Origin of the sequence: Thioalkalivibrio sp. ARh3 (assembly GCF_000377265.1) — a bacterium.
GTDB classification, from domain to species: domain Bacteria; phylum Pseudomonadota; class Gammaproteobacteria; order Ectothiorhodospirales; family Ectothiorhodospiraceae; genus Thioalkalivibrio; species Thioalkalivibrio thiocyanoxidans.
Map to the genome: position 1 here is coordinate 774441 of NZ_KB897947.1, position 56775 is coordinate 831215.

Annotated in this window: 53 protein-coding genes (1 of these 53 cut by a window edge); 30 read left to right on the forward strand and 23 right to left on the reverse strand. The window is 67.8% G+C overall.

All coding sequences use genetic code 11. The features are described 5' to 3' along the window. Positions 1–413 precede the first annotated feature (413 nt). The 7 genes from C995_RS0103670 (at position 414) to C995_RS0103700 (ending at position 8840) form a co-directional block, all read left to right on the forward strand. Complete coding sequence (locus tag C995_RS0103670) at positions 414–1649, forward strand: O-succinylhomoserine sulfhydrylase (RefSeq protein ID WP_018863647.1); 1236 nt, start codon at positions 414–416, stop codon at positions 1647–1649. A gap of 27 nt (positions 1650–1676) precedes the next feature. After that, positions 1677–3149 carry a cardiolipin synthase gene (gene cls / locus C995_RS0103675; protein WP_018863648.1) on the forward strand — a complete coding sequence of 491 codons (1473 nt, stop codon included), beginning with the start codon at positions 1677–1679 and terminating at the stop codon, positions 3147–3149. Between the two features lie 96 nt (positions 3150–3245). After that, positions 3246–3614, forward strand: coding sequence for a hypothetical protein (locus C995_RS0103680; protein WP_018863649.1), 369 nt, complete (start codon positions 3246–3248; stop codon positions 3612–3614). 108 nt (positions 3615–3722) lie between these two features. After that, positions 3723–3866: a hypothetical protein gene (locus tag C995_RS14305; RefSeq protein WP_018863650.1), complete on the forward strand. Its 144-nt coding sequence runs from the start codon at positions 3723–3725 to the stop codon at positions 3864–3866. Positions 3867–3878: 12 nt separating this feature from the next. Next, positions 3879–6392 (forward strand): heavy metal translocating P-type ATPase, encoded by a 2514-nt coding sequence (locus C995_RS0103690; protein WP_018863651.1) that lies wholly within the window; start codon positions 3879–3881, stop codon positions 6390–6392. Then, positions 6389–7975 (forward strand): multicopper oxidase family protein, encoded by a 1587-nt coding sequence (locus C995_RS0103695; RefSeq protein WP_018863652.1) that lies wholly within the window; start codon positions 6389–6391, stop codon positions 7973–7975. The genes C995_RS0103690 and C995_RS0103695 overlap by 4 nt, the downstream gene beginning before the upstream one ends. A 28-nt stretch (positions 7976–8003) precedes the next feature. Further along, positions 8004–8840 (forward strand): ferritin-like domain-containing protein, encoded by an 837-nt coding sequence (locus tag C995_RS0103700; RefSeq protein ID WP_018863653.1) that lies wholly within the window; start codon positions 8004–8006, stop codon positions 8838–8840. A gap of 915 nt (positions 8841–9755) precedes the next feature. Here the strand turns inward: C995_RS0103700 and C995_RS0103705 are convergent. Together C995_RS0103705 and C995_RS0103710 are read right to left on the reverse strand one after the other, a co-directional pair. Next, entirely contained in the window at positions 9756–10511 is a 756-nt protein-coding gene (locus C995_RS0103705) for a UDP-2,3-diacylglucosamine diphosphatase (RefSeq protein WP_018863654.1), read from the reverse strand. 8 nt (positions 10512–10519) lie between these two features. Beyond that, complete coding sequence (locus tag C995_RS0103710) at positions 10520–11035, reverse strand: peptidylprolyl isomerase (protein WP_018137548.1); 516 nt, start codon at positions 11033–11035, stop codon at positions 10520–10522. Positions 11036–11526: 491 nt separating this feature from the next. Between C995_RS0103710 and gltX the strand changes: the two genes are divergently transcribed. Beyond that, complete coding sequence (gltX, locus tag C995_RS0103715) at positions 11527–12954, forward strand: glutamate--tRNA ligase (protein WP_018863655.1); 1428 nt, start codon at positions 11527–11529, stop codon at positions 12952–12954. Positions 12955–12962: 8 nt separating this feature from the next. Here the strand turns inward: gltX and xseA are convergent, their stop codons facing one another. Together xseA and C995_RS0103725 are read right to left on the reverse strand one after the other, a co-directional pair. Then, a complete protein-coding gene (gene xseA / locus C995_RS0103720) occupies positions 12963–14378 on the reverse strand; it encodes an exodeoxyribonuclease VII large subunit (protein ID WP_018863656.1) in 1416 nt (471 codons plus the stop codon). 53 nt (positions 14379–14431) lie between these two features. Continuing rightward, complete coding sequence (locus tag C995_RS0103725) at positions 14432–15187, reverse strand: DUF4197 domain-containing protein (RefSeq protein WP_018863657.1); 756 nt, start codon at positions 15185–15187, stop codon at positions 14432–14434. A 192-nt stretch (positions 15188–15379) separates the two neighbouring features. Between C995_RS0103725 and guaB the strand changes: the two genes are divergently transcribed. The 3 genes from guaB (at position 15380) to C995_RS0103745 (ending at position 19586) form a co-directional block, all read left to right on the forward strand. After that, the gene (guaB, locus tag C995_RS0103730; protein ID WP_018863658.1) at positions 15380–16840 is read left to right on the forward strand and encodes an IMP dehydrogenase; all 1461 of its coding nucleotides are present in this window, start codon (positions 15380–15382) and stop codon (positions 16838–16840) included. 67 nt (positions 16841–16907) lie between these two features. Beyond that, positions 16908–18485, forward strand: coding sequence for a glutamine-hydrolyzing GMP synthase (guaA, locus tag C995_RS0103735; RefSeq protein ID WP_018863659.1), 1578 nt, complete (start codon positions 16908–16910; stop codon positions 18483–18485). Between the two features lie 360 nt (positions 18486–18845). Next, positions 18846–19586: a hypothetical protein gene (locus C995_RS0103745; RefSeq protein ID WP_018863660.1), complete on the forward strand. Its 741-nt coding sequence runs from the start codon at positions 18846–18848 to the stop codon at positions 19584–19586. Positions 19587–19621: 35 nt separating this feature from the next. On the opposite strand, the gene C995_RS0103750 is transcribed toward C995_RS0103745, so the two are convergent. Further along, the gene (locus C995_RS0103750; RefSeq protein ID WP_018863661.1) at positions 19622–20473 is read right to left on the reverse strand and encodes an HDOD domain-containing protein; all 852 of its coding nucleotides are present in this window, start codon (positions 20471–20473) and stop codon (positions 19622–19624) included. A gap of 136 nt (positions 20474–20609) precedes the next feature. Between C995_RS0103750 and C995_RS0103755 the strand changes: the two genes are divergently transcribed. Continuing rightward, complete coding sequence (locus tag C995_RS0103755; RefSeq protein ID WP_026278926.1) at positions 20610–21200, forward strand: RNA ligase partner protein; 591 nt, start codon at positions 20610–20612, stop codon at positions 21198–21200. Positions 21201–21213: 13 nt separating this feature from the next. Here C995_RS0103755 and C995_RS0103760 read toward each other — a convergent pair whose 3' ends face one another. The 3 genes from C995_RS0103760 to C995_RS0103770 are packed head-to-tail and all read right to left on the reverse strand — an operon-like array spanning position 21214 to position 25412. Next, positions 21214–22314 carry an RNA ligase gene (locus C995_RS0103760; protein ID WP_018863663.1) on the reverse strand — a complete coding sequence of 367 codons (1101 nt, stop codon included), beginning with the start codon at positions 22312–22314 and terminating at the stop codon, positions 21214–21216. Continuing rightward, positions 22311–23990 carry a Na/Pi cotransporter family protein gene (locus C995_RS0103765; protein ID WP_018863664.1) on the reverse strand — a complete coding sequence of 560 codons (1680 nt, stop codon included), beginning with the start codon at positions 23988–23990 and terminating at the stop codon, positions 22311–22313. Before C995_RS0103765 ends, C995_RS0103760 begins: the two co-directional genes overlap by 4 nt. Before the next feature lie 21 nt (positions 23991–24011). Next, the gene (locus tag C995_RS0103770; RefSeq protein ID WP_018863665.1) at positions 24012–25412 is read right to left on the reverse strand and encodes an MBL fold metallo-hydrolase RNA specificity domain-containing protein; all 1401 of its coding nucleotides are present in this window, start codon (positions 25410–25412) and stop codon (positions 24012–24014) included. A gap of 195 nt (positions 25413–25607) precedes the next feature. On the opposite strand from C995_RS0103770, the gene C995_RS0103775 reads away from it, so the two are divergent. Both C995_RS0103775 and C995_RS0103780 read left to right on the forward strand, forming a co-directional pair. Further along, entirely contained in the window at positions 25608–26039 is a 432-nt protein-coding gene (locus C995_RS0103775; RefSeq protein ID WP_026278927.1) for a YbhB/YbcL family Raf kinase inhibitor-like protein, read from the forward strand. 24 nt (positions 26040–26063) lie between these two features. Then, positions 26064–27608: a BCCT family transporter gene (locus tag C995_RS0103780; protein ID WP_018863667.1), complete on the forward strand. Its 1545-nt coding sequence runs from the start codon at positions 26064–26066 to the stop codon at positions 27606–27608. Positions 27609–27647: 39 nt separating this feature from the next. Here C995_RS0103780 and C995_RS0103785 read toward each other — a convergent pair whose 3' ends face one another. The 4 genes from C995_RS0103785 to lgt all read right to left on the reverse strand — a co-directional run bounded on the left by C995_RS0103785 (position 27648) and on the right by lgt (position 30473). Continuing rightward, a complete protein-coding gene (locus C995_RS0103785) occupies positions 27648–28106 on the reverse strand; it encodes an RT0821/Lpp0805 family surface protein (RefSeq protein WP_018863668.1) in 459 nt (152 codons plus the stop codon). A gap of 207 nt (positions 28107–28313) precedes the next feature. Then, positions 28314–28808, reverse strand: a complete 495-nt coding sequence (locus C995_RS0103790) for a dihydrofolate reductase (RefSeq protein ID WP_018863669.1) — start codon at positions 28806–28808, stop codon at positions 28314–28316. After that, positions 28808–29626: a thymidylate synthase gene (locus tag C995_RS0103795; protein ID WP_018863670.1), complete on the reverse strand. Its 819-nt coding sequence runs from the start codon at positions 29624–29626 to the stop codon at positions 28808–28810. Before C995_RS0103795 ends, C995_RS0103790 begins: the two co-directional genes overlap by 1 nt. Before the next feature lies 1 nt (position 29627). Beyond that, positions 29628–30473 (reverse strand): prolipoprotein diacylglyceryl transferase, encoded by an 846-nt coding sequence (lgt, locus tag C995_RS0103800; protein WP_019624662.1) that lies wholly within the window; start codon positions 30471–30473, stop codon positions 29628–29630. 72 nt (positions 30474–30545) lie between these two features. Here lgt and C995_RS0103805 point away from each other — a divergent pair, with 72 nt between their 5' ends. The 3 genes from C995_RS0103805 to C995_RS0103815 all read left to right on the forward strand — a co-directional run bounded on the left by C995_RS0103805 (position 30546) and on the right by C995_RS0103815 (position 33984). Beyond that, positions 30546–32579: a thioredoxin domain-containing protein gene (locus C995_RS0103805; protein WP_018863672.1), complete on the forward strand. Its 2034-nt coding sequence runs from the start codon at positions 30546–30548 to the stop codon at positions 32577–32579. Between the two features lie 72 nt (positions 32580–32651). Then, positions 32652–33065: a rhodanese-like domain-containing protein gene (locus C995_RS0103810; RefSeq protein ID WP_018863673.1), complete on the forward strand. Its 414-nt coding sequence runs from the start codon at positions 32652–32654 to the stop codon at positions 33063–33065. Positions 33066–33234: 169 nt separating this feature from the next. Next, complete coding sequence (locus C995_RS0103815; RefSeq protein ID WP_018863674.1) at positions 33235–33984, forward strand: 1-acyl-sn-glycerol-3-phosphate acyltransferase; 750 nt, start codon at positions 33235–33237, stop codon at positions 33982–33984. Between the two features lie 103 nt (positions 33985–34087). On the opposite strand, the gene C995_RS0103820 is transcribed toward C995_RS0103815, so the two are convergent. The 9 genes from C995_RS0103820 to C995_RS0103860 all read right to left on the reverse strand — a co-directional run bounded on the left by C995_RS0103820 (position 34088) and on the right by C995_RS0103860 (position 44240). Continuing rightward, a complete protein-coding gene (locus tag C995_RS0103820; protein ID WP_018863675.1) occupies positions 34088–34417 on the reverse strand; it encodes a hypothetical protein in 330 nt (109 codons plus the stop codon). A 45-nt stretch (positions 34418–34462) separates the two neighbouring features. Next, the gene (locus C995_RS0103825; protein WP_018863676.1) at positions 34463–35644 is read right to left on the reverse strand and encodes an alanine--glyoxylate aminotransferase family protein; all 1182 of its coding nucleotides are present in this window, start codon (positions 35642–35644) and stop codon (positions 34463–34465) included. 64 nt (positions 35645–35708) lie between these two features. Beyond that, positions 35709–36974 carry a glycolate oxidase subunit GlcF gene (glcF, locus tag C995_RS0103830; protein ID WP_018863677.1) on the reverse strand — a complete coding sequence of 422 codons (1266 nt, stop codon included), beginning with the start codon at positions 36972–36974 and terminating at the stop codon, positions 35709–35711. A 3-nt stretch (positions 36975–36977) separates the two neighbouring features. Then, positions 36978–38090 carry a glycolate oxidase subunit GlcE gene (gene glcE, locus C995_RS0103835; RefSeq protein ID WP_026278929.1) on the reverse strand — a complete coding sequence of 371 codons (1113 nt, stop codon included), beginning with the start codon at positions 38088–38090 and terminating at the stop codon, positions 36978–36980. Between the two features lie 12 nt (positions 38091–38102). Further along, on the reverse strand, positions 38103–38507 hold the full coding sequence (locus C995_RS0103840; protein ID WP_018863679.1) for a DUF302 domain-containing protein: 405 nt from the start codon (positions 38505–38507) through the stop codon (positions 38103–38105). Between the two features lie 27 nt (positions 38508–38534). Further along, complete coding sequence (locus C995_RS0103845) at positions 38535–41327, reverse strand: TRAP transporter permease (RefSeq protein WP_018863680.1); 2793 nt, start codon at positions 41325–41327, stop codon at positions 38535–38537. Beyond that, complete coding sequence (locus C995_RS0103850; protein WP_018863681.1) at positions 41324–42325, reverse strand: TAXI family TRAP transporter solute-binding subunit; 1002 nt, start codon at positions 42323–42325, stop codon at positions 41324–41326. The genes C995_RS0103845 and C995_RS0103850 overlap by 4 nt, the downstream gene beginning before the upstream one ends. A gap of 230 nt (positions 42326–42555) precedes the next feature. After that, on the reverse strand, positions 42556–43188 hold the full coding sequence (locus C995_RS0103855) for a PEP-CTERM sorting domain-containing protein (protein WP_026278930.1): 633 nt from the start codon (positions 43186–43188) through the stop codon (positions 42556–42558). Between the two features lie 332 nt (positions 43189–43520). Next, positions 43521–44240 carry a PEP-CTERM sorting domain-containing protein gene (locus C995_RS0103860; protein WP_018863683.1) on the reverse strand — a complete coding sequence of 240 codons (720 nt, stop codon included), beginning with the start codon at positions 44238–44240 and terminating at the stop codon, positions 43521–43523. 572 nt (positions 44241–44812) lie between these two features. On the opposite strand from C995_RS0103860, the gene glyA reads away from it, so the two are divergent. From glyA to ribBA, 5 genes are all read left to right on the forward strand, one after another. Next, on the forward strand, positions 44813–46072 hold the full coding sequence (gene glyA / locus C995_RS0103865) for a serine hydroxymethyltransferase (RefSeq protein WP_018863684.1): 1260 nt from the start codon (positions 44813–44815) through the stop codon (positions 46070–46072). A 22-nt stretch (positions 46073–46094) separates the two neighbouring features. Beyond that, entirely contained in the window at positions 46095–46646 is a 552-nt protein-coding gene (gene nrdR, locus C995_RS0103870) for a transcriptional regulator NrdR (RefSeq protein ID WP_018863685.1), read from the forward strand. After that, positions 46646–47821 (forward strand): bifunctional diaminohydroxyphosphoribosylaminopyrimidine deaminase/5-amino-6-(5-phosphoribosylamino)uracil reductase RibD, encoded by a 1176-nt coding sequence (ribD, locus tag C995_RS0103875; protein ID WP_018863686.1) that lies wholly within the window; start codon positions 46646–46648, stop codon positions 47819–47821. The genes nrdR and ribD overlap by 1 nt, the downstream gene beginning before the upstream one ends. 149 nt (positions 47822–47970) lie before the next feature. After that, positions 47971–48654: a riboflavin synthase gene (locus C995_RS0103880; protein ID WP_018863687.1), complete on the forward strand. Its 684-nt coding sequence runs from the start codon at positions 47971–47973 to the stop codon at positions 48652–48654. Positions 48655–48681: 27 nt separating this feature from the next. After that, entirely contained in the window at positions 48682–49788 is a 1107-nt protein-coding gene (gene ribBA, locus C995_RS0103885) for a bifunctional 3,4-dihydroxy-2-butanone-4-phosphate synthase/GTP cyclohydrolase II (protein ID WP_018863688.1), read from the forward strand. Between the two features lie 44 nt (positions 49789–49832). Here the strand turns inward: ribBA and C995_RS14310 are convergent, their stop codons facing one another. Next, positions 49833–49997: a hypothetical protein gene (locus tag C995_RS14310; RefSeq protein WP_012983248.1), complete on the reverse strand. Its 165-nt coding sequence runs from the start codon at positions 49995–49997 to the stop codon at positions 49833–49835. 3 nt (positions 49998–50000) lie between these two features. Beyond that, the gene (locus C995_RS0103895) at positions 50001–51047 is read right to left on the reverse strand and encodes a folate-binding protein YgfZ (RefSeq protein WP_018863689.1); all 1047 of its coding nucleotides are present in this window, start codon (positions 51045–51047) and stop codon (positions 50001–50003) included. A gap of 190 nt (positions 51048–51237) precedes the next feature. Between C995_RS0103895 and sdhC the strand changes: the two genes are divergently transcribed. The 8 genes from sdhC to C995_RS0103935 form a co-directional block, all read left to right on the forward strand. Further along, on the forward strand, positions 51238–51618 hold the full coding sequence (gene sdhC / locus C995_RS0103900; RefSeq protein WP_018863690.1) for a succinate dehydrogenase, cytochrome b556 subunit: 381 nt from the start codon (positions 51238–51240) through the stop codon (positions 51616–51618). After that, positions 51615–51953, forward strand: a complete 339-nt coding sequence (gene sdhD, locus C995_RS0103905; protein WP_018863691.1) for a succinate dehydrogenase, hydrophobic membrane anchor protein — start codon at positions 51615–51617, stop codon at positions 51951–51953. Before sdhC ends, sdhD begins: the two co-directional genes overlap by 4 nt. Further along, entirely contained in the window at positions 51950–53725 is a 1776-nt protein-coding gene (sdhA, locus tag C995_RS0103910) for a succinate dehydrogenase flavoprotein subunit (protein WP_018863692.1), read from the forward strand. The genes sdhD and sdhA overlap by 4 nt, the downstream gene beginning before the upstream one ends. A 215-nt stretch (positions 53726–53940) precedes the next feature. Then, complete coding sequence (locus tag C995_RS0103915) at positions 53941–54642, forward strand: succinate dehydrogenase iron-sulfur subunit (RefSeq protein ID WP_018863693.1); 702 nt, start codon at positions 53941–53943, stop codon at positions 54640–54642. Positions 54643–54778: 136 nt separating this feature from the next. Next, the gene (locus C995_RS0103920; RefSeq protein ID WP_018175480.1) at positions 54779–55033 is read left to right on the forward strand and encodes a succinate dehydrogenase assembly factor 2; all 255 of its coding nucleotides are present in this window, start codon (positions 54779–54781) and stop codon (positions 55031–55033) included. After that, positions 54987–55940 carry a NifU family protein gene (locus tag C995_RS0103925; RefSeq protein ID WP_026278931.1) on the forward strand — a complete coding sequence of 318 codons (954 nt, stop codon included), beginning with the start codon at positions 54987–54989 and terminating at the stop codon, positions 55938–55940. The genes C995_RS0103920 and C995_RS0103925 overlap by 47 nt, the downstream gene beginning before the upstream one ends. Positions 55941–55985: 45 nt before the next feature. Next, the gene (locus C995_RS0103930; protein ID WP_018863695.1) at positions 55986–56399 is read left to right on the forward strand and encodes an ATP-binding protein; all 414 of its coding nucleotides are present in this window, start codon (positions 55986–55988) and stop codon (positions 56397–56399) included. 61 nt (positions 56400–56460) lie between these two features. Then, positions 56461–56775 carry the 5' portion of an STAS domain-containing protein gene (locus C995_RS0103935; protein ID WP_018863696.1) on the forward strand. It continues 21 nt past the right edge of the window, so 315 of the gene's 336 nt are visible here — the first part of the coding sequence; the start codon lies at positions 56461–56463; the stop codon falls past the right edge of the window.

Consider the following 56775-nt stretch of genomic DNA (forward strand, 5'->3'; position numbering starts at 1 on the left):
AGGGCCTGCCGGTGGAACGGGTCGCACGCGCGGCTGGCACCATCAGCTACGAGCTGCTGACGCGCGTGGCGGACCGCCTGCAGCCGGCGCGCTGATACACTGTCGCATCCCGGATTCCAGGGAAACACTGATTAATGTACACACTCGCGTTGGCACCCCAGGTTTTCCGAGACAAGGCGCGTCGTGCAGCGGGTAGTGGTTCTACCCGCAAGCGGCGCAACGCAGGATCGGGGAACCTGGGGTGCCAACCCCACAACTTAATGAACGAAGGGGCTCGGCCGCTTTTGCGCGCGTTCGGCGTTGCGGCTCCCTTGTGCAGAATGACTGCACGGCAGTCGCCGCGCCTTGTTCGCACGCAAAAGCGACTCGAGCGCGAGCGTGTACATTAATCAGTGTTTCCCTAGGATGCCGCGATGACCGACTTCGATCCCGACCCGTTCGACCCCGCGCCTTTCGACCGCGAGCCTTTCGACCCCCGGGACTACGACCCGCAGACCGTAGCCATCCGGCACGGCTACCAGCGCACGCCGGAGGGCGAGCACTCCGAGGCGATCTTCCCGACCTCCAGCTTCGTATTCGGCTCGGCCGCGGAGGCCGCCGCACGCTTCGGCGGGGAGGTCCCCGGCAACATTTACTCGCGCTTCACCAATCCGACCGTGCGCACCTTCCAGGACCGCCTGGCGGCGCTGGAGGGGGGCGAGGCCTGTGTGGCCACCGCCTCCGGCATGTCCGCGATCCTCGCGACCATGATGGGGCTGCTGAAGGCCGGCGATCACGTGGTCTGCTCGCGTTCGGTGTTCGGCACGACCACGGTGCTGTTCAACAACTACCTCGGGCGCTTCGGCGTCGAGGTGACCTACGTCGAGCTGTCGAACCTCGAGGCCTGGGAGGCCGCCACCCAGCCGAACACCCGGCTGTACTTCTGCGAGACACCCTCCAACCCTCTGGGGGAGGTGGTGGACATCGCCGCGCTGGCGGAGATCGCGCATCGCCATGATGCGCTGCTGGCGGTGGACAACTGTTTCTGCACGCCGATCCTGCAGCGCCCGCTGGATCTGGGCGCCGATATCATCATCCACTCCGCGACCAAGTTCCTCGACGGCCAGGGCCGCTGTCTGGGCGGCGCGATCGTCGGCGACGCCGAGCGCGTGGGCAAGGACGTCTACGGCTTCCTGCGCACCGCCGGCCCGACCCTGTCGCCATTCAACGCCTGGGTGTTCCTGAAGGGGCTGGAGACCCTGGCCCTGCGCATGCGCGCCCACAGCGAGAATGCCCTGACCCTGGCGCAGTGGCTGCAGGCCCACCCGAAGGTCACGGCGGTGCACTACCCGGGGCTTGCGGACCATCCGCAGCATGCGATCGCGAAGCGCCAGCAGAGCGGCTTCGGCGGGGTGCTGAGCTTCGAGGTCGCGGGCGGACGCGAGGCGGCCTGGTCGGTGATCGACGCAACAAGGTTCCTGTCGATCACCGCGAATCTGGGGGATACCAAGAGCACCATCACCCACCCGGCCACCACTACCCACGGTCGTGTGGACCCGGACAGGCGCGAGGCTCAGGGCATCACCGAGGCCTTGGTGCGGGTCGCCGTGGGGCTGGAGGCGGTCGCCGACATCCAGCGTGACCTGGCCCGCGGGCTCGACGCGCTCTGACGCGGTCGCCGGATCGACCGCACGGATATGTCCAGACCCGAGCCCGGTGATGTCCGTCCGAAGCCGCGCCGGCGTCCGCGCTGGCGGATCCTGCTGACCGTTGTCATCGGGTTTCACCTGCTGGGGTTCCTGTCGTCGCTGGATGCGCTGATGTCCACGCGGACGCCGCAGGGCGCGGTGGCCTGGATCGTGTCGCTCAACACCGTCCCCTATGTGGCCGTGCCGGCCTACTGGGTATTCGGCGCCAGCGAGTTTCGTGGCTATGTGGTCGCGCGCCGCGACGAGGATTCCGCCCTGGCGCGGGCGTTGCAGCCGAAGACCGAGGAGCTGTGGTCGCACCAGTACATCGCCGAGGAACCCAGCAAGCACCTGGACGGGGTGCAGCGGCTGGCGCGCTGGCCGTTTCTCCATGGCAACGAGGTCGAGCTGCTGGTGGATGGCGAGGTGGCCTTCGACAGTATCTTCGAGGGAATCGAACAGGCCGAACGCTACCTGCTGGTGCAGTTCTATATCGTGCGCGACGACGCGATCGGGCGCGAACTCCAGCGGCGGCTGGTGGAGCGGGCGCAGGACGGGGTCGAGGTCTACTTCCTGTATGACGAGATCGGCAGCTACCGCCTGCCCGGGAGTTATCTGGACACCCTGCGCGAGGCGGGGGTGCATGTGCAGCACTTCCACTCCACCCGCGGGCGGGGCAATCGCTTTCAGCTGAATTTTCGCAACCACCGTAAGATCATGGTCGCCGATGGCGAACAGGGTTGGGTCGGCGGCCTGAACGTGGGGGACGAGTATCTCGGGCGGGACCCGAAGATCGGGCCCTGGCGCGATACCCACCTGCGGATCGAGGGGCCGGCCGCCCTCGCCCTGCAGTCGGTGTTCCTGGAGGACTGGCACTGGGCCACCGAAGACATCCCGGAGCTGGAATGGCAGCCGGCGATGATGGCGGACGACGGCGTCCCGGTGCTGATCCTGCCCTCCGGCCCGGCCGACGAGTTCGAGACCGCCAGCCTGATGATGCAGCAGGCGATCCACGCGGCCGAGCGGCGCATCTGGATCGCCAGCCCGTACTTCGTGCCCGACGAGGGCGTGCAGGGCATGCTCAAGCTGGCGGCGCTCAGTGGCGTCGACGTGCGCGTGCTGATCCCCGAGGTCACCGACAACCCGCTGACCACGCATGCGGCCTACGCCTTCCTGGGCCCGCTGCTGGATGCCGGCGTGCGCGTCTACCGCTATCAGGAGGGCTTCCTGCACGGCAAGGCCTTCGTGGTGGACGACATGGGTGCGGCGGTGGGGACCGTGAACCTGGACAACCGCTCGTTCCGCCTGAACTTCGAGGTCACCGCGCTGGTGATGGATCCGGGGTTTGCCCGCGAGACAGCGCGCATGTTCGAGGCGGATTTCGCCCGCTCGCGCGAGATGACCCGGCAGGACGTGGACGATCTCCCACTGTGGCGCCGCGTGGCCGCGCGGGCCGCCTATCTGCTGGCGCCGGTGCTGTAGGCTTTTGGGCAGTGGTCGGTAGGTTTGATCTGTGTCATGTGCAGGCGCCGCGCCAGTGCTAGACTTGCACGGAATATGCCGCTTATAGGCCTGCCCGTGTCGCGAGCCCTGCACCATTTGCTGAACCTGCTGATCGTCGCCGCCCTGTTGCTGGCGCCGATCGCCGGTGCCGGGATGATGCACGGCAATGTCGCGGACAACATGACCGCGGCGGACCACTGCGCGGGTGAGGGTGCCGGATCGCTGTCGGAACCCGTGCCGCTGGACCTTTTCCCGGACTTCGTGATCCAGGCCGAGCCCTCGGCCTGCGAGATGCCCTGTGCGGTCTGTGGTGCCTGCGGGGTCCCGGCCCTGCCTTCACCTGCTGGCATGCCGGTCACCGCGGCTGCACCCGTTCTTGCCTCCCTTCCCGTCGCCATGGGCCCCGGTACCCCCGTGGCACCGGATCTGCGCCCACCCCTCTGAGTCCTCCCTGGTCGGGGTTCCGCCCGGCCACGGGTGATCGTGGATCACCCATGCGGTGAGCGGTGTCGCACATCGCAGTTGTCACTATGTCCTTGGGAGGACTACACCATGATGCATGGACAAGGTTTTGGCTGGATGACGGGGCTCGGCTTCGGCCACGCTCTGGCCCACTGGCTCTTCTGGATCGGGATCCTGTTGCTGCTGGTTCTTGGGGTCGCGGCCCTGATCAAGTATCTGTTCAGCAATCGTTAAAGGAATCGCACGATGACGACGGAAGCGAAGCCGGCGGATGCCCGCGAGGCGGTGGTGATCGTCCCCGGCATGGGGTCGGACCACTGTGCGGGGATCGTGCGCGCGGCGCTGGAGAAGACCCCGGGCGTGGCCTCGGTGGGGACCAATATCGCCCGCCACCGGGTGACGGTCGGATACGACCCCGAGCAGGTGGACCCGCAGGGGTTGCGGGCCGCCGTGGAGGGGGCCGGCTACGACGTCGCCCAGGTCGAGGGCGCGGCGGGCGGGGCCGGCGCGGTACGCCTGGTGGTGCCCGGCATGGGTTCGGATCACTGCGCGGGGATCGTGCGCGGTGCGATCGAGAAGCTGGACGGGATCCAGGCGGTGCGCACCAACATCGGCGATCACCGTGTGACCGTAGAACCCGGTCCCGGCGGCCCCGACGCCGAGGCCCTGCGCGCCGCAGTCGAGGGGGCCGGCTATGACGTGGCGGCGGTGGAGACCGAGGAAGCCGGCAGCGAGGCGGACGACGCCGAGATTGACGCGGCCTATCTGAAGCAGGCCTGGCGCCGGCTGTGGATCGCGATGATCCCGACCATCGCAATCATGGCGTTGATGATGCCGCACATGTTCTGGCAGGAGATCCCCGGCTATCTCCTAATCATCGCCGTGCTGGCCTTCCCGGTGGTGTTCATGGCCGGGGGTGCGGCCACCCACCGTTCGTCCTGGCGCGCGCTGAAAAGCGGCAGCCTGAACATGGACGTGCTGATCTCCATGGGCTCGCTGCCGCCCTATTTGCTGGGGCTGATCGGCTTCGTCTACCCGATGACCTCGTTCATCGAGATGGCCGCGACCATCATGGCCTTCCACATGCTCGGGCGTTACCTGGAGTACCGGGCGAAGGGCGAGGCCTCCTCCGCGATCCGCAAGCTGCTGGATCTGGGCGCGAAGACCGCCCGGGTCGAACGCGACGGCGAGGAGGTCGAGGTGCCGGTGAAATCGCTGCAGGTGGGCGAGGTGATGATCGTGCGCCCCGGCGAGAAGATCCCTACCGATGGCGAGGTGGTCGCCGGCGAGAGCACGGTGGACGAATCCATCGCCACCGGCGAGTCGGTGCCGGTGGACAAGGGCGAGGGCGATACCGTGCTCGGCGCGACCCTGAACCAGCAGGGGCGGCTGAAGGTGCGCGCGACCCGCGTGGGGGCCGACACCTTCCTGTCGCAGGTGATCCGTCTGGTGAACGAGGCCCAGGGCTCGCGGGTGCCGGTGCAGGAGCTGGCAGACCGCATCACCGCGCGTTTCGTGCCGGCGGTGCTGGTCATCGCGCTGGCCTCGTTTGCGGCCTGGCTGGCGTTCTCCGGGGCGCTGCAGCCGATCCTGATCTGGGGCGAGGGCTTCCTGCCCTGGGTCGACTCGGAGCGTCCCCCGATCGTGCTGGCGCTGCTGGCGGCGATTGCCGTGCTGGTCATTGCCTGCCCCTGTGCGCTGGGGCTGGCCACGCCCACCGCGCTGATGGTCGGCTCCGGCATGGGGGCCGAGCGCGGGGTGCTGATCCGCTCGGGCTCCGCGATCCAGACGCTGAAGGACATCCGCGTGATCGTGCTGGACAAGACCGGGACCATCACCCGCGGGCAGCCGGCATTGACCGACGTGATCGCGGCCGAGGGCTTCGATGACGCTCGCGTGCTGCAAGCGGCCGCGGCCGTGGAGGCCGGCTCCGCGCACCCGCTGGCCGAGGCCATCGTGCAGGGCGCGCGCGACCGGGAGCTGGCGATCGCCGAGGTCGACCGGTTCCAGTCGCACACCGCGCGCGGGGTAGAGGCTCGTCTCGACGGAGAGCGTGTCCTGGTCGGCAGCCAGCGGCTGCTGGAGGAGCAGGGCCTGGATCCGTCCGGCCTGCTGGAATCGCTGCGGCGGCTCGAGGATGCCGGCAAGACCGCCATGCTGGTGGCCATTGGCGATCGACCGGCCGGCATTGTCGCGGTCGCCGACACGCTCAAGGAAGAGTCGCAGGCCGCCATCGAACAGCTGCATGCCCTCGGCATCCGCTGCGTGATGGTCACCGGCGACAACGAGCGCACCGCCAACGCGGTGGCCGCGCAGGTCGGGATCGACGAGGTCCGCGCCGGCGTGCTGCCGGAGGGCAAGGTCGAGGCGATCCGCGAACTGCAGGCGGAGTACGGCGACCACGTGGCGATGGTGGGCGACGGCATCAACGATGCCCCGGCGCTGCAGCAGGCGAACGTGGGCATCGCGATTGGGGCCGGCGCGGACGTCGCCATCGAGGCCGCGGACGTCACCCTGGTGCGCGGCGAGCTGACCAAGGTGGTCGAGGCCGTGCAGCTCTCGCGCATGACCTTCCGCAAGATCGTGCAGAACCTGTTCTGGGCCTGGGGCTACAACTCCGCGGCGATCCCGATCGCCGCGGCCGGCCTGCTGCACCCGATGATCGGCGTGATCGCGATGACCGCCAGCTCGCTCTCGGTCATCGGCAACTCCATCCTGCTGCGCCGCACCATGCCCAAATCACAAGGAGAACAATCATGAAACGACGCCAGTTTCTCGGGCTGGCCGCGGCGCTGCCCGTGGTCACCACGTTTGGCGGCTGGACCCTGTTCAACCATGCGGTCTCCGCCCCGCGTTTCGACAACACGCTGTTCCTGCCCGGGGGTGACGGTGCGTTTGCGGTGCTCGCGCCCGATGCGCCGTTCACCCTGGTGGCCGAACAGGGGTGGTTGCCGGTACCGGGCCGCAGCGAGACGCCGTTCCTGTGGTATCGCACGCAGGTGAACGGTGCCGACTATCAGAATCCGATCCTGCTGCTGCGCACGGGCGACGAACTGGACGTGACCCTGGACAACCAGCTCGACGAGGGCACCATCATCCACTGGCACGGCCTGCATGTGCCGGGCCGGGAGGACGGGCACCCGATCCATACGGTCGACCCCGGGGAGCAGTACGAATACCGCTTCAAGGTGACCAACCGCGGCGGTACCTACTGGTATCACACCCATGCCCACCACCGGACCGCGCGCCAGGCCCACCAGGGACTGGCCAGCTTCCTGCTGGTCGGGGATGACGACAACGACGCCCTGAACGAGGCCCTGGACCTGGAGCTGGGCAGCACCGATCTGCCGCTGGTGCTGCAGGACAAGCGCTTCGACCGGCTCGGGCATCTGGTGTACCAGCCGAACCCGATGCAGGGGATGATGGGGTATCTCGGGGACGAGGTGCTGGTGAACATGACACCGTCCGCCAGCCACGAGGTCGAGCGTCGCATCCATCGCCTGCGCCTGCTGAACGGCTCCACCGCCCGGATCTATCGCCTCGCGCTGCGGGCCGATGGCGAGGCGGTCCCGTTCCAGGTCATCGGCACGGACGCGGGTCTGCTGGAGTCGGCCCGGGAGGTGGACGAGGCCTTCCTGTCACCGGGCGAGCGTCTGGAGGTGCTGGTCGACTTCGCGGCCTTTGCCGGGGGCGACCGGGTGGAACTGCACAGCCTCGAATTCGACCCGATGGCCGGCGGCGGCATGATGGGCCGCGGTGGCATGGGAGGAGGCATGGGCGGCGGTGGCATGGGCCGGATGATGGGCGGCGCAATGCACGACGGCGACCCGCTCGCGCTGCTCGAATTCGTGGTCCGCGAGGGCGAGGCCGTGGCCGCCCGGGTGCCCGAGCGCCTGTCACGGATCGAACCCATCGACGTCACGGATGCCAGGGAACGGGACATCCGCCTGGACATGGCCCCGATGCAATGGCGCATCAATGGCGAGGTCTATGACCCGGACCGCGTGCCGATCGAGGTGGATGCGAACACGAAGGAGGTGTGGGTCATCCGCAATGCGGACCACAGCATGCCGCATCCGATGCACATCCATGGCTTCTCGTTCCAGGTCTTGTCGCGCTCCGGCGGCCCCGATTTCGTGCGCGAACAGGCGGTCAACGACGACGGGCTGACGGTCGCGGATCTCGGCTGGAAGGACACGGTCCTGCTGTGGCCGGGCGAGACCGTGCGCATCGCCATCGACTTCACACACGACTACGATGGCGACCAGCTCTACGTGTTCCACTGCCACAACCTGGAGCACGAGGACAACGACATGATGGTGAACGTCCGCGTGCGTGCCTGATGGCACGCCTGCACGTACAGGGAGATCCATGGACACGACACCGCGACCGGAGGCGGACCTCTACAGGGCGGCCGGGGCCGCCCTGCTGGAATCCGATCCGGAGGCCAAGTGCGAGCGCGTGCTGGCGCTGATGGACGCCTGGTGGTCCGGTGCGACGGCGCCAGCCACGGCGCCACCCCCGCGGCGCCTGGAGGTGCCCGGCCGCCCCGAGCGTCCGGTGCTCGTGCATCCGCGCGAGTTGCCGCGGCGCGGGCTGCACAGCACGGCCGGGCGGGTAGCCCTGGTGCACGCGGTCGCGCATATCGAGTTCAACGCGATCAACCTGGCGCTGGATGCCGTCTATCGCTTTCGCGACATGCCGGCACCCTTTGTCAGCGACTGGCTGCAGGTGGCGGCCGAGGAGGCGCGCCATTTCCGGCTGTTGCGTGCGCGGCTCCACGAGCTGGGGGCGGACTACGGCGACCTGCCGGCCCACAACGGGCTGTGGGAGGCCGCACTCGCGACCGACCACGACGTGATGATCCGCATGGCCCTGGTGCCGCGCGTGCTCGAGGCGCGCGGGCTGGACGTGACCCCCGGCATGATCGAGCGCCTGACGGCGGCGGGCGATCATGTGACCGTGGCGCTTCTCGAGATCATCCAGCGCGAGGAGGTCGCCCACGTGGCAATCGGCTCGCGCTGGTTTCGCGAGCTGGCCCATGCACGCGGGCTCGATCCCGAGCCGCTGTTCCTCGAGCTGCTGGCCGAGTACATGCCGGGCCGCGTACGCCCGCCCTTCGCCCACGCCGCCCGCCGCGCCGCCGGCTTCACCGACTCCGAGATGGCGCAACTGGAGGCCCAGGCCGCCGCCGAGCCGTCGCCATAGCCCCGACCGCCTGCCTTGATGAGGCTGGTCCTGGTTCGGCATCCGGTGTTTACGGTGGTTTCGGCTCGCATACTGCCATGCGCTGTCTCGCCAGCGCGCCGCGAGGTACTTCTTTGCTCGTGCAAAGAAGTACCCAAGAAACACGCCCGACTGCCGCGACCCCGGCCCGCTATGCGGGCCGGGGTTTCCCTCGCTCCGAGGGTTTTCGCGGGCGGCGCTGAAACTCGCTGCGCCTCCGGCTTCGCTCAGACAGTCAGCGCCTCTCTTCCCGCGAAAACCCTCTCCACTCGGCGCGACGACAACGGGGGTGAAGGTCAAGACAACGGCTGTCCCAACGATTGTGCTTACGGATGGAGGCTAGGTCTTCGGACATCTTCGGCACGCGCGGCCTGCGGCCATAGCGTGCCGCGCCCGCAAGCGGGCGCCAAGGGTAGGATGTCGATGAGCGCAGCGAATCGCATCAGGGTGGCCCCGACGTTGGAACGGTGCGTTTCGCTGTGCTCAACCGCACCCTACGGCGTTGGAGTTGGGCGAAACGTTGGGGAATGGCTCTTGTTCTGACCTTATCCCCCCGTATGAAGCCCCTTGCGGAAGGGCCCTCGGGACGGAAAAGAGGCGCTGACTGTCTGAGCGAAGCCAAAGGCGCAGCGAGTTTCAGCGCCGCCGGCCCGAGGACCCTGGAGCAAGGTTCCCGGGCGGAATCCGGGTGCCCTTCTTTGGGTACTTTCTTGGGCAAGCAAGAAAGTACCTCGGGGCGCGCTGCCGAGACAGCGCATGGCAGGCGGCCGGCCGAAGGCACGTAAACACCGGATGCTGAACCAGGGCCAGCCACAACAAGGTAGGTGGTCCGACGAACCCACCATAAACACCGACGACGAACCAGGCCCAGCCGTACAACGGCGCGAAGCGCGTGGTTCAGGCGTGCAGCAGGTGCGCCGGGTAGAGCGAGCCGTCCAGCTCGCGCAGGACGGGGCCGGTCGCCGCGACTTCCAGGTAGCCCGGGTGCTCGTCCCAGGCCGGGAGCACGCAGCGCTGGCGGGGCTGCCCGTCGACCGTCAGGTCGTGGATCGCGGGGCGGTGGGTATGGCCATGGATCATCAGCGGGACATCGGCGTCGCGGAAGGTATCCGCTACGGCGTCGGCATTCACGTCCATGATCGCGTCGGCCTTCATCCGGCTGTTGTCACGACTGGTGGCGCGCATGGACTCCGCCTGCCGGATGCGTTCCTCCAGCGGATGGGCCAGGAAGGCCCGCTGCCATTCGCCGCCGCGCACCTCTTGGCGAAAGGCCATGTGCTCGGTGTCGTCGGTGCACAGGGAATCGCCATGCAGCAGCACGGCCGGCCCGCAGGGCAGGGCCGCATGCAATGGCTCGGGCGCCAGCTGCATTCCGGCGCGCGCGGCATAGTCCGGACCCACGAGAAAATCCCGGTTGCCATGGATGAAGGCGACCGGGATCTCGAGTGTCTGCAGGGCCTCGGCGAGCTGTTCGGCGGCCGGGAAGCCGGCGTCATCGCCGACCCAGTATTCGAACAGGTCGCCGAGGATGTACAGCGCCGAGGCGTTGCGCGCCGGTCCCTTCAGGAAGGCGAGTGTGGCCTCCAGCAGGGGGCCGGGCTCGCGATCCAGGTGCAGGTCGGAAATGACCAGGGCCGGCGCGCTGGAAGCCACGGGGTGGCTCAGTCCTCGACGCGCTTCACGCTTTCCATCACGACCGGCTCCTGCGGCACATCCTGGTGCATACCGGAACGCCCGGTGGGCACGGACTCGATCTGGCGCACGACGTCCATGCCCTCGGTCACCTTGCCGAAGACCGCATAACCCCAGCCCTGCGCATTCGGGGCCGTGTGGTTGAGGAAGTCGTTGTCGTTCACGTTGATGAAGAACTGCGCGGTGGCCGAGTGCGGATCCTGGGTGCGCGCCATGGAGATCGCACCCACCTCGTTCTTCAGGCCGTTGTCCGCCTCGTTGCGGATCGGCTCGCCGGCGGACTTCTGGCTCATGTTCTTGTCGAAGCCGCCGCCCTGGACCATGAAGCCCGGGATCACGCGGTGGAAGATCGTACCGTCGTAGAAGCCGTCATCCACGTAGGACATGAAGTTGGCGACCGTCTCCGGGGCGGCTTCGGCGTTGAGTTCCAGCACGATGCGGCCATGGTTGGTTTCGATCGCGACCTGCGGATTGGTATCGGCCATGGGGGCTCCTGAAAGCAGTAGGGCAAGAAGGGCGGTGGCCAGCACAATGCCGAGCCGGAAACGGGATCGCTGCACGGGACTGGCCCTCCGGATGAATGTCGGGCGGCCATGGTACCCGGCAGGCGGGGTGCCTGCCAGCAACGCTACTAGGGAGACGCTGATTGAATCGCGCGTCCGCGTTGGTGCCCCCTGTTTTCCGAGACAAGGCGAGCCGTGCAGCGGGTAGTGGTTCTACCCGCAAGCGGCGCAACGCAGGATCGGGGAACAGGGGGCACCAACCCCACCAGCCATCGAAATCAGGGGCTCGGCCGCCCGTTGTTATCAAAAACGGGCGCGCACAGCGTTGCGGTTCCCTTGTGCAGAATGACTGCACGGCAGTCACCGCGCCTTGTTCGCACGCAAAAGCGACTCGGCGCGGACGCGCGATTCAATCAGCGTCTCCCTAGGGCCACGGCCGGCCCGGCTGGTGGCCTGCGGGGTGCTCCGCTACCATGCGCGCGATGACGACACCGCCGACCAAGACCCGTTTCGCGCCCAGTCCCACCGGGCTTCTCCATCTCGGCAACGTGCGCACCGCGTTGTTCAGCGCGCTGTTCGCCCGCTCGCGCGGCGGGCACTTTCTGCTGCGGATCGAGGACACCGACGCCGAGCGCTCGCGCCCGGAGTTCGTGGCCGCGCTGATGCGCGACCTGCGCTGGCTGAAGCTGGACTGGGACGAGGGCTTTGACGCTGGTGGCGATGCCGGACCGTATGCCCAGTCCGAACGCGGCGGGATCTTCGACGGCTATTACCAGCAGTTGATCGAAGCCGGTCAGGCCTACCCCTGCTTCTGTTCGCCCGCCGAGCTGGAGCGGGGGCGCAAGCGCATGCGCGCCCAGGGCAAGCCGCCGCGCTATCCGGGGACCTGTGCCCACCTGAGTGCGGAGGAGGCCGAGCGGCGCTTGGCCGAGGGGCAGAAGCCGACCCTGCGCTTTCGTGTGCCGCTGGGCCGCACGGTCCGTTTCGAGGACGGGGTGCGCGGGCCGGTGAGTTTTCGGACCGACGAGATCGGCGATTTCGTGATCCGCCGCTCCGACGGTACGCCCGCCTTCTTCTTCTCCAACGCGATCGACGACGCCCTGATGGGCGTAACCGACGTGGTGCGCGGGGAGGACCATATCGCCAACACCCCGCGCCAGATGCTGCTGCTGGAGGCGCTGGGGCTGACGGCGCCGGCCTATCACCACCTGCCGCTGGTGATGGGGCACGACGGTGCGCCGCTGTCCAAGCGCAATGGCTCGGCCAGCGTGGAGGATCTGCGTAGTGCGGGTTACCTGCCGCTCGCGATACTCAACCATCTCGCACGCCTCGGGCACCGCTACGAGTCGGACGAACTGCTGAGCGATGAGGAACTGGCCACCGGGTTCAGCCCGGAGCGTATCGGTCACAGCGCTGCGCGCCACGATGCACAGCAGCTGGAACACTGGCAGGCCGAGGCCCTGCGACAGCTATCCGATCCCGATCTGCTGGCCTATCTTGAGGGCTTCGATGTGTTCGGGGAGGTGCCGGCGGACCAGCGCCCGGCACTGGCGGGGTTGTTGCGTGACAATATCACCCGTGCCGAGGACGCCCGTATCTGGGTGGAGGCCTTTGCCGCCGATCCGGCCCCGGTGAGCGAGGCGGCCGCCGCCGAGTTGCAGCAGGCGGGCGCGGATTTCTACCGCGCCGCCCTGGATGCCCTGGACGAGGCCGAGGATTTCCCGACCCTGGCCAAGGCCGTCGGCGCGGCGACGGGTGCGAAGGGGCGCAAGCTGTTCATGCCGCTGCGCGCGGCCCTGTCCGGTCAGGCCCATGGGCCGGAACTGCCGCGCATCTTCGAGTACCTGGGGCGCGAGCGGGTGCGTGCGCGCCTGCAGTCCGCGCTTGAGCAGGCGGGCTGAAGGGGCCTTCAGTCGCCCTCGGGCGATTTCGTCGCCGTCACCTTCAGTTCGAGTGCGCCGCGTGCCAGGCGGGCCTTCAGCGGCGCGTCGATCTCGGTCCGTGCGGCGTCGCGCAGGACCTGTCCTTCTTTCGTTTGCAGGATCGCATAGCCGCGCTCCAGGACTGCCTGGGGGCCGAGGGCGTTCAGCTGGCGCCGGTTTGCCTGCAGCCGTTGCTGGCGGATCGTCAGGGCCTGGCGCATCTGGTATTCGAGATCCCGGCGCAGGCGCGCGAGGCGTTCGCGGTGCGTGCGGATGTCGTGTGCCGGGGCGGCACGTGCGAGACGCTGGTGCAGGTGGTCGAGGCGCATCCGCGCGGAGGCGATGCGGTTGCCGGGGGAGGCCCCCGCCAGGCGCAGGCGCAGATGCTGCAGGCGCTGGCCGGCCTGCTCGTGCCGGCGCTGCCAGGCGCGTTGCAGGCGCTCGTGCTGGTCGTCCAGGCGCTGTGCGTTGCGTTCCATCAGCTGGCGCGGATGGCGCCGTTCGAGCCGGGTCCACAGGGCATTCAGCGTCTGCCGGTGCTGGGCGACGCGCTGGCCCGCAAGGGCGGTCATCCGATCGCGCGCCCGTTCGATCCGGTGGCGCAGGGTGGCGCCATCCGGGCTGACCGCCTCGGCCGCCGCGGTTGGCGTGGAGGCGCGCAGGTCGGCGACGAAGTCCGCAATGGTGGTATCGGTCTCGTGCCCGACCCCTGTCACGACCGGGATCGGCGAGGCGGCGATGGCGCGGGCGACGCTCTCTTCGTTGAACGCCTGCAGGTCCTCCAGCGAACCGCCGCCGCGGGCCAGGATGATCACGTCCACGGTGCCCTCGCGGGCGGCCTGCTCCAGGGCCGCGACGATCTGGCTGGCGGCCTGCGCGCCCTGTACCGCGGTGGGGTAGAGGGTGAAGGGCAACAGCAGCGGGAAACGCCGGGCCAGGGTGCGCTCGATATCGTGCCGCACATCGCCCTGGGTGGAGGTGATCACGCCAAGGCGGTGGGTCCAGGCGGGGAGAGGTTTCTTCCGCTCGGGGTCGAACAGGCCCTCGGCGGCGAGCTTTTCCTTGAGGCGCTGGAAGGCCGCCAGGAGCTGGCCCTCGCCGGCCGGCTGCAGCTGCTCGACGATGATCTGGAACTGGCCGCGTGCCGCGTAGATCCCGGCGCGGCCCTGGATCTGCACCGCGTCGCCGTCGGCGAAGCGGGCGGCGTTGCGGGCATTGCCGCGAAAGAGCACGCAGCTTACCGAGCTGTTCTCGTCCTTCAGCGAGAAGTACTGGTGTCCGGAGGCGTACTGGCGCAGGTTGGAGACCTCGCCCTCCACGCGTACCCGGCCCAGGCCGTCGCGCAACAGGCCGTCGGCACACTGGTTGAGTTCAGTGACGGTCAGTACGGGGGCGTCGCTCATGGCTCGGGATCGGGATTCACGGACGTGGTGTTCGGGATGTGCGTGGCGAGGGGCTATTGTCGCCGGAACACGCGGTGCAGGACATCGGTGCCGCGTCCCTGCGGGTTGGCGCGCAGGCGGGCCTCTTCCTCCGCCAGCATGAAGAACAGGCCTTCCATCGCATGTTCCAGGACGTGCTCGACCGGGTCGAAGCGCACGCGCGCGAGGAAGGGGATGTCGCGCATGCGCTCCTTCAGCTCGCCGTAGGTATCCAGGGCCTGCACCTGTTCCAGGCTTTGCTGGATGGCCGGGCGCATGGCCTCGGTGATACCCGCGCGTGCGTGACGTTCGAGATGCCGGGTGGCGGCATCGTCATTGCCGACCAGGATTTCCCGAGCGTTGTCCAGATTCAGCGCGAAAATGGCCCGTACCAGGGGTTCGCGGGCCTCGGGTATGGCCGTCTCGGCGGCCCGGTTCATCCCTTCCTCGAGCTGGTTCAGCGGCGTGGCCATGCCGATGCGGTCCAGCGACCGGCGGGCGGTCGCGAGCACCTCCGGGAGCGGGATACGTACGTCCGGGTTGCCGAAGAATCCGTTGCGCTGGGCCAGGGTCTCGGTGGCGGAGTGGCTGGCGATGATCAGGGCCTCGTGGACCGCCTCGATGATCTCGGCCGTGTCGAGACCGGAGGCATTCGGGCGGCGGGTCAACGCGCGCAGGACGTCGGGGTTGAAGGGCCACCAGCTGGCGCGTGCCGCCGGGGCCGCGGCTACCGTCAGCAGTCCGGGTGCGAGCATCAGTGCAAGCAGTCGGCGGCGGCTCAGGCGGGGCATGAACGGACTCGGTGGCTTGAAACGAGGACGAACATCGTAGCAGGGTGCCGATTTTGCGTCTGCCGGGCGACATGCACTGCGGTTGCCCGGTCTGCTTGTCGGGAGGTGGCCGGAAAATTTATACTGACCGGCTATTTATCTTTCCGGGAAAGAATCGATTCTTTCCCCCGCTGGACTGTCCTGGAGCGATGCATGCGGATACTCGGTGAAGCCCTGACCTTCGATGACGTGCTGCTGATCCCGGGGCATTCGAATGTCGTCCCCCGCGATGTCGACCTGACCACGAACATTACTCGCGAAATCCAGCTGAGCGCGCCGGTCGTCTCCGCCGCGATGGACACGGTCACCGAGGCGCGTCTGGCGATTGCCATGGCGCAGGAAGGCGGGCTCGGGATCGTGCACAAGAACATGTCGGTCGAGGCCCAAGCCGCCGAGGTCCAGCAGGTCAAGAAGCACGAGAGCGGGGTGATCAGCGAGCCGATCACCATCGGGCCAACCGCGACGATCGGCGAGGTCGTGGAGCTGACCCAGGCCAATCACATCTCCGGCGTGCCGGTGGTCGATGGCAATGACCTGGTCGGCATCGTGACCTCCCGCGACCTGCGCTTCGAGACCCGCATGGAGGCCCCGGTCACCGAGATCATGACCCCGCGCGAGCGCCTGGTGACCGTGCCCGAGGGCGCGGACCGCGGTCACGTGCTGGAACTGCTGCACAAGCACCGCATCGAGAAGGTGCTGGTGGTCAACGACGACTTCCAGCTGCGCGGGATGATCACCGTCAAGGACATCCAGAAGTCCACCGAACACCCGCACGCCTGCAAGGACGATCGCGGTCGCCTGCGCGTGGGCGCGGCGGTCGGTGTGGGTGCCGGAACCGACGAGCGCGTGGCCGCGCTGGTCGAGGCCGGAGTGGACGTGCTGGTCGTGGATACCGCGCACGGCCATTCGCAGGGCGTGCTGGATCGCGTCGCCTGGGTGAAGAAGCACTATCCGGATGTGCAGGTGATCGGCGGCAACATCGCTACCGCCGCCGCCGCGAAGGATCTGGTCGCGGCCGGGGCCGACGGCGTGAAGGTCGGGATCGGCCCGGGCTCGATCTGCACCACCCGCATCGTGGCCGGCGTGGGTGTGCCGCAGATCACCGCGATCTCCGACGTGGCCGATGCACTGAAGGGGACCGGCGTGCCGATGATCGCCGATGGCGGCGTGCGCTTCTCCGGCGACCTGGCCAAGGCCATCGCCGCCGGGGCCAACTGCGTGATGCTGGGCTCGATGTTCGCCGGGACCGAGGAGGCCCCGGGCGAGGTCGAGCTCTACCAGGGCCGCTCCTACAAGATCTACCGCGGCATGGGCTCGCTGGGCGCGATGCAGCAGGGCTCCTCGGATCGCTATTTCCAGGATCCGAACAGCTCGGCCGACAAGTTTGTGCCCGAGGGCATCGAGGGTCGCGTGCCGTACAAGGGCTCGATCGTTGCGATCATCTACCAGCTGATGGGCGGGCTGCGCTCGTCCATGGGCTATGTCGGCGCGCACGACATCGAGGAGATGCGCAGCAAGCCGCACTTCGTGCGTGTGACCGCCGCCGGCATGCGCGAGAGCCATGTGCACGACGTGGCGATCACCAAGGAAGCCCCGAACTACCGAATGGACTGACTCGGCCGCCACGGCCGGGTATCCCCCGACACCCATCGGCCGCCCGGCCGGTAAAGCGGATGACCTCATGACCCAGGATCTTCACGCCCACCGCATTCTGGTGCTGGACTTCGGCTCCCAGTACACCCAGCTGATCGCCCGCCGCGTGCGCGAGGCCGGGGTCTACTCCGAGGTGCACGCCTGGGACATGCCGACGGCGGATATCCGCGCATTCAACCCCACCGGCATCATCCTGTCCGGCGGTCCGGAGTCGGTGAACGTCGACCACCCGCCGCGCGCCGAGGATGCGGTGTTCGAGCTGGGCGTGCCGGTGCTGGGGATCTGCTACGGCATGCAGACCATGGCCGCGCAGCTGGGCGGCCGGGTCGAGCCCTCCGAGCGCCGCGAGTTCGGCTACGCCCAGGTGCGTGCGCGCGGCCATACGCCGCTGTTGCGTGATATCGAGGATCACACCACACCGGAGGGCTACGGCCTGCTGGACGTGTGGATGTCGCATGGCGACCACGTGACCGAACTGCCGGAGGGCTTTCGCCTGATGGCCTCCACCGACTCCGCGCCGATCGCCGGCATGGCCGACCCGGAGCGTGGCTTCTACGGCGTGCAGTTCCATCCCGAGGTCACGCACACGACCCAGGGCCAGCGCATCCTGGAGCGCTTCCTGCACGAGATCTGTGGCTGCGAGTCGCTGTGGACCGCGGACAACATCATCGACGACATGGCCGCGCGGGTGCGCGAGCAGGTCGGGGACGACCACGTGGTGCTGGGCCTGTCCGGCGGGGTGGACTCCTCGGTGGTCGGGGCGCTGCTGCACAAGGCGATCGGCGACCAGCTGACCTGCGTGTTCGTGGACACCGGCCTGCTGCGCCTCGGCGAGGGCGACCAGGTGATGGCGACCTTCGCCCGCCACATGGGCGTGAACGTGATCCGCGTCGATGCCGAGGACCGCTTCATGCGTGCGCTGGCCGGGGTCGAAGATCCGGAGGCCAAGCGCAAGGTCATCGGCGGGCTGTTCATCGACGTGTTCGACGAGGAGGCCGCGAAGCTCGACAACGTGCAGTGGCTGGCCCAGGGCACGATCTATCCGGACGTGATCGAGTCGGCCGACTCCAAGACCGGCAAGGCGCATGTGATCAAGTCGCATCACAACGTGGGCGGGCTGCCGGAGAACATGAAGCTGGGGCTGGTCGAGCCGCTGCGCGAGCTGTTCAAGGACGAGGTGCGCAAGATCGGCGTGGAGCTGGGTCTGCCCACCGAGATGGTCTACCGCCACCCGTTCCCGGGGCCGGGTCTGGGCGTGCGGATCCTCGGCGAGGTGAAGAAGGAATACGCCGATCTGCTGCGCCGGGCCGACGCGATCTTCATCGAGGAGCTGCGCGCCGCGGATCTGTACGACAAGACCTCGCAGGCGTTCGCCGTGTTCCTGCCGGTGAAGTCGGTGGGCGTGATGGGCGACGGCCGGCGCTACGACTACGTGGTGGCGCTGCGCGCGGTCGAGACCATCGACTTCATGACCGCTCGCTGGGCGCACCTGCCGTATGACTTCCTCGACCACGTCTCGCGCCGCATCATCAACGAGATCCCCGGCATCTCGCGCGTCACCTACGACATCTCCGGCAAGCCCCCGGCCACCATCGAGTGGGAGTGACTGGAATTGCCAGGCATTGTCTGGCACTGCCCGGCCTTATGGCTGAGGTTTCAAGAGACCGCAGTTGAGCGATCTTCTGTGCAAAGAGACAGTACCGCAAGGACGCGGATCATACCCGTAATCGCGCGCGGGCATGAATGTCGGGTCTCGGGTCCGGTCGGTTCTGGAGAGGCACTGGATCAACCAGTGGTTCCCTGCTCCACGCCGATGTGCCAGCGGGGCCACCATCACGGCTGGCTGGTGCCGAAGCAAGCTGCAACCCCTATGGAACGACTCAAGGCCTGGCCGCCGGTGCGACCGGATAGGTCTTGCAAACGCGTCTATAACTAGGCGAGGCCCGACCGATAGGATTCCAGTGGCATGCTTGCCTTGTCCGCGGCCATTGCATTGATCCTGGCGGCAGCCCATCTCTTCGCCGCCTACCTCGAGTCCGTGCGCCTTTCCCCCCGCAGCCGCTGGCTCTCCTTCGCCAGCGGCGTCTCCGTGTCGTTCGTGTTCGTGAAGCTGCTGCCCTATCTCCATCAGGCGGATGCCATGCTTCGCATGGATGACCAGTTTCCACTGGCCTACGTGTTCGCGCTGGGGGGGATGGTGGCGCTCTATGGTCTGGAGATTGCTGTACGCGGGGCCCGTCGGCGTGCGCCGGCCGGACAACAGCGGCGATCGTGGTCATGGATATTCGTGCTGCACCTCGGCGCATTCGCTGCCTACAACGCCTTTCTCGGCGCGTTACTCGTCGGCCAGAGGCACGAGCCGGTCGTGCAGCAATTGCTCTTCCTGATGGCGCTTCTTCTCCACAACGTCGTCAACGACTTCTCGCTGCGCGAACACCATCAAAAGGAATACCGCCATTTCGGCAGGTGGGTACTGGCTGTCTCCGTGATGGCGGGCTGGTCCGCCGCAACGCTGGACATCGTGCCGGACATCGTGGTCTACACGGTGATCGCGCTGGTCGCCGGAGCAATCATCCTCAATGTGCTCAAGGAGGAGCTGCCCGCCGACCGCGAGGGTCGTTTCGGTGCATTTCTTCTGGGTTGCGTCGCCTTTACCTCGCTCTGGCTGCTTTCGGTGCAGATCGGTGGAGGCCACCAGGGGGTTTGACGAGGGATCCGCTCCGCGCTGCTCGAGGGGCTGCCCTACTCGATGATCTGGTTGACGTGCTCCAGGCCGATCGCGTCGTCTTCCCAGTCCAGTGTTCGGGTGGGCGAGCGCGGGGCCAGGCGGCGCAGTGCCGATACCCCTTCGCGATCGATATGGGCCAGGCGATGGGGTGTGCCGGCGTGGCTTTCGATGTTCGCCGCCTGCACGATGTCGCTATAGCTGATCGGCGATTCGGCCTCCGGTTCGCGCTGGAGGTTCTCGTGGTCGGCGACCGCGCGGATGATCTCCGGCTCGAAGTTCCAGTTCTTCAGCATCGCACGGCCGATCGCGACGTGCGCGGCATCCGCCGCCGCCTGCAGGGCGCGCGGATCCTCGTAGATCTCTGGTGTCTTCTCCGCGCGGCGCAGGATCGGGATCATGCCGATGTCGTGCACCAGGCCTGAGAGCAGGGCGGTATCCGGGTCCAGGTGGGGGTGCCGCCGGGCCAGCAGATAGCTGATGATCGCGACCTCCAGGCTGTGGTTCCACAGCGCCTCCATGCGCTGCCGGATTGCGTCGTTGCCGCTTTGAAACACCTCTTTCATGGACAGGGCGATGATGGTCTGGCGCGCACGTTCCATTCCCAGGCGCGTGACCGCAGAGCGGATGGTCGCGCAGCGACTCAGTCCACGATAGGCCGGACTGTTGGCGTGGCGTACCAGCCGTGTGGCCAGCGCCGTGTCGCGCGAGATCAGATTGACCAGATCGGCAATGGAGCTGGTGTCGTCCTGCACGATGAACAGCGCCTGCACCGAGATGTCCGGCAGGGTCGGGATATCGATCTGCTGGCGTTCCAGATCCGAGCGCAGGCGCTCGAGGAATTTTTCCACTTCCGCGCGGGTGGCCAAGGGTCTTGCCTGTGGGGCTGGGAGGTTGGGTGCAATTATGCCACAGGGTGCCGCTGGCGCCGATCGGACGGCGACCCTGGTTGACGGGTTTCCGGCCGCCACCGATGATGGGGTACGAACCCGACAGGAGGTCGTGATGCGCCGCTTTGTGCTGGATACCAGCGTGTTCACCAACCCGCATGTGGCGGGCCAGTTCGGCGCGGATGCGGAGGACATCCTGCGTACCTTTCTGCATCTGGCGCGGGACTGCCCGGCCGAGTTCTACATGCCGCTGTCGGTGTACGAGGAGTTTCGTGGCATGCGTGATCTCGAGGCCCTGGCCGCGGATTTCGAGACCGTGGTCTGGGTGCGCTCCCCGCGCCGCTTCGCGCTGACACTGCCCAGCGATATCCTCTACGAGTTTATCGACGAGGTGCGCACGCGCATCGACCGCGGGCTGCGCATCGCCGAGGAGCATACGCGCCAGGCCGGCGCGGCCGATTCGCTCCGGCCGGAACTGATCACCCAGCTGCGCGAGCGCTTTCGCGAGGCCATGCGCAAGGGCCTGGTGGATTCGCGCGAGGATGTCGACGCCGTCCTGCTGGCGATGGAGCTGGATGCCGAGCTGGCCAGCGCCGACGAGGGCATGCGCAAGCTGGGCAATCGCATGGGCATCAAGCTGGTCACCGCCGACTACCTGCGCCGGGTGATGGAGAATCTCGCCGAGACGGAGCGTCCCGGCGCCTGACCCGGCGCTCGGGTCAGTCGTACTGGCGGTCGCCCGCGAGGGCGGAGGCCAGCGTACCGGTGATGCGGTCGAACTGGCGTTCGAACTCCAGCAACCAGTAGCCATCCTCCTGACGCGGCGCGTCATCCGCAAAGCTTACGTGGCGTCCGCCTGTGGCCTGCATGTGGTTCATGAAGTGCAGCGCGTTGGCACGCTCGCGAAAACGGCAGCGATAGCGATGACCGACATGGCCCTGCCGACGGTGCTGCGCGACCGCACTGTAGAGCCCCGAGAGCAGCGCCTGGCCCAGTGCCTGGTCGAGGTCGGCGTGGTGTCGATCCGGGTGCTCGGACAGGAAGATCGCGAGGCGCGTCAGGCGGTTGGTGAAGTACTCCGGTGGCAGGTCGAGCAGCTGTTCCGAGCAGACCCGGATATCGGAGACGCAGGAACTCCCGGTGACATATTTTGCCCGGTGCTGGCCGTCCGCCGTCTTGAGCACCAGCCCCTCGGCGCCTTCCTCGTCCAGCCGCTGAATCAGTCGTCCGAGCGCCCGGGTGTCGTGTGGGGTGAACTGTCCGTGCAGGGGCGCCGGGGGTAGTGCGTGGTGCTCGATCAGGGAGAATTTCTCTGGCTGGGGCACGAAACCGGGCTGGCCCAGGCGCATCAAGTCGAAGACGAACAAGCCCACATCGTGTGCGACCCGGGGGGTGGAACCTTCCAGGTACGGCGTATCCGGGCCGGCGATCTCGGCGCACAGGATCAGGTCGGGCTCGGCGTCGAAGATCACCGGGTCCATGAAATCCGTTACCCGGTCGGTGCTGAACGCGCAGACGTAGCCGCCGCGGCTGAAGGCATAGATGCGCCCGTGCCAGCGCAGGATGCGCACGTTGAAGCCGTCGATCTTCTCCTCCGCCCAGAAGGGCTGGTCGAACTGGCGGGGCAGCCCGGCCTCCAGCGACTGGATGCGTCCGATTGCCGGGTAGCCGGGGACTATTGAACCGTCCGGCAATACTACGGATCCGCGCGGGTAGTGATTCACCGGCTCCAGCAGCCGGGCGTACTCCAGCCCGTCAAACGTAAGGGCCTCGGCGCGGCGATTCGCGATGGCGTCCTGCAGTGTTTCGTGGTCGATCATGCGTGCTCTTCTTCCAGTGTCTTTCGCAGGCCTCGGATCTGATCTTTCAGGGCCTCGGTGTGGCGGCGGGCCTTGTCGGCCTGGGTCACCAGGCGCCGCGCCATGCTGATGATCCGCAGCTGGCGTTCCATCTCGGCCATGCTCAGCGAGCCGAAGGTCCCTTCGCGCAGCAAGGCGGCCTTCAGTTCAACGTAGGCGGTCGCCACCGTGTCCACAGCCTCGGCGGTGGCCAGGTCATGGCCGTTGTCGCCATCGTCCGATTCCAGGTTGCACAGGTCCAGGGCGCGTATCGCCTGTTCCTGCCACGCGCGGCGCTGTTCGGTCACGATCGGGCGCTCCTCGCCGCTGGACTGGCGGCGCAGGTCGGCGATGTCGTCGGCCAGTATGGCGACCTCGCGGTGGTAGCGGGCGATGCGTACGGCCTCGGCGATGCCATGGCCGACCTGTTCCGGCATCGGGTGGTTGGCCGTGTGCGCGGCGAATTCCACGATGGCCTGGGTCAGCTGCTCCGCGGCCATGCGCCGGCGGTCCAGGATGCCGGCCGCCGGCGGGGCCGTTTGCAGGGCCTCGCGGGCCATCGAATGCCCGATGTCGGACAGGCGTTCGGTCTCCTGGATCAGCGACTGCAGGGCGAGATCCGGGACCCCGGAACTGCTGCGGTCCAGGTACCGTGGCCGGGCGATGTCCTCCTCGATCGTGCGGAAACGGCCCTGCAGCCAGCGGATCATCGGCGGGGCGACCGGGGCCATCAGTGCAACCCCCAGCAGGTTGAACGCGGTGTGGAACACCGCGAGCAGCATCGCCGGGGCCGGCGCCTCCCCGGTGCTGCCCCAGATCCAGGCGATCGCGGCCAGGAACCAGGGCAGGATCAGCAAGGCGACGATCGCGGTCAGGCCGTTGAAGATCACATGGGCGGCCGCGACGCGCTTGGCGTTCGGAGTCGCGCCGATCACGACCAGCAGTGCCTTGATGGTGGTGCCGAGGTTGGCGCCGATCACGGCCGCAGCGGCCGCCTCCAGCGGGACCGCGCCGCTCATCGCGGCGGTCAGGGCCATGGCCATCGAGGCCGAGGAGCTCTGCATCAGCACGGTCAGCAGCGCGCCGATCCCGACCATGATGACCAGCCCGAGGAAGCCGGGGCGGGCCAGCGCGCCGAGGTCGAAGGTCGCGCTGAGCCCCTCGAAGGCCTCGCGCAGTACGTCGATGCCGAAGAACAGCAGGCCGAAGCCGGCCAGCGCCAGGCCCAGGTAGCGCGGCCGCGCGGCCTTCATGAACAGGTAGAGCAGGGCGCCGATGCCGATCGCCGGCAGGGCGAAGGCCTCGATGCGGATGTTGAAGCCGATCAGTGCGACCAGCCAGCCGGTCATCGTGGTGCCGACGTTGGAGCCGAAGATCACCCAGACCGACTGGCCCAGCGTCAGCAGACCGGCATTGGCAAAGCCGATGGTGGCGACCGTGACCGCGCTGGAGGACTGCACGAGTGCCGTCACGCCCATGCCCGAGGCGAGGGCACGCGGCCGGGTGCGGGTCCACTGCCCGAGGATGTGCTGGAGGGCCTTGCCGCCGGCGGTCTTCAGGCCGTCGGTCAGCAGGGTCATCCCGAGCAGGAACAGCCCGAGACCGCCGAGGAAGCCGGCGATCAGGGCGTAGGTGCTGACGGCTTCGGCCTCCGGCATCGCTGCTGTGGGAGCGCGGCGTTACAGGGTGATGGTCTCGCCGAAGGCGGGTACATGCGCCTCGGCCCCCAGCTCGTCGCGCAGCCCGGCGGCCAGGGCCTCGCGTGCCTCCGGCTCGCCGTGGACCAGATGGAACACCGGCTGGTCCTGAAAGGCGCGCGCCCAGTCGAGCAGCTGGCTGCGCCCGGCATGGGCGGAAAAACCGCCCAGGGTGTGGACCTTGGCGTTCACCGCGACCTCGTCGCCCAGAAGCTTGACCTTCTCGGCGCCGTCGACCAGACGCCGCCCCAGGGTGCCGGCGGCCTGGAAGCCGACGATCACCAGGTGCGCCTCGCGCCGCCACAGGTTGTATTTCATGTGGTGGCGGATGCGTCCGCCATTGCACATGCCGGAGCCGGCGATGATGATCGCGCCGCCGGTGATGCGGTTGATCGCCATGGACTCCTCGACCGTGCGGCAGACCTGCAGCCCCGGCAGGTAGGCCGCCGGATCCCCGTTCGCGGCCTGGTGCAGCCGGTCCATGTCCCCCGGGTCCAGCGTCCGGCGCAGACGCGCGTACAGCTCGGTGACCTTGATCGCCATCGGGCTGTCGAGGAAGACCTTCTGCTGCGGCAGGCGGCCGGCGTGGTGCAGCATGCTCAGGTGGTAGAGGATCTCCTGGGTACGGCCTACCGCGAAGGCCGGGATCAGCACGTTGCCGCCGGAGCGCTCCGCCTCCTCGAGTACCTGCGCGAATTCCTCGATCGTATCGTCCATCGGACGGTGGTCACGATCGCCGTAGGTGCTTTCCAGCAGCACGTGGTCCGCGTGTTCCAGGCGCGCCGGGTCGTTCATCAGCACGGCGTCGGTATTGCCGAGGTCGCCGGAGAAAACCAGGTGCCGGTCGCGCCCCCCGGAGGGCACGATCAGGTCCACGATCGCGGAGCCGAGGATATGCCCGGCATCGCGAAAGGTCAGTCGGACGTCGCCCGCGATGGTCCGCGTGTCGCCGTAGCGCACGGCCTCGCAACGCCCCAGGGTTGTCGCGACATCGTCGATGTCGTAGATCGGCTCCAGCAATGGCTTGTCCGAACGGCGACGCCACTTGTTCTCCCACTCGATGTCCTTGCTCATCACGAAGGCCGAGTCCTCGAGCATGATCTCCAGCAACTCCTCCGTGCCCGGCGTGCAATAGATCGGCCCGCGGTAGCCGTCGCGGACGAGCTTGGGCAGAAGCCCCGAGTGGTCCAGGTGACCGTGCGACAGAATGACCGCATCCAGGTCCCGGGCCAGTTCCTCCAGCGAGGCGCGGTTGGCCTCGTCGGCGTCGTTGCCCCCCTGATGCAGGCCGCATTCCAGCAGGATGCGGGTATTTTCGATCTCGAGTAGATAGCGCGAGCCGGTGACTTCGCCGGTTGCGCCCATAAAGGTCAGTTGTGCCATGAGGCGAAGTGTACGCGGGACGCGGGTGTGATGGGCAAGCAAAGCGTTCGCACTTGATCCGGATCAACCCCGGGCGCGGCAGTTGACCGCATGGGTTGACCCACCCCGGCCCGCAGGCGAGGCTGTCAACAGGACCACGGAGGAGGTTGCAACGCGATGCGGCTGAGCAGTCCGGCGTTTGCCGATGGAGAACGGATGCCGATCGAGGTCTCGGCGCGGGATGCCAACGAGCTGCCGCCGCTGGAGATCCGCGAGGTTCCGGCCGGATCGCGCAGTCTGGCCTTGATCCTGGAGGACCTGGATTCGCCCCTGGGGGATGTCACTCACTGGCTGGTCTGGAACCTGCCGCCGGATACGACGCGGGTGGATGCCCTGCATCTGCCGAGCGAGGCGCGCGTGGGAATGGATGCCTTCGGCAAGGTGGGCTATCTCGGCCCGGTCCCGCCGGAGGGCTGTCATCACTACCGCTTCCGCCTGCAGGCGCTGGATGCCGAGCTGGAGCTGGAGGCGGGTGCGACCCGCAGCCAGTTCGATGCCGCAGCCGAGGGACATGTGCTGGCCGAGGTCGACCTGACCGGGGCGCTGTGTTCCGGGGACGAGGGCGCGGATCCCGATGGGCCGGCCTGATCCCGCCAGCGGGGAGGCCGCGGCATGAACCACTACCGACCGGAGGCCTTCTTCGCCACGGTGAACCCGACGGTGTTCACCGCCTCCGCGATCATGGTGGTGGTGTTCGTCGCCTTCGGGGTGATCTTCCCGTCCACGGCCAGCGAGGTGTTCGCCAGTATCCACGGCTTCATCACCGAGTACCTCGGCTGGGGGTACCTGCTGGTGGTGACCTTCTTCCTCGGCTTCCTGATCTGGCTGGGGTTCAGCCGCTACGGCGTGATCCGGCTGGGGCAGCCGGACGACCGACCGGAGTTCGGCTTTGCTGCCTGGTTCGCGATGCTGTTCTCCGCCGGCATGGGGATTGGCCTCGTGTTCTGGAGCGTGGCCGAGCCGATCCTGCACTACCAGCACCCGCCGACCGGCGATGGCGAGACCGACGCGGCCGCACGCCAGGCGATGGTCTACACCTTCTTTCACTGGGGCCTGCACGCCTGGGCGGTGTACGTGGTGCTGGGGCTGTCGGTCGCCTATTTCAGCTTCCGTCACCGTCTGCCGCTGACCATCCGCTCGATCTTCTACCCGCTGCTGGGGGATCGCATCTATGGCCCGATCGGGCATGTGATCGACATCCTCGCGGTGTTCGGCACCCTGTTCGGGCTGGCGACCTCGCTGGGATTTGGGGCGATGCAGCTCAATACCGGGCTCAACGTGCTGGTCGACATGCCGGTCTCGCACTGGTGGCAGGTGGGCATCATCACCGCGATCACCGCGGTGGCGGTGCTGTCGGTGATCTCCGGGCTGGATCGCGGGCTGAAGTGGGTCAGCGTGTTCAACTTGGTGCTGGCGATCAGCTTCATGCTGTTCGTGCTGATCGCCGGGCCGACGCTATTCATCCTGCGCTTCTTCCTCGACTCCACCGGCGGCTATCTGCAGCAGATCATCCAGCTCAGCCTGCACACCGACGCCATCGGCGGCTCGCAGTGGCAGAAGGACTGGACCATGTTCTACTGGGCGTGGTGGATCGCCTGGTCGCCGTTCGTCGGCATCTTCATCGCGCGCATCTCGCGCGGGCGCACTATCCGCGAGTTCATCGTCGGCGTGCTCGCCCTGCCCAGCCTGTTCGTGTTCGCCTGGATGGCGATCTTCGGCGGCACCGCATTGCACATGGAGCTGTTTGACGACGGCGCCGGGATCGCCGCGGCAGTGGCCGAGGACACCACCGTGGCGCTGTATGCAACCCTGGCGCAGCTGCCCTGGACCACGATTGCCTCCGGCGTGGCGACCCTGCTGATTGCGACCTATTTCATTACCTCGTCCGCCTCTGGCACCTACGTGGTAGATGCGCTGATCTCGCGCGGTTCGAAGCACTCGCCGAAGCGTCAGCGGGTGATCTGGGGCATTACCGAGGGGGCGGTGGCCGCGACGCTGCTGATCGTCGGCGGCGAGCGTGCGCTGGACAGCCTGCAGACCGGTTCCCTGACCGCCGGGCTGCCGGTGGCGATCATCCTGGTCTTCTGCTGCTTCAGCCTCATGCGGGCGCTGGGCCGCGAGTACCGCGTCGAGGGCGTGGACCCGCCCTGGCGCTGACCCATCGCTCCGGCAGCGACCGGGCTGGGCATGCAGCGGTCAGCTCTGGATCTGCCAGCTCCCGTCCGGCTGGCGGCATGCCGTGCCGTAGACCTGTTCGCGCTGACCACCGATGGTCGCATCGATGGTGTACTCGCGGCAGGGTCCGGTCGCGGTGTCGAAGGTCCGGGTGGGGGTCACCGCATACTGGTGTCCGGTATCCGGATTGACCCATTGCGCTGGCACCCCCGTGCGTACGGTCTCCAGGGTCTGGGCGGTCTTCATGCGGTCGACGTCGTCCATCGAGCGGCCGACTGCGCCGCCGATCGCCGCGCCGGCCAGGGTGCCGGCGATGATCGCGGCGGTGCGGCCACGCCCCGCGCCGACCTCGGCGCCCAGCAGGCCTCCCAGGGCACCGCCGATCACCATGCCGGCCTGCTCCTGTCCCCCGTAGTGTGCGCAGCCGGAAAGGGCAAGCGCCCCGGCCGCAAGGATCGTGTAGGTCGTCTTGCGCAGCATGGCATCCCTCCGCGCGAAGCTGTCGGATATCGACCGGGCTCGACCAACAGCGCGCCGCTGGTGAGCTTGCCGGTCCGGGACCATCGGGTGCAGCGCCGACAGGGCAGCCTGCGGTCCCGGGTGGTTCTACCGAGTATAGGCAGGAGTGGTGCGGCCTGCCCGCGAAGGCTTTCCGGGCCGGCACAGTGTCCCATGGCAGGGTGGGGGTTAGCGGCGACGTTCCAGACGCTGGAAGGTGAAGCCGCAGGCGTGGCGGTCGTCGGGTGCGTGGTGTTCGGACCAGACGCAGTCCCAGTCATCGGGGTTGATAGCCGGGAACCAGGTGTCCCCGGCATGGGGTTCGTGCACGCGGGTCAGGTGCAGCACCGAGGCCCGGGGCAGGGCCTCGGCGAACAGCCCGGCACCGCCGATCACGAAGGCGGGGCCCTCGGGGATGGAGGCCAGGGCGCTGTCCAGATCCGGATAGACCTCCACGCCGTCCGTCTGCCAGTCGGCCTGGCGCGTGAGCACCAGGTTGTGGCGTTTCGGCAGGGGGCGGCCGATGGACTCGAACGTGCGCCGTCCCATGATTATCGGGTGCCCGTCGGTCACGCGCTTGAAGTGCTGCAGGTCCTTCGGCAGGTGCCAGGGCAGATCGTTGTCGCGCCCGATCACATGGTCCGGGTCCAGCGCGACAATCAGGTGGATCTCGGGGGTCGCCATCAGATCGCCACTGGCGCCTTGATCGGCGGGTGTGACTGGTAGTCGCGTACCTCGATGTCATCGAAGGTGAAGGCGAACAGGTCCGTGACCTCGGGATTCAGGTGCAGGGTGGGCAGTGGCAGGGGCTCGCGGCCCAGCAGCTCGTCCACCTGCTGCTCGTGGTTGTGATAGAGGTGGGCGTCGCCGAAGGTGTGCACGAAGTCGCCCGGTTCCAGGCCGGCCACCTGCGCCAGCATGTGCGTGAACAGGGCATAGCTGGCGATGTTGAACGGCACGCCCAGGAAGACATCGGCACTGCGCTGGTAGAGCTGGCAGGACAGCCGGCCGTCGGCGACGTAGAACTGGAACAGGGTGTGGCAGGGGGCCAGCGCCATGCGCCCGGCGTTCGCGTTCTCCTGCGGCGAGACGGACTCGTCCGGCAGGTCGGCCACGTTCCAGGCGCTGATGATGTGGCGCCGCGAATAGGGCCGGTGCTTCAGGTTGCCCACCAGTTCGGCCAGCTGGTCGTGCCCGGCCCAGTTGCGCCACTGCGCCCCGTAGATCGGGCCCAGATCGCCATCCTCGGTCGCCCAGTCGTCCCAGATACGGACCTTGTGTTCCTTGAGATAGCCGATGTTGGTCTCGCCGCGGATGAACCACAGCAGTTCGTGGATCACCGAGCGCAGGTGGGTGCGCTTGGTGGTGACCAGCGGGAAGCCCGCGGCCAGGTCGAAGCGCATCTGGTAGCCGAACACCGAGCGTGTGCCGGTGCCGGTTCGGTCCGGGCGGTCGGTGCCGTGCTTGCGGATATGGCGGACGAGGTCGAGGTATTGCTGCATGTCAGGGTTTCTCGGCGTTCGGGCGGGCTTCCGGTACGGGGTTCCTGCGCGACCAGACGATCAGGCCGATCCCGAACAGGATGACTGGCAGGCTCAATACCTGGCCGAGCGTCAGCCAGTCGAAGGCGAGATAGCCGATATGCGCATCCGGCACGCGCACGAATTCGACCAGGAAGCGGAAGCCGCCGTAGAGCGTCAGGAACAGCCCGGAGATCAGGCCGGTACGGCGCGGATGACGCGACACGATCCACAGCACCACGAACAGCACCAGCCCCTCGAGGAACGCCTGGTAGAGCTGCGACGGGTGGCGCGGCACGTAGTCCGCAGCCGGGAAGATCATCGCCCAGGGCAGGTCGGTGGGCTTGCCCCACAGCTCGCCGTTGATCCAGTTGCCGATGCGCCCCGCGCCCAGGCCGATCGGCACCAGCGGGGCGACAAAGTCCGTCAGGCGGAAGAAGCCCACGCCCAGTCGGCGTGCATACAGCCAGGAGGTTACGAGCACCCCGACCAGCCCGCCGTGGAAGGCCATGCCGCCCTCCCAGACGCGGAACAGGCTGACCGGGTCGGCCAGCGTCGCATCCAGGTTGTAGAACAGGGCATAGCCCAGGCGGCCGCCGATGATTACGCCGATCGCGCCCCAGAACAGCAGATCGCCGACCTGAGCCGGTTGCAGGGGCGCCCAGCCCTGCGTGCGCGCACGCCAGGCCCCCAGTGCCCAGAAGGCCACGAAGCCGATCAGGTACATCAGCCCGTACCAGTACAGGGTCAGGGGCCCCAGCGACAGGGCTACCGGATCGATAAACGGGTGCGTGGGCATGGTCGCTTGCGGATGGAAAATCGGCTGCACATGCTACCCGGCCTAGCCCTGGCGTGCACCTGTACCCGTCGGGGCGAATCCGATTTCCAGGGAGGTCGTGCGATGAATCGACTGGCCGGGGCCAGCAGCCCGTATCTGCTACAGCATGCCGACAACCCGGTGGACTGGTATCCCTGGGGCGAGGAGGCGCTGCAGCGCGCCCGCCGCGAGGACAAGCCGATCCTGCTGTCGATCGGCTATTCTGCCTGTCACTGGTGTCACGTGATGGCGCATGAATCGTTCGAGGACCCGGCCACCGCCGAGGTGATGAACCGCCGCTTCATCAACATCAAGGTGGACCGCGAGGAACGCCCCGACCTCGACCGTATCTACCAGAACGCCCACATGCTGCTGTCCCAGCGCCCGGGCGGCTGGCCGCTGACGGTGTTCCTGACCCCGGACCAGGTGCCGTTCTTTGCCGGCACGTACTTCCCCAGCACCCCGCGCCACGGGCTTCCGTCTTTCGTCGACCTGATGAACCGGGTGGCCGATTTCCTGGCGGAGCACCCGGACGAGATCCAGCGCCAGAATGAATCCCTGCAGCAGGCGCTCTCCCGCATCTACCGGCCGGCGGGCGGGGCGATCCCGGCGATCGGTGTAATGGACAAGGCGCGGGCGGAACTCGCGCAGACCTTCGACGAGCAGTTCGGGGGCTTCGGCGATGCGCCCAAGTTCCCGCATCCGGCCACGCTCGAATGGCTGGCCTGGCATGCGGCGCGCCACAATGATGCCGAGGCCGACCGCATGCTCGAGCGGACGCTCGCGGCGATGGCCGCCGGCGGGATCTTCGACCAGGTCGGCGGTGGCTTCTGCCGCTACTCGGTGGATGCGCGCTGGATGATCCCGCACTTCGAAAAGATGCTCTACGACAACGGGCCGCTGCTGGGCCTGTATGCCGAGCGTGCGGCCGCCGGTGACGACCGTGCACGGCGCGTGGCCGAACAGACGGTCGCCTGGCTGGAGCGCGAGATGCGCGACCCCTCCGGCGCGTTCTACTCCAGTCTCGATGCCGATTCCGAAGGGGAGGAAGGCCGCTTCTACGTCTGGGATCCGGAGACGGTCGAGGGCCTGCTGGCGGAGGACGAATGGGCGGTCGCCAGCCGGGTCTGGGGGCTGAACGGCCCGGCCAACTTCGAGGGTCGCTGGCACCTGCACGAGCTGGTCCCGATCGCGACCGTAGCCGATGCCCTGGGCATTGACGAGTCCGAGGCGAACACGCGCCTGGGCCGCGCCCGCGAGCGCCTGCTGGCCGCGCGGGAGCAGCGCGTGCGGCCGCATCGCGACGACAAGATCCTGGGCGCCTGGAACGCGCTGATGATCACCGGGCTCGCCCGCGCCGCGCGTGCGCTAGAGCGGCCCGACTGGCTGGGACTGGCCCGCGCGGCGATGGATGCGGTTCGCGAACGGCTCTGGCGCGATGGCCGGCTGTTTGCCAGCTACCGCGAAGGGGCGACCGGCGAGCTGCCACGGGCCTATCTGGACGACCACGCCCTGCTGCTGGAGGCCACGCTGGCGCTGCTGGAAGCCGAGTGGGACAGCGACCTGGTGGGCTGGGCGACGACCCTGGCGGAGGCCCTGTTGGCCGACTTCGAGGATACCGAGCACGGCGGGTTCTTCTACACCGCGCGCGATCACGAGGCGCTGATCCAGCGGCCCAAGGTCTACGCCGACGACGCGATGGCCGCCGGTAACGGCATTGCCGCGCAGGCGTTGCAGAAACTCGGCTTGCTGCTGGCCGAGCCGCGCTACCTGGAAGCCGCCGAACGCACGCTGGCCAACGCCGGGCCGATGATCGAGCAGGCCCCGCTGGGCCACATGAGCCTGTTGATCGCGCTGGACATGCACCATCAGCCGCCGCCGTTGGTCGTACTGCGCGGCAAGGTGGACGAGCTGCCGGCCTGGGAGCAGCGCCTGCGGTCACAGAACCGCCCGGTGTGGGGCTTCGCCATCCCGGGCGATGCCGATGGGCTGCTGGCGGCCCTGGCGGAGAAGGCGCCGCCGGAGGCCGGCGTATGCGCCTATGTCTGCCGCGGCCTGCACTGCGAGGCGCCGGTAACGGCCCCGGATGCCCTGGCAAACGCACTGGATCAGGGTTGAAGACCTCGTTTGCGGCCACAGTTTGAAGTACCGTCGTATCCGTTTTCTGTTCACTGCAAAGGGAATGTTCGAATGAGCGAGAAGAAGCTGATGGATTTCGTCGCCGAGGCGCGCCAGCACGTCGAGGAGATCTCCCCCGAGGAACTCTCCGACAAGATGGAAGCCGGCGAGGACTGGCTGCTGGTGGACGTGCGCGAACCGTACGAATACGAAAAGATCCATGTGCCGAACTCGCTGCTGATCCCGCGCGGCCTGCTGGAAGGGGCGGCGGATCCGAACACCCCGCATCGCATCGATGCGCTGGTCAACGCCCGCGAGAAGCCGGTGGCCGTGATGTGCGCCACGGGCGGACGCGCCGCGATGTCGGTGCAGCGGCTGCGCGAGATGGGCTTTGGCCAGGTCGTGAACGTGGCCGGTGGCATCAAGGGCTGGGAGGCCGAGGACCTGCCGGTGGAGTCCGGCGCCTATACCGGTCAGCTGCCGTAAGGCACCCCTTGCGGCCGACCTGCATGGCCTGTTCGCTGGGGCGTGGCGGATGCCGGCCAGGGGTCTTGCGGATCGCCAGGACCAGGATCGATGTTTTCCGGGTGCAGCCACGCACTCGCCAGCCGGGGATTGCGATATGACGGGAAGCCTGCGCGCATCGGGTAGGCTGATGCGCATTCTCCTGCACCTGCTGAAGGGCGTCTGGCTGAGCTGGCGCATGTCGCGCCGGGGCGATGACTTCGAGACGCGCAGCCGCATCCGCCGCGACTGGTACGACCGCGCGCTGTGGCTGGCAGGGGTGCGTTTTCGGCTTGCCGGTACGCCGCCGGGGCGGGCCTCGCTGGTGGTGGCCAACCACGTGTCGTGGCTGGACATCCCGCTGATTGGCGCGGCCGTGGATCCGTGTTTTCTGTCCAAGGACGAGATTGCCCGCTGGCCGGTGATCGGCTGGCTGGCGCGCCAGCACGACACGCGTTTCATCCGCCGCGGCGCGGGCGAGGCAAACGCCCACATCGAGGCCATGCGCGAGGGCCTCGACGAGGGCCGGCACTTCGTGGTGTTCCCGGAAGGGACGACCAGCCGCGGGCAGGGCGTGCGCCGCTTCCACCCGCGCCTGTTTGCCGCGGTGGCCGAGAACGGCCATCCGGTGCAGCCGGTGGCACTGGACTACGAGCGCCCCGAGGGCGGTCCGGTTCCCGTCGCCTATTCCGACGACGACCGCCTGCTTGTGAATGCCTGGCGCCTGCTGTGCCGCCGCGAGACCCGCGTGCAGGTGCATTTCCTGGAGCCGATCGAAACCGCTGACGAGGATCGTCGCTCGCTGGCCGAGGCCTCGCGGTCCGCGATCGTCGACCGACTGGGGCTGCCGGCCGAGCCTCTGGATCCACCCGCCGCGAAACGACGAAGAAAGGCGCACTGACCACAACGGCCAGCACGCAACCCGGCTCTACCCACCGAACCAGGCAGCGCGATCCCGGAGGCAGTGAAGCGATGATCCGGGAGGATGACCGGGTCGAGGGGTGTCAGCCGCGCGAGGAGAGGGCCTCGTCGTTGTAGGCGGCGTCGATGGTGACGATGGTCTTTTCCACCAGGCGGAAGCCCTCGACCGGGGCGTCGTCGGCCATGTACTTCAGGCGCAGCGGGCCGATGGCCTTGACCGCCTCGGCGCGCTCCAGGGTGGTGTCCGGGCCGTCGGCACCGGCACCGTCCATCAGCGTGGTCAGCACCTCGGCCGCGATTGGATTGCGGTGCTCGCCGCTGCGGGCCTTCTCCAGGGTGCTGGCGGAGTCGCCGTCCAGGAAGACCCCGTCCATGTTCTCGTCCAGGTACTGCAGTAGTTCGGAAAGCGTCATGTTGCGTCTCCCGCAGGTTTCGTTATCGGCTCGGGTGGTCCAGCGCTACGCTTGCTTGTAGCTCGCACGGGCGGCGGCCAGGGCCTGGCCCGGCTTCACCGCGCCCATGTCGGCCAGCACCGCCTCCAGTGCGGACAGGCACAGCGACACGTTGCGCTCGTTCGCGCCATGGCCCATCAGACCGATGCGCCAGACCTTGCCGGCATAGGGGCCGAGCCCGGCGCCGATCTCGAGGTTGTAGCGCTCCAGCAGCTCCGCGCGCACCGCGGCCTCGTCCACGCCTTCGGGGACGTGCACGGCGTTGAGTTGCGGCAGGCGGTGGGCCTCGTCGACCAGGAACTTCAGCCCCATCGCCTCGAGGCCCGCGCGCAGTGCCGTGTGGTGGCGGGCGTGGCGGGTCCAGCTGTTCTCCAGGCCTTCCTCGGCGAGGATGACCAGCGACTCGTGCAGCGCATACAGGGCGTTGATCGGCGCGGTGTGGTGGTAGGCGCGCTTGCCGCCGCCACCCCAGTAGCCCATCACCAGGTTCAGGTCGAGGAACCAGCTCTGCACCTTGTGGCTGCGCGCCTGGATGCGGTCCACCGCGCGCTGGCTGAAGCTGACCGGCGACAGGCCCGGGGTGCAGGACAGGCACTTCTGGCTGCCGGAGTAGATCGCATCCACACCCCAGTCGTCGACCTTCAGCGGGCTGCCGCCCAGGCTGGTGACCGCGTCCACGATGGTCAGGCAGTCGTGTTCGCGGGCCATCCGGCACAGGGTCTCGACATCGGAGCAGGCACCGGTGGAGGTCTCGGCATGCACGAAGGCCAGGACCTTCGCGTCCGGGTTGCCCTTCAGCGCTTCCGCGACCTTCTCCGGGGAGACCGGGGCGCCCCAGTCGTCCTCGACCACCACGGCGGTGCCGCCGCAGCGCTCGACGTTCTCCTTCATGCGCGTGCCGAACACGCCGTTGATGCAGACGATCACCTTGTCGCCCGGCTCCACCAGGTTGGCGAAGCAGGTCTCCATGCCGGCGGAACCGGGGGCGGAGACCGGCAGGGTCAGCGCGTTCTCGGTTTGGAAGGCGTACTGCAGCAGGCCTTTCATCTCCTCCATCATGCCGACGAACACCGGATCCAGGTGGCCGATGATCGGGCGGCTCATCGCGCTCAGCACGCGCGGGTTCACGTCGGAGGGGCCGGGGCCCATCAGGGTGCGCTGCGGGGGGAGAAAGGATTTTGCCTGCATGGATGCGTCTACCGGATTGGAAAAGGGGGAATCTAGATCGCCGCAGGAGCCCGGGCAAGCGCCCCTACGCACCGGCGGGAGTTGCCGGGCAATGGCGTTCGAGCAGCGTCAGCCAGTGCTCGACCGGGGTGTCGGTGCCGGATTGCAGATGCGTCTGGCAGCCGACGTTGGCGGTCACGATGCGCGCGGGCGCGGTGGCCTCCAGATTGTCCAGCTTGCGGGTACGCAGCCGGGCGGCCATCGCCGGCTGGGTGATCGAATAGGTCCCCGCCGAGCCGCAGCACAGGTGAGGTTCCCCCGTGGGTGACAGTTCGAAACCGGCTGCCTGCAGCAGCGGTTCCACACGCCCGGCCAGACGCTGGCCATGTTGCAGGGTGCAGGGGGCGTGCCAGGCGATCGGGTCGTGGCCCTGCGGCGCGCGGATGCCCAGCTTCTCGATGGCAGCCGGTGTGAACAGCTCCACCGGATCGCGTACGCGCTCGGAGACGTCGCGTGCGCGTTCCGCGTAGTCGGGGTCGCCAGCCAGCAGGTGGCCGTAGTCGCGCAGCATCACGCCGCAGCCGCTGGCGGTGCTGACCACCGCGTCCACGCCCTGGTCGAGCACGCCTTTCCAGGCGTCGAGGTTGGCGCGTACCCGTTGCCGGGCCCGATCTTCGAAGGCCAAGTGGTGTTCGACCGCGCCGCAGCAACGCGTTTCACCGACTTCCACGACCTCGATACCAAGGCGACCAAGCAGGTTCTTCAGCGAGGCGTTGGTGCGCGCGTCGATTGCGTCATGCACGCAGCCAGCCAGCAGCAGGATGCGCCCGTGGGGAAAACCTTCCAGTACTTGCGAAGGGGCCGGTTGTGCCGCCTTCCTGGCGCCGTGCCGCTCGGGTACCCGGCGGCGCAGGGCCGCGGGCAGGGCAGGGCGGACCAGGCGCCCCAGCCCCAGGGCCATTCGGAACGGCCAGCGCGCGGGCAGCGCGCGGGACAGCAGGCCGCGCAGGGCCCGCTCGCGCCAGTTTCGGTCGAGGTCGTGCTCGATCACCTCGCGGCCATAGGCGACCAGGTGGTTGTAGTCCACCCCGGAGGGGCAGGTGGTCATGCAGTTGAGGCAGGTCAGGCAGCGGTCCAGATGGGTGCGCGCGGTCGGGTTGGCCTCGCCGGATTCGAGGATCTCCTTGATCTGGTAGATGCGGCCGCGCGGGCCGTCGACCTCGTCACCCAGCTCCTGGTAGGTCGGGCAGGTCGCGTTGCAGAAGCCGCAGTGCACGCAGGCGCGCAGCGCATCCTCCGCAATGCGCGCGGCCGGGTCATCGGCGAAGCGCTCGTGCAGCCGGGTCTCCATGGCTCAGGTCGTGCGCGGCCGGCGGGAGCGCGGGTTCGGCAGCAGGGGGGCGAAGAAGACGCCATCCGGGTCCAGGGACTCGCGCAGGCGGCCTTCCAGGGCCTCCAGGGCCTCGCCCCGCGGGTGCAGGCGGGGCACGCCCGGGGCATCGCCGAGCCACAGGCGGGCGTGGCCCCCGGCCGCGGTCACGGCGCGACGCACGGTCTCCGGGTGTTCTGTCGTGCGCAGCCAGCGCTCCGCACCGGCCCAGCTCATCAGCCACTCCCCGGACAGTGCGAGCGGTTCTGTCGCCGGCGGCAGGCTGATCCGCCACAGCCGGGCGTTGGTGGCCAGCTCGTCAACGAAAAAGGGCAGGCTGCGGTCACGCAGTGCGTCCCAGAATCCCCGGGCCGGGTCGCCGGGCTCGGCATCGATGCGCTGGATGGCCTCGTCAACCGCCTCCTCGCCGCCGCCGAGACGGATATGGGTGACGCCGTCGTGCCAGGCGATCCCCGAGAATGGCCACCCGGTGCGCCCCCAGGCGCTGCAGCGCGCGATGAACGACTCGGCATCATCCTCGCGTTGCAGGTAGCGCTCGCAGGCCGGTCGCGGCAGCAGCTTGAAACTGGTCTCCAGGATCAGCCCGAGTCCGCCCAGGCTGCCGCAGATCAGGCGGGAGACATCGAAGCCCGCGACGTTCTTCATCACCTGCCCGCCGAACTGCAGGATCTCGCCGCGCCCGTTCACGATCCGGGTGCCCAGCACGGCGTCGCGCAGCGCGGCCGCCCAGGGACGGCGTGGGCCCGAGAGCCCCAGCGCGACCATGCCACCGACGCTGGCCTCTGGTGCACCCAGCGCGGGTTCGAAGGGGAGCATCATGCCGACTTCGGCCAGGGCCTGGTCCAGCGTGACCACGGGGGTGCCGCTGCGCACTGTGACGACCAGCTCGCTGGGCTCCAGGGTCACGATGCCGCGGTGATTGCGGCACTCCAGCTCGAATACGCCGGAGGGAACGCCGGCCGGGAAGGCCTGAGCGTCATGCCGGCGCCCGCCGCGCACGGCGATCCGTGTGCCTGTGACACTGGCCTCGCGGACGGTCTCCGCGAGGGCGGGCGCATGGTCCCTGGCGTCTCTCACTGCGCGCGGGGCTTAGCCGGTTTCCAGCGCCAGACGCACCCGCTCGAGGCGCTGCCGGACATCACTGGCGAGGGCCTCGACGCCCGGTTTGTCCACCAGTCCCATGACCGCCACGGGGTCCATGAAGCCGACCGTGCAGGTGCCATCCTGGTTGTCCTGCACCAGCACGTTGCAGGGCAGCAGCAGGCCAATGTTGGGATCGGCCTCTATGGCCTGGCGCGCGAGGTGCGGGTTGCAGGCGCCGAGAATGCGGTAGGGCCGATGATCGAGATCCAGCTTCTTCTTGAAGGCGGCGGCCACGTCGATCTCGCTGAGGATGCCGAAGCCCTCCTCGCCCAGTGCCGCCGTCGTGCGCTCGATGGTCGTATCCATCGGGGCATTCACGAGCACGTTGAAGCCGTATTTGGGTTGTTCCATGGTGCAGTCTTCCTGTCGCGTGGATCGTCAGGCGCTGAGCGCGGGTGCCGTCGCAGTGGGCCCGGTGGGCGGCTCGCGCCGGCGCTGGTTCCAGGCCACCAGCAGTGCCGGCAGCAGGCCCGGGAGGTACCACCAGTAGGGGCTCGGCCGGTCCGTTTCCACGAGCACGCTGGTGATCGTCCAGCCACCCTCCAAGCCTACCCGGCCGGCCGGGCTGCCAAAAGCAACCGTCTGGATACGGGCCTTTTCCGTCTCCTCGTCGAAGGTTACGTCGAGCCCGGCATCGGACAGGCGTTCGCGCGGCTCCAGGTCCGGGTCGCCCAGAGGGAACATCACGGTGCGGGTGATCTCGCGGCCCTCCAGGTCGATGCCGATGGCCTCCACCCGCAGCGATTCGCGATCCGGGATGGTCTCCACGACCTCGAACAGCTGTTCTGCCGGCACGCGCTCGTAGGGCTCGGCCACCCGATCCATCAGTACGGTCGGGGCCAGCAGCACGAATGCGCTGACCAGCAGCAATGCCGACTCCCAGTGTCGGCTGCGGGCCAGGAACCAGCCCTGGGTGGCCGCGGTAAACAGCAGGATGCCCGCCAGCGAGCCGAAGAAGACGAGCAGCAGCTGGAACACGTTGTCCACGCCGATCAGCAGCAACTGGCTGTTGAAGATGAAGAAGAAGGGCAGCGCGATGGTGCGCAGGCTGTAGGCGAAGGCTTGTATCCCGGTGCGGATCGGGTCCGCCTTCGCGACGGCCGCGCCGGCGAACGAGGCCAGCCCCACGGGCGGCGTCACGTCCGCCATGATGCCGAAGTAGAACACGAACAGGTGTGCGGCGATCAGCGGGATCAGGATGTCGTTCTGCGCGCCCAGCTCCACGATGACCGGGGCCATCAGGGTTGCGACCACGATGTAGTTCGCGGTGGTCGGCAGACCCAGACCCAGTATCAGGCTGATCAGCGCGGTCAGCAGCAGCACCAGCAGCAGGTTGCCGCCGGAGAGGGTGTCGACCAGGTCGGTCAGCACCAGTCCGACCCCGGTCATCGCGACCGTGCCGACGATGATCCCGGCCGCGGCCGTTGCGACACCGATGCCGATCATGTTGCGCGCGCCGGTCTCGAAGCCCTGGAACAGCTCCCAGACGCCGACCCAGGTTGCCTGGGCGAGCCGGCCCTGGCCCCGGAACAGCGCGACCAGCGGCCGCTGGGTCAGCACGATGAAGATCATGAACGCCACGGCCCAGAAGGCCGAAAGCCCCGGCGACAGGCGTTCCACGACCAGGGCCCAGACCAGCACGACCAGCGGCAGCACGTAGTGCAGGCCGCCCAGCACCGTGGGCAGCACGCGCGGCAGGGGACGCTCGGTATCCAGCGGCTCCGCCTCCGGCTCGTGGGCGGCAATCCACAACAGCACCAGGTAGGCGGTAAACAGCAAACCGGCGATGATCCAGGCGGCGGCGTCGCCGGCCAGGTCCTTGATCCAGCCGAGCCCCCAGTACACCGCGGCGGCGAGGATGATCAGGCTGGAGACGGTAATCCCGAAGCTGATCAGGCGGCCGCGCCAGGTGGTGACAGTGGCGCGCCTGAGGCCCTCCATGCCGTTCTTGCAGGCCTCCAGGTGCACGATGTAGATCAGCGCGATATAGGCGATCAGGGCGGGCAGGATCGCGTGCTTGAGGACCTCGACGTAGGGGATGCCGACGTACTCGACCATCAGGAACGCGGCGGCACCCATTACCGGCGGCATCAGCTGGCCGTTCACGGAGCTGGCAACCTCCACGGCCCCGGCCTTGTGCGGGGCAAAGCCCACCCGCTTCATCAGTGGCACGGTGAAGGTCCCGGTCGTGACCACGTTGGCGATCGAGGAGCCCGAGACCACGCCCGTCATCCCGGAGGCCATCACCGCGGCCTTGGCCGGGCCACCGCGCATGTGCCCGAGCAGGGAGAATGCCACCCGGATGAAGTAGTCGCCCGCACCGGCTCGTTCCAGCAGCGCGCCGAACAGCACGAACAGGAATACGAAGCTGGTCGAGACCCCGAGCGCGATACCGAAGACCCCCTCGTTGGACAGCCATTGCTGGGCCATTGCGCGCGGGTAGCTGGCTCCGCGATGGGCGATCAGGTCGGGCATGATCGGGCCCGCGAAGGTGTAGAAGAGGAAGATCGCGGCGATGATCGTCAGCGCCGGGCCCAGCACCCGGCGGGTGGCCTCCAGCAGCAGGATCAGGCCGAGTCCGGCAACGATCAGGTCGACGTCCGTTGGGGCGCCGGGACGATCGGCCAGTTCGGCGTGAAACAGGTACAGGTACAGCGAGCTGAAGGCCGCGATTGCCGCGAACATCCAGTCGGTCAGGGGCACATGGTGGATGGGGTCCCGGCCGCGCAGCAGCGGCAATGCAACCACCAGCAGGCCCAGTCCGATGACTACGTAGACCTCGGCCAGGCGCTCCAGGCCCAGCAGCTGCCAGACCCCGAGCGCCATCAGCAACAGCCCGCCCAGGGCATAGGTCACCCCGATAGCGCGCGGCCAGCTCGTGTGGCGCGTACCCGGGCGGATCGCGGGAAAGAGCAGGTAGGCCAGGAATATCGCAAACGCCAGATGGATTGAACGCGCTTCGGTATCCGAGACCACGAAGACGTCCAGCCAGTCGGCCAGGGGCGAGGCGATCCAGATCTGGAACAGCGACCAGGCGACTGCGGTCAGCCAGATGAGAGTGCGCGTGGGACGTCCCGGGTGGCGTGCGCCGAACTCCAGCTCTTGAGCGGTCTCGGCCGCGTTGTTTGGCGGTTCCGTGGTCTCGCCCGTTGTCCCCCTGGTCTCGCTCATTCGATCAGCCCCGCTTCACGGAAGTAGCGCTGGGCCCCCGGATGCAGCGGGGCCGACAATCCTTCGTCCACCATCGTCTCGCGTTCCAGAGGCCCGAACGCCGGGTGCAGACCGCGGAAGGTCTCGAAGTTCTCGAACACCGCACGGGTGATCTCGTAGACGGCGCGGTCCGAGGTGCGGGACGAGGTGACCAGCGTGGCACCGACGCCGTACGTGTGGATGTCGTCGTCCTGGTTCGGGTAGGTGCCGGCCGGAATTACCGCGCGCAGGTAATAGGGCGTCTCCTCCACCAGCTGGTCGATCGTCGAGCCCTCGATCGAGACCAGCCGAGCGTCGCAGGTTGCAATGGGCTCCTGGATCGCGGCCGAGGGGTGGCCGACGGAGAACACAAAGGCGTCGATGCGGTTGTCGCACAGGGCCTGCGCCTGTTCGCGGGAAGGCAGCTCGCCGACTCGGCGGAAGCTGTCATGGTCCCAGCCCAGTGCTTCCATCAGTTCTTCCATCAGGATGCGCTGACCGGAACCGGGGTTGCCGATGTTGACGCGCTTGCCGGGCAGGTCGTCCAGCCCCTCGATGCCCGCATCGGGGCGTACCACCAGGGTAAGCGGTTCGGCATGCAGGCTGAAGACCGCACGCAAATGGGTGGTGGGCCCGTATTCCTCGAAGCGCCCGGTACCGCGGTAGGCGTGGTGTTGAAGGTCAGACTGCGCAACGCCGAAGTCCATATCGCCCGAGCGGATCATGTTGAGGTTGAATACCGAGCCGCCGGTGCTCTCCGCCGTGCAGCGCATCCCGTGCTCGTCGCGCCGGGTGTTGAACAGGCGGCACAGGTGCTGGCCCGCCGGGTAGTACACCCCGGTGACCCCGCCGGTGCCAATGTTGATGAAACGCGATTCGGCTTGCGCGGCAGTCGCCAGCAGCAGGGTGACCATGGCCAGTATGCCCGCCAGGCGGCGCAGCCAGCGCTGGTTGACCCTCGGCACACTGAATCGGTTCATACGCCCTCCGGGTTTGGTGCCGGGAACGAATCGCGGCTGTGCCGAGAATTCTAGGGAGATGCCGACCAAATCGCACGTTCGCGTTCGGGGCGGGGTTGTGCGCGGCCCCGGGGCGGCGGCACCCGCGCGCCGGGATACCGGGGGCTGTTCAGGATCATCCTTGTTCGGGCAGAGGGCCTGACCGAGCGGCGCACCCCCGGTTCAGTGGTCGGTAGCCGCTGGATGGGACTTCAGGCGGGTAAACGGGGCCCGCGCCGTCGGTGATGCCGCAGGATCAGACCGAGCAGACCGAGCCCTGCGGCCATCAGCATCACCGTTGTCGGTTCGGGGATCGTGCCGTCCCTGCTCGGACGGAAATAAACACTGATCTGCGAGATATTGCGCGTAGCCACACCCGGGTAATCGAACGGCGGCTGGGTGAAGGGCGAGCGGTATTCACCGCTCGTGCCGGTCATCAGGAAGCCGACAAGGTTGGTGCCCTGGCCATGGCTGAACACCAGCAGGAGATCCCCGTAGTCCCAACCGGAATCCAGGCTCCATTGCCCGCTGTGGCGATTGCCATCGAAGCTGGCGAGGGTCGCGCTGTTTGCCCCGGGGGAGGTCCAGCGGCCGTCGAACCGCCAGTCGTTGATCCCGAAGAACCCGGTACCGCCGGCGGTATTCACCAGCCAGATAGACGGATCCCCGGTGGTGGGGTCGGTTGCCGCGCCATCCAGGGGCGACAGGATCTGACAGCCGAGGTTGTCGGTGATGGCATCACCGACGTTGCCGGGCAGGGTGGTGCAATCGAGGAGCGCGGCGTGAGTGGCCCCGGAGAGCGACAGGCTCGCCGCGAACAGGGTGCCGGCCAGCAAAGAGAGCAAGGGCTTGAACGACATCGGGCTTACCTCCATGGGACAAAAGTCCCTCCATGGTTCCTGGTCAAGCGGCTGGGGTCTGGGTCATCCAAAAGTGCCAGCACTGACCAAGCGGAAATACAGCACGCCCCGTGCCATATTTGATCTGCTGGACGATTGTATATTTGAAACAGCGGGTTACAGATGCAGGCGCGACAGAGCCGGCCATCGGGTGCGGGCGGGGTGTAAAAAAACCGGACAGGTCCGGCTGAGGTGTGCCATTTACGATCGGCCGGCCCAAACGAAATGATGGCGCCACATGGGCGCCATCATGGATGGGGTGTGTTGGTTGGGTGTCGTCAGGTTGTCAGGGAGCCCTGCGAACGCCTGCGCGATTTCCGCTGCAGGGCGAGGCCCAGCAGGCCCAGTCCCAGTCCCAGCAGGAGCAGGGTGTGGGGTTCCGGTATGTCCCCGTTGGGGCGGTAATAGATGCTCACGTGGGAGATGTCCCTGGGGCTTGCGCCCGGGAAGTCAAACGGCGGTTCGATAAACGGCGAGAGATAGCTGCCGCTGTAGCCGGTCATCAGGAACCCGGTCAGATTGGTGCTGCCGCCGTCCTTGAACAGGAACAACAGGTCGCCGTAGACAAAGCTCGGATCGAGCGTCCAGGTCCCGCCCTGGGCGTCGCCGTTCATCGTGACCAGGTTAAGGGTCGGATCGGCCGGGTCGAACTCCAGGGGCTGCGGTTCATCGTTTCCGTTATTCTCGTCATTTTCCTTCTTCGGATCCTCCCAGCGGCCGTCGAACTGCCAGTTGCTGATGCCGAAAAAACCCGTGCCACCGGCCGTGTTGACGATCCAGTTCGAGGGGTCGCCCCCCACGGGATCGTTCGCATGCCCGTCCAGCGGCGAGAGAATCTGACAGCCAATGTTGGTGGTGACGCGATCTTCAACGCCTCCGTCCAGGCTGGAGCACTCCAGCAGCGGGTCGATCGTGGAAGCCTGTGTGGCGCCGGACAGTCCCAGGCCCAGCAACAGGGCCGCACTCGCGAAATAGGGTGTGAAGCGTGTTGGTTTCATTCAATTTACCTTCCCTGGGTAGGGGCCCCCTGGGTGGCTTGCGCGGATCCGGCCCATCCGGATCCTTTTGCATCCAGGACTATGCAGAAACGATGCCACCCGGGCTGGTCTCGGGAACGCATCCGTAAAAACAGATGGATAGACCCCTTACTCCCGCTGCCGCACAGCACTGGACTGGGGGGTGGCGTAAAAATGTGCGACACCTTGCTTGCCCCCTGTTCGGGCGAGTGGTGCCCCGCACGCGTCGAGGGCCGCGGTCGGCGGGGATTCCCCGGCCGGGGCCGGGTGTAAAGAAATGGGACACGGGGTTGTATGCGCCGGACATCGTTGCGGTCCCGTCGAGCTTTCGGGAACGCGGGGATACGGTTTATCTGCATGAAAAACAGGCAATATTCGCGGTCCGGCGCCAAGCGCCATTGGACCCGGGGCGGGGCCGTGCCGTGGCGGCCGCCTGAAAAAATGCCCCGCATCCCCTATCATTACGCGTCTTTGTTTCCCCCTTCCCAGGCCTGCGCTGGCGAGTCGGCGCGCCGGGAGACCGAATCCACGAATGAATGAAACGGGAGATCCGAATGTTTTCGATCGACATGAGCATCCACGGCTACGACGACGAACTCTGGGGCGCGATCAGCAAGGAGGCGCAGCGCCAGGAAGAGCACATCGAGCTGATCGCCTCCGAGAACTACACCAGCCCGCGCGTGATGGAGGCCCAGGGCTCCGTGCTGACCAACAAGTACGCCGAGGGCTACCCGGGCAAGCGCTACTATGGTGGCTGCGAGTACGTGGATATCGTCGAACAGCTCGCGATCGACCGTCTCAAGGAGCTCTACGGCGCCGACTACGCGAACGTGCAGCCGCATTCCGGCTCGCAGGCCAACGCGGCGGTGTACATGGCCCTGCTGCAGCCGCATGACACCGTGCTCGGCATGAGCCTGGACGCCGGCGGTCACCTGACCCACGGCGCCAAGCCGAACTTCTCCGGCAAGATCTACAACGCGGTGCAGTACGGCATCACCGACGAGGGCCTGATCGACTACGACGAGGTCCAGCGCCTGGCCACCGAGCACCAGCCGAAGATGATCGTCGCCGGCTTCTCCGCCTACTCGCGCGTGGTCGACTGGAAGCGCTTCCGCGAGATCGCCGATTCCGTGGGCGCCTACCTGATGGTGGACATGGCCCACGTCTCCGGCCTGATCGCCGCCGGCGAATACCCGAACCCGATCGACCACGCCCACGTGGTCACCTCGACCACGCACAAGTCCCTGCGCGGGCCGCGTGGCGGCTTCATCATCACCAAGGGCCAGCCGGAGCTGAACAAGAAGTTCCAGTCGCTGATCTTCCCGGGGACTCAGGGTGGCCCGCTGATGCACGTGATCGCCGGCAAGGCGGTGGCGTTCAAGGAGGCCCTGGAGCCGGAATTCAAGACCTACCAGAAGCAGGTGATTGCCAACGCCCGCGCGATGGCCGAGGTCCTGGTCGAACGCGGCTACGACATCGTCTCCGGTGGCACCGACAACCACCTGTTCCTGCTGAGCCTGGTGTCCAAGGGCATGACCGGCAAGGCCGCGGATGCCGCCCTGGGCCGCGCCAACATCACGGTCAACAAGAACGCCGTGCCGAATGACCCGCAGTCCCCGTTCGTGACCTCCGGCATCCGCATCGGCACCGCCGCGCTGACCACCCGTGGCTTCACCGAGGCCGAGTCGCGCGAGCTGGCCGGTTGGATCGCCGACGTGCTGGACGACCACGAGAACGAGCAGGTGATCGACGCGACCCGCGACAAGGTCGTCGAGATCTGCCGCCGCTTCCCGGTCTACGGCGCGTCCGAATAACGCGGCGTAGCGGCGGCCTGCCATGCGCTGCCCGGCCTGTGGCGCCCACGATACCCGCGTGGTCGACTCGCGGGTGGCCGGCCCGGAGCAGGAGCAGATCCGGCGCCGGCGCGAGTGCCGCGAGTGCCGGGCGCGGTTCACCACCTTCGAGCGGGCGGAGTTCAGCCTGCCGCGGGTGGTCAAGCGCTCCGGCGAGCGCGTCGCCTTCGATGAGGACAAGCTGCGCAGTGGTCTGCGCCGGGCGCTGCACAAGCGCCCGGTGAAGACCGAAGATGTCGAGCGCGTGATCGACGACATCAAGCGTCAGCTCGCCTCCCTGGCGGCCCCCGAGGTGAAGTCCGATCGCATTGGCGAAATGGTCCTGGCGGCCTTGCATGCCCTGGACCACGTGGCCTATATCCGATTTGCCTCCATCTATCTGAGCTTTGCCAGCGTGCAGTCCTTCCGCGAGGCCATCGAGCGGCTCGAGGATGACCTGACGCCGGAGATGCGCCGTTCACAGCTGCGCCTGATCGATGAGGGACTCGCCGACACGGATGCCTCCGCCCCGGGGGATTCGCAGGAGGGCAGCTGATGGCACAGCCGGGACACGAGCAGGCAGTGGAGGATCGGCGCCACATGGCGCGGGCGCTGGAGCTGGCCGATCGCGGTCGCTTCAGCGCCGACCCCAACCCGCGTGTGGGCTGCGTGCTGGTACGTGATGGCGAGATCGTCGGAGAGGGGCTGCACTGGCGTGCCGGCGAGCCGCACGCCGAAGTGAACGCCCTGCGCGCGGCCGGTGAAGCCGCGCGCAGGGGTACCGTCTACGTGACGCTCGAGCCGTGCAGCCATGATGGCCGCACCCCTCCCTGTACCGAGGCGCTGATCCAGGCCGGTGTGGCCCGGGTCGTGATCGCGATGCAGGACCCGAATCCGCGGGTCTGTGGTGGCGGTATGAAGGCCCTGCGCGCGGCCGGGATCGAGGTCGAAACCGGCGTGCTCGAGGCCGAGGCGCGGGCGCTGAACCCGGGCTTTGTCCAGCGTATGGAGCAGGCACGCCCGTGGGTCCGGATCAAGCTGGCCGCGAGCCTGGACGGGCGCACGGCGATGGCCTCGGGCGAGTCACGCTGGATTACCGGCGAGGCCGCGCGTCGCGATGTGCAGCTGTGGCGGGCGCGCGCCGGGGCGATCCTGACCGGCAGCGGTACCGTGGTGGCCGACGACCCGCGCCTGAACGTGCGCATGAAGCCGCACCAGCTGGCCGCCCAGGCTGGCTTTCCCGATGACCCGCACTACTCGGACCTGCCGGTTCGGCAGCCGCTGCGGGTGATCCTGGATGCCCGGCTGCGCACGCCCCCCGGCGCCCAGATCCTGCAGAGCGGCCCCGTGTGGATCCTGACCGGGCCGGACGCGGCCCGGTCGCCGGCGGCCGATACCTTGCGCGGGCATGGCGCGGACGTGCGTCCGATCGCGCTGGCCAGCGACTCGCCCGAGGGCGGGTTGGATCTCGGCGAGGTGCTGGCGGAGCTGGCTCGGGCCGAGGTCAACGAACTGCATGTGGAGTCCGGCCCGGGCCTCGCCGGGGCCCTGGCACGCGGGGGCTGGGTGGACGAGTGGCTGCTGTACCAGGCGCCGTTGCTGCTCGGCTCGAGTGCCCGCCCGCTGGTGGAGTGGCCGCTGGTGCGCATGGACGAGCGCGCGGAGCTGGAGATCCTCGAGAGCCGCTGGGTCGGCGACAGCCTGCGTCTGCGCGCCCGCCCGCGCGCTTGAGAGAAACACCCAGGGGCTGATCGCCCAGCCCCTTTGGGGCGCCAAACCCATACGGCCGCCGTCACGTGGTGCGAAGTCCTTCGCGTTTCCCTAAGATGGGCGGCTCGCGGCGCCCCTTCCCGGGGCGGCCTGTAACCGAAACAAGGCCCATGTTTACCGGAATCATCGAGACCCTCGGCAGCCTGGATCGCCTGATGCCCAGCGGCGGCGACGTGCGCCTGTACGTGAATGCCCCCGGGATGGACCTGTCAGACACGCGCCTGGGCGACTCCATCGCGGTCAATGGCGTATGCCTGACCGTGACCGACCTGACGGCCGCGGGCTTCGCCGCCGACGTCTCGCGCGAGTCCCTGAATGTGACCACGCTGGGCGGGCTGGGGCCCGGTGACCGGGTCAACCTGGAGCGGGCGCTGGCCCTGGGCGACCGCCTCGGTGGCCACATGGTCTCGGGCCATGTCGATGGCGTGGGCGAGGTGGTCGCGATGGAGCCGGACGCACGTTCGACTCGCGTGCGCTTTCGTGCCCCCGCCGCGCTGGCGCGCTACATCGCCGCGAAGGGCTCGATCACCATCGATGGCACCAGCCTGACCGTGAACCGGGTCGACGGGGCCGAGTTCGAGGTCAACATCATCCCCCACACCTGGTCGCTGACGCGCTTCTCCGTCTACGCCGTGGGTACGCCGGTAAACCTGGAGGTGGACCTGATCGCCCGCTACCTGGAACGCCTGATGCTGGGCGAGCGCGCGGCGGAGCCGGGCGTGGGCGCAGGCGATCTGTCCGAGGCCTGGCTGGCCGAACAGGGCTTTCCCAATCATTCCGGGCCGCGCGACTGAGCGCGCGGCCCCCGACCGAAGGCACGCATGGAATTCTCCAATACCGAAACCATCCTCCAGGAACTGCAGGCCGGGCGCATGGTGGTCATCGTCGACGACGAGGACCGCGAGAACGAGGGCGACCTCCTGATGCTCGCCTCGCATGTGCGCCCCGAGGACATCAACTTCATGGCCAAGTACGGCCGCGGACTGATCTGCCTGACGCTGACCCGCGAGCGCTGCAAGCAGCTCGCGCTGCCGCTGATGGTGACTGACACCAACGACGTGCACGGCACCAACTTCACGCTGTCCATCGAGGCCGCCGAGGGCGTGACCACCGGCATCTCCGCCTACGACCGCGCGCACACCATCCGCACCGCCGTGGCGCCTAATGCGCAGCCGGGCGACATCGTCCAGCCGGGGCATGTCTTCCCGCTGATGGCGCAGCCGGGCGGGGTGATCGTGCGCGCCGGCCACACCGAGGCCGGTTGCGACCTCGCGCGCCTGGCCGGTGCCGAGCCGGCCGCGGTGATCGTCGAGATCCTCAACGAGGACGGGACCATGGCGCGGCGCCCGGACCTCGAGCGCTTCTGTGCCGAGCACGACCTGAAGATGGGGACGATCGAGGACCTGATCCGCTACCGCATCGAGAACGAAAAGACCGTGCAGCGTGTCTCGGAGCGCCCGTTCCCGACCGCGCACGGCGAATTCCGCCTGCTGTCATTCCAGGACGAGGTCGACCACGAGCTGCACTTTGCGCTGGTACGCGGCGAGCCGAAGCCGGAGCAGGACACCCTGGTGCGCGTGCATCTGGAGAACACCTTGCACGACACGCTGGGCTATGCCGGCCCCGATCGTGGCTGGCCGCTGGACGACGCCCTGCGCCGCATCGACGAGGCGGGGGAGGGGGTCGTGGTGGTGCTGCGCAAGCACGAGAGCGCCGAGGCCCTGGCGCAGCGCCTGGAGCAGATCGGGCAGCCGCCGCAGGAGGAGCGCGGCGGGCGCGAGAACTCGGCCGAGTGGCGCATGTACGGCATTGGCGCACAGATCCTGGCGGATTGTGGCGTGGGCCGCATGAAGCTGATGTCCGCGCCCAAGCGCTTCCACGGCCTGGGCGGTTTCGGGCTCGAGGTGGTCGACTACATTCACGAATAGGGCGGGGCACGAATAGCGCAGGGCCCTCTTCGTGCTGGTCCGCGCTATATCACCCCGTCCAGGCGCAGGTAGCCGATCAGGAACAGCACGGCCAGGACCCCGGCCAGCACGTACAGCCAGTTGGACAGCGTCGGGTTGTTCGGGCGGCTGAAGAAGGCCGCCCACAGCGCCAGCAGGATCAGGACGAAAAAGAAGAACAGGAATCGCATGGCTCAGGCTCCTTCCGGTACCGCGTAGGGCAGGTCGACGACCTCCGCCCGCGGGCCATCCGGTGACCCCCAGCGCAGCTCACCCTCGGCGGCCGCCACCTGCACCACCGCCAGGGCCGAGTAGAGCCCGTCCGGGTGCAGCTCGGCGGCCACGATCTCGCCATCCGACTGCTCCGGCTTGCCGTCGGCGCGAAACACCGGCGAGCCCGGCTTTGGCGGTTCCGTGGCGTGGATCGCCAGGCGGAACATGCGCCGCTTCAGCTTGCCGAGGTAGTGCATGCGGGCCACCACCTCCTGTCCCGGGTAGCAGCCCTTCTCGAAGTTGATCGCCCCCAGTGCATGCAGGTTCAGCATCTGCGGCACGAACATCTCGCTGGTCGCCTCCACCACGGTCGGCATCCCGGCGAGGATGTCGAGCAACGCCCACTCGCGCGGGCCCACCGGGCCCGAGCGCACGTTCAGCTTGTCCCAGGCGTTGCGCATCGGCTCGAACTCGCCGAACAGCTCGAAGCGCGGGTGTACCCCGGGCACGCGCACGATGGTCACACCGTCTTTCTCGACTACGTCGTCCACGTTCGCGGGGCAGGTGCCCAGTGCGTTGTTCAGCTCGGTTTCGGCGTCGGGGCCGGAGAGCCCGAAGTGGATGCGCGAGTCGTCGGCGCGCTCGATCACCACGTGGGCCCGCAGCACGAACATCCGCAGCCGCTTGGCGATGACCTCGAGGCGGTCGGCCGGCATTTCCAGCAGGTAGCTGTCCGCAGTGCGCAGGACCCGGAACACCGCGTAGGCGCGTCCCTTGGGGCTGGAATAGCTGGAGAGCTGGCTGTGGCTGGCATCGACCTGGGTGATGTCGTTGCCGAACTGGCCCTGCAGGAAGTCGGTCGCGTCCTCGCCACGGACCTCCAGCAGGCCCCGGTGGGAGAGATCGCAGATCACCTCGCCATTGATGGCCATGCGGCGTTCGCGCTCGGGGTTGCCATAGTGCACGAGGTCGTCGTCCTCGAACTCGGCCCCGGCGTCGATCAGGTGATTCTTCCAGTCTTCGCGCATCGAAAACTCTCCCGTGGCAGCGCGCGTCGTGTGTCCGTTCGGCTGGTGGCCTCGGGGACCCACGGCGGCGGATTGAGGTGGTAAGCTCAACACAGGTCGGGCGACCGGCTGAACCAAGCGGGTCGATAGTAGACGAACCTCTTGCAGGGTGTCAGCCCGACATTTTTCATCATCCGGTTTTGGGGGTGGCATGCGTTCTCCGGCACGGCCCGTTTTTCTGGATCTGCGCAAGATCCGCCTACCGCTGAATGCCGTGGTTTCCATCCTGCACCGTATTACCGGGATTCTCCTGATTCTCGCCATCCCCGTACTGTTGTGGCTGCTGGACCGCTCGCTGGCGAGCCCCGAGGGCTTTGCCCAGGTGGCCGCGATCATCCAGCACCCGGTCGGGCTGGCGCTGCTGCTCATCGGGCTGTGGTGGCTGTTGCATCACCTGTTCGCCGGGATTCGTTTTCTGCTGATGGAGTTCGGCATCGGGGAGGACCGGGCGGGCTCGCTGCGCACCGCCCGCGATGCCCTGTACGCCGCGATCTTCGCCACGGTTGCCGTCTGGCTGGGGTTGATCCTGTGAGGCTGCTGTCGGGACAGGGCGCCTGGCTGCTGCAGCGGATCACGGCCGTCTATGCCGGACTGTTCGTGGTCGTGGTGCTGGGCTATTTCCTGATCGCCCCGCCGGCGGATCACGCGGCCTGGGTGGCGGTGATCGCGCACCCGGCTGTGGCGCTGGGCAGTGCACTGTTTGTCGTGCTGCTGCTGTTGCATGCGTGGATCGGGCTGCGCGATATCGTGCTCGACTACGTGAAGCCGATGGCGCTGCGCCTGACCGTGCTGACCCTCGGCGCGGGCGCTTTGATCCTTCTGGGCCTTTGGGCCCTCTACCTCCTGATTCGAACGGGGCTTGCATGAAACTGACCCGGCGCAAATTCGACGCGCTGATCATCGGTGCCGGCGGCGCGGGCCTGCGTGCCGCGCTGCAGTTGTCCAACGGCGATGCCAAGGTCGCGGTGGTCTCCAAGGTGTTCCCCACGCGCTCGCATACGGTGGCCGCGCAGGGTGGGGTGAACGCCGCGCTGGCCAACGTGCTGCCGGACTCCTGGCACTGGCACATGTTCGATACCGTGAAGGGATCGGACTATCTGGGCGATCAGGACGCGATCGAGTACATGTGTCGCGCCGCGTCCAAGGTGGTCTACGAGCTGGACCACTTCGGCGTGCCGTTCTCGCGCCTGGACAACGGCAATATCTACCAGCGCGCCTTTGGCGGGCAGAGCCAGAACTTCGGCCAGGACCAGGCGGCGCGCACCTGTGCGGCGGCCGACCGCACCGGGCACGCGATCCTGCACTCGCTGTACCAGCAGAACCTGCGCGCGCGCACGCACTTTTTCGACGAGTACTTCGCGGTGGACCTGCTGCGCGACGCGCAGGGCTTCGTACTCGGTGTGCTCGCCTTCGAGATCCTGACCGGCGAGCCGATCGTGATCGAGGCCAAGACCACACTGATCGCGACCGGCGGGGCGGGGCAGCTATTCCGCACCACCACCAACGCCCTGATCAATACCGGCGACGGCATGGCGATGGCCCTGCGCGCCGGCGTGCCGCTGGAGGACATGGAGTTCGTGCAGTTCCACCCGACCGGGATTGCCGGGCGCGGGATGCTGATTACCGAGGGCGCGCGCGGTGAGGGTGGTTATCTGATCAACTCCGAGGGCGAGCGCTTCATGGAGCGCTACGCCCCGCGCGCGAAGGACCTGGCCTCGCGCGACGTGGTCAGCCGGTCGATCGCCACCGAGGTGCGCGAGGGCCGTGGCTGCGGGCGCAACGCCGATCACGTGCTGCTGGACCTGCGCTACCTGGGCGCGCACACCATCCGCAGCCGCCTGCCGGGCATCCGCGAGGCGAGCATGACCTTCCTCGGCGTGGACCCGATCGAGGCCCCGATCCCGGTGTTCCCGACCTGCCACTACAGCATGGGGGGGATCCCGACCAACCGCCTCGGCCAGGTGGTGGCGCCGGTCAAGGACACCCCGGAGGATCCGGTGCCGGGGCTGTACGCGGCCGGGGAGGCGGCCTGCGTCTCGGTGCACGGGGCCAACCGCCTGGGCGGCAACTCGCTGCTGGACATCCTGGTGTTCGGCCGTGCGGCCGCCAACCACATCCTCGAATACCTGCGCGAGAACCACTACCACCGACCACTGGACGAGACGGCGGTGGAGCAGGCGATGGCGCGACTGACGCGCTGGGACCGCAAGGACCCGGGCGACGGCTCCGCCGAGCAAGTCGAACCGCTGAAACGCGAACTGCGCAAGGTGATGGAGGACCACTGCTCGGTGTTCCGCACCGACGAGGTGATGCGCGAGGGGGTGGAGAAGGTCCGTGACCTGCGCGAGCGCCTGGATCACGCGGTGATCGCGGACCACTCGGCCACCTTCAACACTGCCCGGGTGGAGGCGATGGAGCTGGAGAACCTGATGGACTGTGCGATCGCGACCATCCGCTCGGCGCTGGGGCGCGAGGAGAGTCGCGGTGCGCATTCGCGCATCGATTTCCCCGAACGTGACGACCAGCACTGGCTCAAGCACAGCCTGTACTCGCTGGAGGACGACAGCCTCGACTACAAGCCGGTGCGCACCCAGCCGACCAGCGTGGCCTCGTTTCCGCCGCAGGAACGTGTCTATTGACGATCGACCGGTACTGCAATAGAGGATTGTAGGGCCGTAGGATGCGATGAGCGTAGCGAATCGCATCAACAGGCGCCTGATCGGACCACGTTCGGTGCATTTCGCAGGGCTTGACACATCCTGCGCACCACGGACCGTATGAGATCAGGAGGCGGCGATTTCAGGGGCCCCGGATCGCAATAGACAACCTGTAGCAACGCTGACAGGAGAGACGATTGGAATTCTCGATCTACCGCTTCAACCCGGAGACGGACACGCTGCCGAAGATGCAGCGCTTCACCCTGCCTGACGACCAGGTCGAGCCGGGGATGATGCTGCTGGACGCCCTGCTGCTGCTGAAGGAGCAGGACGACTCGCTGGGCTTTCGCCGCTCCTGCCAGCACGGGGTCTGTGGTTCCGACGGCATGAACATCAACGGCATGAACGGCCTGGCCTGCATCACGCCGCTGGCGGACCTGGAGGCGCCGGTCACACTGCGCCCGTTTCCGGGGATGCCGGTGATCCGCGACCTGATCGTGGACATGGGCAACTTCTGGGAGCAGTACCGAAGAGCCGAACCCTGGCTGGTCAACGACAGCCCGGAGCCGGAGGTCGAGCGCAAGCAGAGCCCGGAGGACCGCGACCAGCTGGACGGGCTGTACGAATGCATCCTGTGCGGCTGCTGTTCCGCCGCCTGTCCGTCGTACTGGTGGAATCCGGACAAGTTCCTCGGCCCGGCCGCACTGCTGCAGGCCGCGCGCTTCATCCAGGACAGCCGCGACGAGGCCACCGATCACCGCCTGGCTGACCTGGACGACGCCTGGAAGCTCTACCGCTGCCACACCATCATGAACTGCACCCAGGTCTGCCCGAAGGGCCTGAACCCGAGCCGGGCGATCGGCGACATCCGCCGCACCATGCTCAAGAAGTCGCTGTGAGTTACCCGCTGCACAACCGCGGTTCAGCCCTTGTAGGAGCCTGCTTGCAGGCGAAGCCCCTGCCCGCCTCCGACTTTGGCAGGGGCATTCGCCTGCAAGCAGGCTCCTACCAGAGGCCAGGACGGGCTTTTTGGTGATGGAACCCGACAGCCGCACCCGCTGGCGCTGCCGCCGCGGCATGCTGGAGAACGACTGGCTGCTCGGGCAGTTTCTCGCGCAGGGATATGCGCAACTGGACCAGGAGGGTCGCGATGCCTTCGAGCGCCTGCTCGACTACCCCGACAATGTGCTGCTGGATGTGGTCATGGGTCGCCAGACCACGGTGGACGACGGGATAGCCCGGCTTGTCCCGGCGATCCGCGCCGCCGCTGCGGCTGAGACTGCACCCTGACCCCGTCCTGCCACGGCTGGCGCTAGCCGGGCAGATCCTGCTGGTCCTCGCCGTCTCCGGTTTTGTGCTGGTCTACAGCCCGTTATGGATGCTGCTGCCGGTCTGGGGCCTGGCGGCCGTCGGCTGGTGGTGGCAGCGTCGCGATGCGGCACCGGACTGGGCCTGGCTGGGGCAGACGCCGGAGGGGGAGACCTGGGTCGCGACCCGCGAGGGCCTGCGCCAGGAACAGGTGACCTGGGTCGAGCTGGTGCCCGACAGCCGGGTACTGGCCGGGATGGTCCTGCTGGTGCTGCGCGAACGGGACGGGGGGCACCTGTGGCGGCTCTGGCTGCATGCCGCGCGCATGGACCGCGAGGACCTGCGCCGGCTGCGGGTACGCCTGCGCTGGCCGCCGGTCGCGACACCGGAATCCGGCTGGCGCGTGCGGCTTCGGGCCGGGTGGGTACAGGCCGTTGCTATACTGGCGCGAATGCGATCACGCGGAGGACCGACCATGGCGGGACCCGACAAGGCACAGGTGATGGTGGATGTCTCCCACCTGCTGAGCGACGACCCGGATCACGTGTACAGCGAGGACGAACTGGACGCGATCGAGGAGCTCGATCCGGAGCTGGCGCTGCGCCTGGATCGGGCCCAGACCTTCGCCGCGCGCGAGGCCGCCGATGTCCCGGCGGACGGCCCGATCGACGAGGACGCGGTACGCGCCGCCATCGAGGAGGCGCGGCGCATCCTGATGCAGGACGGGGGCGATATCGAGTTCGTGGAACTCGACGGGCGTACCGTGCGGGTGCGCCTGAAAGGGGCTTGCGTGGGCTGCCCGCGCTCGACCCTGGACCTGAAGAACGTGGTCGAGCGCCTGGTGCGCTCGCGGGCGCCGGGGGTGGCCAGCGTCGCGAACACCTTTTGACTCGACGGGGCGATCCGCTCGGCGGTGGCCGGCAGGGAGTGCACGATGCAGCGGGCTTTCCGGATCCAGAGTGAACTGCGTGAGATCCCGCGGCTGGCCGAGCAGGTGGAGGCCTTCTGCGAGGAGGCGGGGATCCCGGTGTCCTCGGTCTACCCGATCAACCTGGTGCTGGACGAGTGGCTGACCAACCTGATCGCCTATGCCTTCGATGATGACGCGGAACACACCATCGAGGTGGATCTGCGCACGGCAGACGACGGGCTGACGATTACGGTCACGGACGACGGCCAGGCCTTCAATCCGCTGACCGATGCCCCCGAGGCGCAGCTCGACGGCGACGTCGATTCGCGCCAGGTCGGTGGACTGGGGCTCCATTTCATGAAGACGCTGATGGACGAGATCGACTACCGATCCGCCGATGGTGTCAACCGCCTGATCTTGCGCAAGCAGCCGGTCTGACCCGTTCGGGCCCGCGTGGGCGGGGTATTACTCAACGCAAACCAAAAGGCAAGGCGCACCGATGCAAGTCAATGAAGAGACGATCGACGGCGTGCTGGTCGTCAGTCCGGCCGGCCGTCTGGACAGCAATACCTCGCCGGAATTCGAGGCCCACCTGTTCCAGCGGATGGAAGAGCACCCTTCGCTGGTGATCCGGTTTGGCGATGTCGACTACATCTCCAGCGCGGGGCTGCGTGTGATGCTGATGACCGCGAAGAAGGTCAAGCAGAACGGCGGGCGGCTGGTGCTGTGCGAGATCCGCGATCCGATCCGCGAGGTGTTCGAGATCAGCGGCTTCCTGACGATCCTCGAGGTGTGCGACGACCCCCGCGGGGCC

Coding starts and splice junctions, on each gene's coding strand:
- C995_RS0103670 (WP_018863647.1), top strand. CDS start 414: ATGACCGACTTCGATCCCGACCCGTTCGACCCCGCGCCTTTCGACCGC.
- cls (WP_018863648.1), top strand. CDS start 1,677: ATGTCCAGACCCGAGCCCGGTGATGTCCGTCCGAAGCCGCGCCGGCGT.
- C995_RS14305 (WP_018863650.1), top strand. CDS start 3,723: ATGATGCATGGACAAGGTTTTGGCTGGATGACGGGGCTCGGCTTCGGC.
- C995_RS0103690 (WP_018863651.1), top strand. CDS start 3,879: ATGACGACGGAAGCGAAGCCGGCGGATGCCCGCGAGGCGGTGGTGATC.
- C995_RS0103695 (WP_018863652.1), top strand. CDS start 6,389: ATGAAACGACGCCAGTTTCTCGGGCTGGCCGCGGCGCTGCCCGTGGTC.
- C995_RS0103700 (WP_018863653.1), top strand. CDS start 8,004: ATGGACACGACACCGCGACCGGAGGCGGACCTCTACAGGGCGGCCGGG.
- C995_RS0103710 (WP_018137548.1), bottom strand. CDS start 11,035: ATGGCCGATACCAATCCGCAGGTCGCGATCGAAACCAACCATGGCCGC.
- gltX (WP_018863655.1), top strand. CDS start 11,527: ATGCGCGCGATGACGACACCGCCGACCAAGACCCGTTTCGCGCCCAGT.
- xseA (WP_018863656.1), bottom strand. CDS start 14,378: ATGAGCGACGCCCCCGTACTGACCGTCACTGAACTCAACCAGTGTGCC.
- C995_RS0103725 (WP_018863657.1), bottom strand. CDS start 15,187: ATGCCCCGCCTGAGCCGCCGCCGACTGCTTGCACTGATGCTCGCACCC.
- guaB (WP_018863658.1), top strand. CDS start 15,380: ATGCGGATACTCGGTGAAGCCCTGACCTTCGATGACGTGCTGCTGATC.
- guaA (WP_018863659.1), top strand. CDS start 16,908: ATGACCCAGGATCTTCACGCCCACCGCATTCTGGTGCTGGACTTCGGC.
- C995_RS0103745 (WP_018863660.1), top strand. CDS start 18,846: ATGCTTGCCTTGTCCGCGGCCATTGCATTGATCCTGGCGGCAGCCCAT.
- C995_RS0103755 (WP_026278926.1), top strand. CDS start 20,610: ATGCGCCGCTTTGTGCTGGATACCAGCGTGTTCACCAACCCGCATGTG.
- C995_RS0103760 (WP_018863663.1), bottom strand. CDS start 22,314: ATGATCGACCACGAAACACTGCAGGACGCCATCGCGAATCGCCGCGCC.
- C995_RS0103765 (WP_018863664.1), bottom strand. CDS start 23,990: ATGCCGGAGGCCGAAGCCGTCAGCACCTACGCCCTGATCGCCGGCTTC.
- C995_RS0103770 (WP_018863665.1), bottom strand. CDS start 25,412: ATGGCACAACTGACCTTTATGGGCGCAACCGGCGAAGTCACCGGCTCG.
- C995_RS0103775 (WP_026278927.1), top strand. CDS start 25,608: ATGCCGATCGAGGTCTCGGCGCGGGATGCCAACGAGCTGCCGCCGCTG.
- C995_RS0103780 (WP_018863667.1), top strand. CDS start 26,064: ATGAACCACTACCGACCGGAGGCCTTCTTCGCCACGGTGAACCCGACG.
- C995_RS0103785 (WP_018863668.1), bottom strand. CDS start 28,106: ATGCTGCGCAAGACGACCTACACGATCCTTGCGGCCGGGGCGCTTGCC.
- C995_RS0103790 (WP_018863669.1), bottom strand. CDS start 28,808: ATGGCGACCCCCGAGATCCACCTGATTGTCGCGCTGGACCCGGACCAT.
- C995_RS0103795 (WP_018863670.1), bottom strand. CDS start 29,626: ATGCAGCAATACCTCGACCTCGTCCGCCATATCCGCAAGCACGGCACC.
- C995_RS0103805 (WP_018863672.1), top strand. CDS start 30,546: ATGAATCGACTGGCCGGGGCCAGCAGCCCGTATCTGCTACAGCATGCC.
- C995_RS0103810 (WP_018863673.1), top strand. CDS start 32,652: ATGAGCGAGAAGAAGCTGATGGATTTCGTCGCCGAGGCGCGCCAGCAC.
- C995_RS0103815 (WP_018863674.1), top strand. CDS start 33,235: ATGCGCATTCTCCTGCACCTGCTGAAGGGCGTCTGGCTGAGCTGGCGC.
- C995_RS0103820 (WP_018863675.1), bottom strand. CDS start 34,417: ATGACGCTTTCCGAACTACTGCAGTACCTGGACGAGAACATGGACGGG.
- C995_RS0103825 (WP_018863676.1), bottom strand. CDS start 35,644: ATGCAGGCAAAATCCTTTCTCCCCCCGCAGCGCACCCTGATGGGCCCC.
- glcF (WP_018863677.1), bottom strand. CDS start 36,974: ATGGAGACCCGGCTGCACGAGCGCTTCGCCGATGACCCGGCCGCGCGC.
- C995_RS0103840 (WP_018863679.1), bottom strand. CDS start 38,507: ATGGAACAACCCAAATACGGCTTCAACGTGCTCGTGAATGCCCCGATG.
- C995_RS0103845 (WP_018863680.1), bottom strand. CDS start 41,327: ATGAGCGAGACCAGGGGGACAACGGGCGAGACCACGGAACCGCCAAAC.
- C995_RS0103850 (WP_018863681.1), bottom strand. CDS start 42,325: ATGAACCGATTCAGTGTGCCGAGGGTCAACCAGCGCTGGCTGCGCCGC.
- C995_RS0103860 (WP_018863683.1), bottom strand. CDS start 44,240: ATGAAACCAACACGCTTCACACCCTATTTCGCGAGTGCGGCCCTGTTG.
- glyA (WP_018863684.1), top strand. CDS start 44,813: ATGTTTTCGATCGACATGAGCATCCACGGCTACGACGACGAACTCTGG.
- nrdR (WP_018863685.1), top strand. CDS start 46,095: ATGCGCTGCCCGGCCTGTGGCGCCCACGATACCCGCGTGGTCGACTCG.
- ribD (WP_018863686.1), top strand. CDS start 46,646: ATGGCACAGCCGGGACACGAGCAGGCAGTGGAGGATCGGCGCCACATG.
- C995_RS0103880 (WP_018863687.1), top strand. CDS start 47,971: ATGTTTACCGGAATCATCGAGACCCTCGGCAGCCTGGATCGCCTGATG.
- ribBA (WP_018863688.1), top strand. CDS start 48,682: ATGGAATTCTCCAATACCGAAACCATCCTCCAGGAACTGCAGGCCGGG.
- C995_RS14310 (WP_012983248.1), bottom strand. CDS start 49,997: ATGCGATTCCTGTTCTTCTTTTTCGTCCTGATCCTGCTGGCGCTGTGG.
- C995_RS0103895 (WP_018863689.1), bottom strand. CDS start 51,047: ATGCGCGAAGACTGGAAGAATCACCTGATCGACGCCGGGGCCGAGTTC.
- sdhC (WP_018863690.1), top strand. CDS start 51,238: ATGCGTTCTCCGGCACGGCCCGTTTTTCTGGATCTGCGCAAGATCCGC.
- sdhA (WP_018863692.1), top strand. CDS start 51,950: ATGAAACTGACCCGGCGCAAATTCGACGCGCTGATCATCGGTGCCGGC.
- C995_RS0103920 (WP_018175480.1), top strand. CDS start 54,779: ATGGAACCCGACAGCCGCACCCGCTGGCGCTGCCGCCGCGGCATGCTG.
- C995_RS0103930 (WP_018863695.1), top strand. CDS start 55,986: ATGCAGCGGGCTTTCCGGATCCAGAGTGAACTGCGTGAGATCCCGCGG.